57 protein-coding genes, 1 tRNA gene and 1 pseudogene (1 of these 59 running past the window's edge) are annotated in these 55,370 nt (G+C 67.0%); 25 read left to right on the plus strand and 34 right to left on the minus strand.

The features are described from left to right. Window positions 1-43: 43 nt before the first annotated feature. Window positions 44-316 carry an excisionase family DNA-binding protein gene (locus tag ABD210_RS00005; RefSeq protein ID WP_344107127.1) on the minus strand — a complete coding sequence of 91 codons (273 nt, stop codon included), beginning with the start codon at window positions 314-316 and terminating at the stop codon, window positions 44-46. Beyond that, on the minus strand, window positions 313-972 hold the full coding sequence (locus tag ABD210_RS00010; protein WP_344107129.1) for a DUF3631 domain-containing protein: 660 nt from the start codon (window positions 970-972) through the stop codon (window positions 313-315). The genes ABD210_RS00005 and ABD210_RS00010 overlap by 4 nt, the downstream gene beginning before the upstream one ends. Window positions 973-1,196: 224 nt before the next feature. Here ABD210_RS00010 and ABD210_RS00015 point away from each other — a divergent pair, with 224 nt between their 5' ends. From ABD210_RS00015 to ABD210_RS00025, 3 genes are all read left to right on the plus strand, one after another. Then, window positions 1,197-1,373 (plus strand): hypothetical protein, encoded by a 177-nt coding sequence (locus ABD210_RS00015; protein ID WP_344107131.1) that lies wholly within the window; start codon window positions 1,197-1,199, stop codon window positions 1,371-1,373. 163 nt (window positions 1,374-1,536) lie between these two features. Next, window positions 1,537-1,866 (plus strand): hypothetical protein, encoded by a 330-nt coding sequence (locus ABD210_RS00020; protein WP_344107134.1) that lies wholly within the window; start codon window positions 1,537-1,539, stop codon window positions 1,864-1,866. Next, window positions 1,859-2,953 (plus strand): ImmA/IrrE family metallo-endopeptidase, encoded by a 1,095-nt coding sequence (locus tag ABD210_RS00025; RefSeq protein WP_344107137.1) that lies wholly within the window; start codon window positions 1,859-1,861, stop codon window positions 2,951-2,953. Before ABD210_RS00020 ends, ABD210_RS00025 begins: the two co-directional genes overlap by 8 nt. Here the strand turns inward: ABD210_RS00025 and ABD210_RS00030 are convergent. From ABD210_RS00030 to ABD210_RS00040, 3 genes are read right to left on the minus strand one after another with little or no spacing between them, the layout of a single operon-like run. Then, a complete protein-coding gene (locus ABD210_RS00030) occupies window positions 2,934-3,860 on the minus strand; it encodes an alpha-glutamyl/putrescinyl thymine pyrophosphorylase clade 3 protein (RefSeq protein WP_344107140.1) in 927 nt (308 codons plus the stop codon). The genes ABD210_RS00025 and ABD210_RS00030 overlap by 20 nt on opposite strands. Beyond that, complete coding sequence (locus ABD210_RS00035) at window positions 3,857-4,645, minus strand: hypothetical protein (RefSeq protein ID WP_344107142.1); 789 nt, start codon at window positions 4,643-4,645, stop codon at window positions 3,857-3,859. Before ABD210_RS00035 ends, ABD210_RS00030 begins: the two co-directional genes overlap by 4 nt. Before the next feature lie 17 nt (window positions 4,646-4,662). Then, window positions 4,663-5,622, minus strand: coding sequence for a thymidylate synthase (locus ABD210_RS00040; RefSeq protein WP_344107144.1), 960 nt, complete (start codon window positions 5,620-5,622; stop codon window positions 4,663-4,665). Window positions 5,623-5,845: 223 nt separating this feature from the next. Between ABD210_RS00040 and ABD210_RS00045 the strand changes: the two are divergent. From ABD210_RS00045 to ABD210_RS00060, 4 genes and pseudogenes are all read left to right on the plus strand, one after another. Continuing rightward, a pseudogene (locus ABD210_RS00045) lies at window positions 5,846-7,257 on the plus strand (IS1380 family transposase); the annotation flags it as partial. A 570-nt stretch (window positions 7,258-7,827) separates the two neighbouring features. Then, on the plus strand, window positions 7,828-8,457 hold the full coding sequence (locus tag ABD210_RS00050; RefSeq protein ID WP_344107147.1) for a VOC family protein: 630 nt from the start codon (window positions 7,828-7,830) through the stop codon (window positions 8,455-8,457). A gap of 130 nt (window positions 8,458-8,587) precedes the next feature. Then, window positions 8,588-8,938, plus strand: a complete 351-nt coding sequence (locus ABD210_RS00055) for a VOC family protein (RefSeq protein WP_344107150.1) — start codon at window positions 8,588-8,590, stop codon at window positions 8,936-8,938. 448 nt (window positions 8,939-9,386) lie between these two features. Next, window positions 9,387-9,992 (plus strand): nucleotidyltransferase domain-containing protein, encoded by a 606-nt coding sequence (locus ABD210_RS00060; RefSeq protein WP_344107153.1) that lies wholly within the window; start codon window positions 9,387-9,389, stop codon window positions 9,990-9,992. A 73-nt stretch (window positions 9,993-10,065) separates the two neighbouring features. Here ABD210_RS00060 and ABD210_RS00065 read toward each other — a convergent pair whose 3' ends face one another. The 7 genes from ABD210_RS00065 to ABD210_RS00095 all read right to left on the minus strand — a co-directional run bounded on the left by ABD210_RS00065 (window position 10,066) and on the right by ABD210_RS00095 (window position 16,648). Further along, window positions 10,066-10,548, minus strand: a complete 483-nt coding sequence (locus tag ABD210_RS00065) for a carboxymuconolactone decarboxylase family protein (protein WP_344107155.1) — start codon at window positions 10,546-10,548, stop codon at window positions 10,066-10,068. Window positions 10,549-10,649: 101 nt separating this feature from the next. Beyond that, on the minus strand, window positions 10,650-11,465 hold the full coding sequence (locus ABD210_RS00070) for a nitroreductase/quinone reductase family protein (RefSeq protein ID WP_344107157.1): 816 nt from the start codon (window positions 11,463-11,465) through the stop codon (window positions 10,650-10,652). Window positions 11,466-11,761: 296 nt separating this feature from the next. After that, a complete protein-coding gene (locus tag ABD210_RS00075) occupies window positions 11,762-11,893 on the minus strand; it encodes a hypothetical protein (RefSeq protein WP_344107160.1) in 132 nt (43 codons plus the stop codon). 321 nt (window positions 11,894-12,214) lie between these two features. Further along, window positions 12,215-13,117: a carbohydrate ABC transporter permease gene (locus ABD210_RS00080; protein WP_344107162.1), complete on the minus strand. Its 903-nt coding sequence runs from the start codon at window positions 13,115-13,117 to the stop codon at window positions 12,215-12,217. Next, window positions 13,110-14,054, minus strand: coding sequence for a carbohydrate ABC transporter permease (locus tag ABD210_RS00085; RefSeq protein ID WP_344107164.1), 945 nt, complete (start codon window positions 14,052-14,054; stop codon window positions 13,110-13,112). Before ABD210_RS00085 ends, ABD210_RS00080 begins: the two co-directional genes overlap by 8 nt. Continuing rightward, window positions 14,051-15,331, minus strand: coding sequence for an extracellular solute-binding protein (locus ABD210_RS00090; RefSeq protein WP_344107166.1), 1,281 nt, complete (start codon window positions 15,329-15,331; stop codon window positions 14,051-14,053). Before ABD210_RS00090 ends, ABD210_RS00085 begins: the two co-directional genes overlap by 4 nt. 165 nt (window positions 15,332-15,496) lie before the next feature. After that, window positions 15,497-16,648 carry a substrate-binding domain-containing protein gene (locus tag ABD210_RS00095; RefSeq protein WP_344107168.1) on the minus strand — a complete coding sequence of 384 codons (1,152 nt, stop codon included), beginning with the start codon at window positions 16,646-16,648 and terminating at the stop codon, window positions 15,497-15,499. Between the two features lie 77 nt (window positions 16,649-16,725). On the opposite strand from ABD210_RS00095, the gene ABD210_RS00100 reads away from it, so the two are divergent. From ABD210_RS00100 to ABD210_RS00110, 3 genes are all read left to right on the plus strand, one after another. Then, window positions 16,726-17,361, plus strand: coding sequence for a DUF624 domain-containing protein (locus ABD210_RS00100; protein ID WP_344107170.1), 636 nt, complete (start codon window positions 16,726-16,728; stop codon window positions 17,359-17,361). 57 nt (window positions 17,362-17,418) lie between these two features. Further along, a complete protein-coding gene (locus ABD210_RS00105; protein WP_344107173.1) occupies window positions 17,419-18,909 on the plus strand; it encodes a DHA2 family efflux MFS transporter permease subunit in 1,491 nt (496 codons plus the stop codon). A gap of 186 nt (window positions 18,910-19,095) precedes the next feature. Then, complete coding sequence (locus tag ABD210_RS00110) at window positions 19,096-21,636, plus strand: Tex family protein (protein ID WP_344107175.1); 2,541 nt, start codon at window positions 19,096-19,098, stop codon at window positions 21,634-21,636. Window positions 21,637-22,124: 488 nt separating this feature from the next. Here ABD210_RS00110 and ABD210_RS00115 read toward each other — a convergent pair whose 3' ends face one another. Continuing rightward, complete coding sequence (locus ABD210_RS00115; protein WP_344107177.1) at window positions 22,125-22,901, minus strand: GNAT family N-acetyltransferase; 777 nt, start codon at window positions 22,899-22,901, stop codon at window positions 22,125-22,127. Window positions 22,902-23,597: 696 nt separating this feature from the next. Here ABD210_RS00115 and ABD210_RS00120 point away from each other — a divergent pair. Together ABD210_RS00120 and ABD210_RS00125 are read left to right on the plus strand one after the other, a co-directional pair. Then, complete coding sequence (locus tag ABD210_RS00120) at window positions 23,598-23,795, plus strand: hypothetical protein (RefSeq protein WP_344107179.1); 198 nt, start codon at window positions 23,598-23,600, stop codon at window positions 23,793-23,795. Further along, entirely contained in the window at window positions 23,792-24,106 is a 315-nt protein-coding gene (locus tag ABD210_RS00125; protein ID WP_344107181.1) for a hypothetical protein, read from the plus strand. Before ABD210_RS00120 ends, ABD210_RS00125 begins: the two co-directional genes overlap by 4 nt. Before the next feature lie 154 nt (window positions 24,107-24,260). Here the strand turns inward: ABD210_RS00125 and ABD210_RS00130 are convergent, their stop codons facing one another. From ABD210_RS00130 to ABD210_RS00140, 3 genes are all read right to left on the minus strand, one after another. After that, window positions 24,261-25,031 (minus strand): hypothetical protein, encoded by a 771-nt coding sequence (locus tag ABD210_RS00130; protein WP_344107183.1) that lies wholly within the window; start codon window positions 25,029-25,031, stop codon window positions 24,261-24,263. Window positions 25,032-25,500: 469 nt separating this feature from the next. Next, entirely contained in the window at window positions 25,501-26,283 is a 783-nt protein-coding gene (locus ABD210_RS00135) for a methyltransferase domain-containing protein (RefSeq protein ID WP_344107185.1), read from the minus strand. Window positions 26,284-26,462: 179 nt separating this feature from the next. After that, complete coding sequence (locus ABD210_RS00140; RefSeq protein ID WP_344107187.1) at window positions 26,463-26,831, minus strand: nuclear transport factor 2 family protein; 369 nt, start codon at window positions 26,829-26,831, stop codon at window positions 26,463-26,465. Between the two features lie 116 nt (window positions 26,832-26,947). Here ABD210_RS00140 and ABD210_RS00145 point away from each other — a divergent pair, with 116 nt between their 5' ends. Continuing rightward, entirely contained in the window at window positions 26,948-27,757 is an 810-nt protein-coding gene (locus ABD210_RS00145) for a helix-turn-helix domain-containing protein (RefSeq protein WP_344107189.1), read from the plus strand. Next, entirely contained in the window at window positions 27,757-28,263 is a 507-nt protein-coding gene (locus tag ABD210_RS00150; RefSeq protein ID WP_344107191.1) for a DinB family protein, read from the plus strand. The genes ABD210_RS00145 and ABD210_RS00150 overlap by 1 nt, the downstream gene beginning before the upstream one ends. 10 nt (window positions 28,264-28,273) lie before the next feature. Here ABD210_RS00150 and ABD210_RS00155 read toward each other — a convergent pair whose 3' ends face one another. Both ABD210_RS00155 and ABD210_RS00160 read right to left on the minus strand, forming a co-directional pair. Next, a complete protein-coding gene (locus ABD210_RS00155) occupies window positions 28,274-29,269 on the minus strand; it encodes a hypothetical protein (RefSeq protein WP_344107193.1) in 996 nt (331 codons plus the stop codon). Further along, entirely contained in the window at window positions 29,266-29,784 is a 519-nt protein-coding gene (locus ABD210_RS00160) for a SigE family RNA polymerase sigma factor (protein ID WP_344107195.1), read from the minus strand. The genes ABD210_RS00155 and ABD210_RS00160 overlap by 4 nt, the downstream gene beginning before the upstream one ends. A gap of 186 nt (window positions 29,785-29,970) precedes the next feature. Between ABD210_RS00160 and ABD210_RS00165 the strand changes: the two genes are divergently transcribed. Then, window positions 29,971-31,179, plus strand: coding sequence for a hypothetical protein (locus ABD210_RS00165; protein WP_344107198.1), 1,209 nt, complete (start codon window positions 29,971-29,973; stop codon window positions 31,177-31,179). Window positions 31,180-31,315: 136 nt separating this feature from the next. On the opposite strand, the gene ABD210_RS00170 is transcribed toward ABD210_RS00165, so the two are convergent. The 5 genes from ABD210_RS00170 to ABD210_RS00190 form a co-directional block, all read right to left on the minus strand. After that, window positions 31,316-31,471: a hypothetical protein gene (locus ABD210_RS00170; RefSeq protein ID WP_344107200.1), complete on the minus strand. Its 156-nt coding sequence runs from the start codon at window positions 31,469-31,471 to the stop codon at window positions 31,316-31,318. Window positions 31,472-31,477: 6 nt separating this feature from the next. Then, a complete protein-coding gene (locus tag ABD210_RS00175) occupies window positions 31,478-31,783 on the minus strand; it encodes a hypothetical protein (RefSeq protein ID WP_344107202.1) in 306 nt (101 codons plus the stop codon). A gap of 110 nt (window positions 31,784-31,893) precedes the next feature. Next, complete coding sequence (locus tag ABD210_RS00180) at window positions 31,894-33,225, minus strand: GGDEF domain-containing protein (protein WP_344107204.1); 1,332 nt, start codon at window positions 33,223-33,225, stop codon at window positions 31,894-31,896. 181 nt (window positions 33,226-33,406) lie between these two features. Next, window positions 33,407-34,942: a helicase HerA-like domain-containing protein gene (locus ABD210_RS00185; protein ID WP_344107206.1), complete on the minus strand. Its 1,536-nt coding sequence runs from the start codon at window positions 34,940-34,942 to the stop codon at window positions 33,407-33,409. A 125-nt stretch (window positions 34,943-35,067) separates the two neighbouring features. Then, window positions 35,068-35,262, minus strand: coding sequence for a L,D-transpeptidase family protein (locus ABD210_RS00190; RefSeq protein ID WP_344107927.1), 195 nt, complete (start codon window positions 35,260-35,262; stop codon window positions 35,068-35,070). 216 nt (window positions 35,263-35,478) lie between these two features. Here ABD210_RS00190 and ABD210_RS00195 point away from each other — a divergent pair, with 216 nt between their 5' ends. Continuing rightward, window positions 35,479-35,772 (plus strand): type II toxin-antitoxin system VapB family antitoxin, encoded by a 294-nt coding sequence (locus tag ABD210_RS00195; RefSeq protein ID WP_344107208.1) that lies wholly within the window; start codon window positions 35,479-35,481, stop codon window positions 35,770-35,772. Between the two features lie 23 nt (window positions 35,773-35,795). Next, on the plus strand, window positions 35,796-36,359 hold the full coding sequence (locus tag ABD210_RS00200) for a LytR C-terminal domain-containing protein (protein WP_344107210.1): 564 nt from the start codon (window positions 35,796-35,798) through the stop codon (window positions 36,357-36,359). Between the two features lie 6 nt (window positions 36,360-36,365). Here ABD210_RS00200 and ABD210_RS00205 read toward each other — a convergent pair whose 3' ends face one another. The 5 genes from ABD210_RS00205 to ABD210_RS00225 all read right to left on the minus strand — a co-directional run bounded on the left by ABD210_RS00205 (window position 36,366) and on the right by ABD210_RS00225 (window position 39,439). Further along, window positions 36,366-37,874, minus strand: a complete 1,509-nt coding sequence (locus tag ABD210_RS00205; RefSeq protein ID WP_344107213.1) for a potassium/proton antiporter — start codon at window positions 37,872-37,874, stop codon at window positions 36,366-36,368. Between the two features lie 160 nt (window positions 37,875-38,034). Continuing rightward, a tRNA-Ser gene (locus ABD210_RS00210) sits at window positions 38,035-38,125 on the minus strand. A 13-nt stretch (window positions 38,126-38,138) separates the two neighbouring features. Continuing rightward, window positions 38,139-38,573, minus strand: coding sequence for a nucleoside deaminase (locus ABD210_RS00215; protein ID WP_344107215.1), 435 nt, complete (start codon window positions 38,571-38,573; stop codon window positions 38,139-38,141). A 31-nt stretch (window positions 38,574-38,604) separates the two neighbouring features. Beyond that, window positions 38,605-39,105, minus strand: coding sequence for a tRNA adenosine deaminase-associated protein (locus ABD210_RS00220; protein WP_344107217.1), 501 nt, complete (start codon window positions 39,103-39,105; stop codon window positions 38,605-38,607). 163 nt (window positions 39,106-39,268) lie between these two features. Next, window positions 39,269-39,439, minus strand: a complete 171-nt coding sequence (locus ABD210_RS00225) for a hypothetical protein (RefSeq protein ID WP_344107219.1) — start codon at window positions 39,437-39,439, stop codon at window positions 39,269-39,271. A 136-nt stretch (window positions 39,440-39,575) separates the two neighbouring features. Here ABD210_RS00225 and upp point away from each other — a divergent pair, with 136 nt between their 5' ends. Then, window positions 39,576-40,217 (plus strand): uracil phosphoribosyltransferase, encoded by a 642-nt coding sequence (gene upp, locus ABD210_RS00230; RefSeq protein WP_344107221.1) that lies wholly within the window; start codon window positions 39,576-39,578, stop codon window positions 40,215-40,217. Between the two features lie 80 nt (window positions 40,218-40,297). Here upp and ABD210_RS00235 read toward each other — a convergent pair whose 3' ends face one another. Together ABD210_RS00235 and ABD210_RS00240 are read right to left on the minus strand one after the other, a co-directional pair. Then, the gene (locus tag ABD210_RS00235; RefSeq protein ID WP_344107223.1) at window positions 40,298-41,212 is read right to left on the minus strand and encodes a 1,4-dihydroxy-2-naphthoyl-CoA synthase; all 915 of its coding nucleotides are present in this window, start codon (window positions 41,210-41,212) and stop codon (window positions 40,298-40,300) included. Window positions 41,213-41,242: 30 nt separating this feature from the next. Then, window positions 41,243-42,256: a LacI family DNA-binding transcriptional regulator gene (locus ABD210_RS00240; protein ID WP_344107225.1), complete on the minus strand. Its 1,014-nt coding sequence runs from the start codon at window positions 42,254-42,256 to the stop codon at window positions 41,243-41,245. Between the two features lie 150 nt (window positions 42,257-42,406). On the opposite strand from ABD210_RS00240, the gene ABD210_RS00245 reads away from it, so the two are divergent. Together ABD210_RS00245 and ABD210_RS00250 are read left to right on the plus strand one after the other, a co-directional pair. Beyond that, window positions 42,407-44,365: a Xaa-Pro dipeptidyl-peptidase gene (locus ABD210_RS00245; RefSeq protein WP_344107227.1), complete on the plus strand. Its 1,959-nt coding sequence runs from the start codon at window positions 42,407-42,409 to the stop codon at window positions 44,363-44,365. Between the two features lie 104 nt (window positions 44,366-44,469). Continuing rightward, window positions 44,470-46,797 carry a glycoside hydrolase family 95 protein gene (locus ABD210_RS00250; RefSeq protein ID WP_344107229.1) on the plus strand — a complete coding sequence of 776 codons (2,328 nt, stop codon included), beginning with the start codon at window positions 44,470-44,472 and terminating at the stop codon, window positions 46,795-46,797. Window position 46,798: 1 nt separating this feature from the next. Here ABD210_RS00250 and ABD210_RS00255 read toward each other — a convergent pair whose 3' ends face one another. After that, window positions 46,799-47,722, minus strand: coding sequence for a helix-turn-helix domain-containing protein (locus ABD210_RS00255; protein WP_344107231.1), 924 nt, complete (start codon window positions 47,720-47,722; stop codon window positions 46,799-46,801). 194 nt (window positions 47,723-47,916) lie between these two features. Here ABD210_RS00255 and ABD210_RS00260 point away from each other — a divergent pair, with 194 nt between their 5' ends. Continuing rightward, window positions 47,917-48,243, plus strand: a complete 327-nt coding sequence (locus tag ABD210_RS00260; protein ID WP_344107233.1) for a PadR family transcriptional regulator — start codon at window positions 47,917-47,919, stop codon at window positions 48,241-48,243. Then, window positions 48,240-49,442: an HAAS signaling domain-containing protein gene (locus tag ABD210_RS00265; RefSeq protein WP_344107235.1), complete on the plus strand. Its 1,203-nt coding sequence runs from the start codon at window positions 48,240-48,242 to the stop codon at window positions 49,440-49,442. Before ABD210_RS00260 ends, ABD210_RS00265 begins: the two co-directional genes overlap by 4 nt. A gap of 29 nt (window positions 49,443-49,471) precedes the next feature. Here ABD210_RS00265 and ABD210_RS00270 read toward each other — a convergent pair whose 3' ends face one another. Both ABD210_RS00270 and ABD210_RS00275 read right to left on the minus strand, forming a co-directional pair. Beyond that, the gene (locus tag ABD210_RS00270; RefSeq protein ID WP_344107237.1) at window positions 49,472-50,458 is read right to left on the minus strand and encodes an adenylate/guanylate cyclase domain-containing protein; all 987 of its coding nucleotides are present in this window, start codon (window positions 50,456-50,458) and stop codon (window positions 49,472-49,474) included. After that, on the minus strand, window positions 50,439-50,846 hold the full coding sequence (locus ABD210_RS00275; RefSeq protein WP_344107239.1) for a cyclic nucleotide-binding domain-containing protein: 408 nt from the start codon (window positions 50,844-50,846) through the stop codon (window positions 50,439-50,441). Before ABD210_RS00275 ends, ABD210_RS00270 begins: the two co-directional genes overlap by 20 nt. Before the next feature lie 242 nt (window positions 50,847-51,088). On the opposite strand from ABD210_RS00275, the gene ABD210_RS00280 reads away from it, so the two are divergent. Then, the gene (locus ABD210_RS00280) at window positions 51,089-51,274 is read left to right on the plus strand and encodes a hypothetical protein (protein WP_344107241.1); all 186 of its coding nucleotides are present in this window, start codon (window positions 51,089-51,091) and stop codon (window positions 51,272-51,274) included. Further along, window positions 51,271-52,926 (plus strand): RICIN domain-containing protein, encoded by a 1,656-nt coding sequence (locus ABD210_RS00285; RefSeq protein WP_344107243.1) that lies wholly within the window; start codon window positions 51,271-51,273, stop codon window positions 52,924-52,926. The genes ABD210_RS00280 and ABD210_RS00285 overlap by 4 nt, the downstream gene beginning before the upstream one ends. A 225-nt stretch (window positions 52,927-53,151) precedes the next feature. On the opposite strand, the gene ABD210_RS00290 is transcribed toward ABD210_RS00285, so the two are convergent. Further along, window positions 53,152-54,474: a threonine/serine exporter family protein gene (locus ABD210_RS00290; protein ID WP_344107246.1), complete on the minus strand. Its 1,323-nt coding sequence runs from the start codon at window positions 54,472-54,474 to the stop codon at window positions 53,152-53,154. A 449-nt stretch (window positions 54,475-54,923) separates the two neighbouring features. Between ABD210_RS00290 and ABD210_RS00295 the strand changes: the two genes are divergently transcribed. Beyond that, window positions 54,924-55,370: the 5' portion of a cupin domain-containing protein gene (locus ABD210_RS00295; protein WP_344107249.1), read on the plus strand. 294 nt of this gene lie beyond the right edge of the window; the window shows 447 of its 741 coding nt (coding positions 1-447); its start codon is at window positions 54,924-54,926; its stop codon lies beyond the right edge, outside the window.

Genomic DNA, 55,370 nt, shown 5'->3' on the forward strand with positions numbered 1-55,370 from the left:
CAGCATCTTCCGAAGGGGTCAGTTTTCAGTCGCCGCCTAGGGGTCAGTTTTCACCTGCCGTCGACATGCACTCGGCCGGGATTCGCCGCAGGCGGCCCACGGGGACGGACTCCAGCTCGCCAGACTTGACGATCGCGTACGCGAAGGTCCGGCCGATCCCAAGACGTGCAGCCGCCGCCTCGACCGTGAGCAGCAAGGGCGCTGGCTTATCGGACACCTGCCGCAGGGAATCGACTGCTTCAAGAGCGCTAGTCATTGCCGTTCTCCTCTGCTCTGCGGTGCTGTCGCTGGTGGTCGCGTTGCGGGGTTCGGTCATGCGCTCTCCCAGATGGCCGGCGGCTCAGCGATGGCATCGCTGGAAACTGATCGGACACCCCTCGGACCCCAAGCCGTCCCAGACGTCCCAGCCGTAACTTCCCTGGTCAGAGCCGGGACGGCTTGAGTGGTTGGGACGGCTTGAGCCGTCCCAGGGGTTGAAGCTGTCCCCGTGCTGACCTGCGAAGGGACGCCTGGGACGGCTGGGACGCCTTCCCCATCGGCAGCCTTCGGCTCGGGGCAGTACCGGTTCCATGCATCGGTGAAATCGCTGCGGGCGTAGCCCTTGGCCTGTCCGGTGGTGAACCGGATGTTCGCGCTGCGGATCTCGAAGTCGCGCAGCAGGTTGCCCATCTTCATCGGAGTCAGCCCGTTGGGTCCGTGGGTTGCCCAGGGCGCCTCCGGATCGGATTTGAGCCGGTCGAGCAGTGCTGCCGTAGGCAGCGCGTCGGCGTCCTGGAACGCGATCCGGCAGTCAGCCAACAGACGGGTGTGTAGTGATCCCTCCTCCCCCGCATCACGATCGCTAGTGAGCACGACAGCCGGCTTGCGACGGCCGCAACCCGATGACCGGCCGCGTCTGCCTCCTGGGCGACCACAAGGGCTACCACCGCGACACAGCAGGCGCCGAGTGGCTCGAAGACTAGAGCCAGCCACATGAAGACACGGAACACCCGAGACCGCGAACTACGCCGTTGGGCACTGCGAATCGAAACGCTGGATCGGCGCAACAGCGCACACCCAGACCGCTACGACCCTCGCGGCGTCAGCCAGATCCTCCCGTGGTGCGTCGAGGCATACCTAGCCAGAGGCTGGATCCTCCCTCGAATGTCGACCCGCAGATATCGCCAACTCGAACGGCAGAACCTGAGATCCAAGACATGAGCAACCAGAGGCAATACCAAGCGCTCGTGATCCGCGACGGCTTTGACATCGACTCCCGTACAGCGCCGGCCGCCCTGGCTAAGCAGTACGCCAATGTCATGAGACTGCTCTACCTGAACGACCATATCCGCTGCGACCGCGTCGCCGCGATGCAACGCCACCTGGCGCGATAGCCAGACCCCGCATTGACGCAGGGGCAATTGTGGCCCCAGACGGGCGGATCTAAGACCAAATCGGTACGCTGACTCGCAGCCAGCTGGTGACCCCTGGAAAGGACGGGTGCGGACGCATGATCCGGGTGCGGTGGACAGTTCCCCCTAAGCACATTGCCTAGCGATGGAGCTTGCATTCGAGACCCGCGCGCTCAGAACCCTCTGCGAAGAGGACGACGTCGCCGCAGAGAAGCTGCCAGGAGAGGTTGTCGATGCACTCAAACGGCGTCTGGCAGATCTGCATGCAGCAGACTCGGTGCTTGATCTGGTTGTTGGCCGACCCGATTTTGACTCCACGGCGCCCCTCGTGCGGATGACGCTCGCAGCCAACTATGTGCTCACCTGTGCGGCGAATCACCGAACATGCCCCCTACAGGCCGCCGGCGCAGTAGATTGGCAGCGTGTTCGCCGCCTGAAGATCCTCACGATCGAGAGGAGCGAGAGCGATGCCTAGCAACGCGACGTTCGCCCCGCGTTGGGCCTCCCCCCCAGGCGACACAATCCGAGAGGCTCTGGTCGAGCGCGGTCTATCCCTGACCCAGTTTGCAGACATGATGGCGTGCTCACCGGAACGCGCCTCCGGACTCCTTGATGGTGCTGAACCGATCTCGCTCGAACTTGGCCGACGACTTGCCGACACCATCGGGGCCACTACTCAGTTCTGGATGTCTCGTGATGCGCAGTACAGAGACGATCTGGATCGTGTCAAGGCCGACCGGTGGGCGGAATCTTTGCCTACAGCAGAGATGCGAAAACTTGGCTGGCTGCCGAAAACCTCTGACTGGCATGAGCGCCTCGATGCCTCCTTGCATTTCTTCGGCGTCCCCGATCTCCGCACGTGGAACGACACCTACGGGTCGATGCTCGCAACCGCCAAATTCCGAACCTCACCAAAGATCCGAACGGACGCAGCAGCAGTTGCGGTTTGGCTTCGCCAAGGCGAGGTCGAAGCCCAGCACCTCAACGTTGAGCGGTGGAACCCAGTTAGGTTCCGAGATGCACTGGCTGACGCCAAGAGTCTGACCAGGGAGAAGGATCCGGCCGTCTTCCTGCCTGCACTCACGTCGCTGTGTGCGAGCGCGGGCGTTGCGATTGTCCTGGTCCGCAGCCCTCAAGGTTGTCCGGCGAGCGGGGTGGCACGACGCCTGGAGTCCGGCAATCCACTCCTTGTCCTAAGCGGTCGACACCGATCGGACGATCACCTCTGGTTCACCTTCTTCCACGAGGCAGCACACGCCCTCCTGCACGATCCTGGTCTGGTATTCGTCGATGAATTGGCGCCCGAGAGTCCGGCCGCATCAGATGCTGAGCGCGAGGCTGACAAGTTCGCGGAAGATATTCTCTGCCCGCGATCTTTGCTTGAAATGCTGCCAAGTAGGCGCATAACCACAAGAGATGTTATCCGAGTAGGCAGAGCAGGTGGCGTCGCGCCAGGGGTTATAGTCGGGCAACTTCAGCACAATGGGATACTTGGATATGATCAGCTTAATAGCCTAAAGCGACGATACCGATGGAACGGATCTAACCTCGAAAGTGCCTAAACGTCGCCGAGCTCTTCTGCCAATTACATAGCGAGTCCTCCAAGACATCCGGACCGACCTTGAGGTATTCCTCCAACTCCTCAATACCGTCCTGGCACTCTCGGCTACTTAGACCCTTCGAACGCCCGAGTAGCAGCTGCGCCCCGTAAAGCGGGCCAGTAGCTCCTACGAGATAGGTATGAGCCGGCACGATGTTGGCGAGTTCTAGCTTGCTAACTAAGGACAGATAGTCAAAGCGCGCGACACGACCAAAGCGGCTAACCCTCGCCATCGATCTGTAAAGAGCGTCGAATCCCGCCGTCGGCTCCAACTCCTCCACAGCGCCGAACAGGTCCGCATGGGAACCCGCGGCCACTACCCATTGAACATACGTGGACACCACTTCCCCAGTTCCAGAACGCGTCGAGCCGGCCAGACTCTCATACTTTCTATGGTTTCCAAATCCACGGGGGACTCCCGGCCGCTGTAGCTCCGCCCTATTATCATCCAGCCACCGCCGAAACTCGCCTGTATCGGCCACCACGCTCACCCAATCCCACCGCCCACCTTGGCCAAGCTTTCCATACACTTCGCGGGCATACCTCCACTCTGCCCGTAGGTGCTTACCGAAGTGCACATACAAGAAGACCATCCAGCAGGCTTCCTCGAAATTGCCGCCGCGATCGTTCAGGATTGCCGCCTTGAGCGGGTCGAACGCATCACTGGCTGGATCCGCCCCGGCAGGTGAAAGCTCCATCTGACGAAGACGCTGAATGTATCTATTGCGTCGCTCGCTATCGATTATCTGCTCGACCAGGACATCCCGAGTCGCGGGTGACTTTATCCCCGGAAGTGGATATCTCTCGTTTTCAAAGCGATCGAGACACGCAAGGAGCCTATCCGCCTCTACCCTATCGGCGGGTCTCACGCTGTATCCAATTGCGCAGACTTGCCAACCCATGCACCAATTCGGGATATGACATCTGATGTAACCCCAAAGCTGCTCTGCAGGTTGTGGTTGTACCCAAGTACCCGTATTGGTTCAAGCAATCGGACACCGCCGATGACCTCAACCGAGCCCGTATAGGCGTACCCCGGGACGGCGGCCGCCTTACCACGCGGCAATGACCAGTCATCCCGCCATTCAACCTCAAGGCTGCAACCAGTCATCAATTCGAAGTGCTTGACAACGGATCGGCCATTTAAGACAAGAACTCCGATATCTGAATTACGCAGAAGTAGTCCCAGAGCATCATACGTTTCGCTCAACAACAGCCGTTGCTCACCAGGCGGAAGACTTCCCCATTTGTTGGATGTGGCATAGGGAACGAGGTCAAGATGGCAAGCCGTCGAGTGCGCACCATAGAAGGTGGCGCCGCTCGGCTTCAGAACCTCTTCCAAAATTCTAAACCAACGATCATAGGGGTTGGTGCGGAAGTAGCGACGGCATGCATTGACCATGTCACGGAGATGCGAGCCGTTGACCTCCGCCCATCGCTCGCAGTCGAGCGATTTCAAGGTCGGCAACCTTCTATCTGAATCATCAAGCTCGAAGCCTCGCGAATCAACGAACTCTCGATTGCTTGGATTGATGCCAACTGTAGCAATTCTAGCCGTTTTAAGATCACCAAAGAAGGGAACCGGACAGCTCCATGGAATGACGCTTGTCCCGCCGACGCGCCCCGAATCCAAGCGATCGATAAACGTCGACATAGCCGAATACATCTTCTCTACCTCACTATGTTTTCCAGCTTATCTTGAATAAAGACATCGTAGATCGAGTTGTCCATTGTCTCCCCGATAGCAGCAACATCACCAACTTTGCGCTGCTTAACTAAGGCATATATTGCGAGAAGTCGCGCCACGTCAGCCCAGTACGGAGATCCATCTAGCATCTCAGGAACCAGCCCATCGCCAGATCTGAGCAGTTCCTCTGTATGGATCAGCTTCTCGACGGCCGCCCATTGGTCCCCTTGGGGCATCTCAGGCATTTGCGACTGGGTCGACTGCCACCCCTCGGCAAGAAATGCTTTGGCGGCAGAGATATTCCTTTGATACAGATGGAGACTGCCCGTGAAGTGCGTATAGGAGCCGACAGGCAACGACAACGACCGCGCTATAAGCTCCTGGAGCATCGTAAAGCAGAACACGTCGTGCGGAAGTCCGAGCCATGTGTCACTTGAGCGCATATATGTGAGCAACTGCAGTTTGTTTCCCCGAATGAGAAATTGCATCGTACAAGTGCAGGGCACATCTTCATGATGCTCTGCGACATCCGAGTGATCGAACAACTGAATCACGGCCCGGCGACTGGACGGCTTTTTTCGCAGGGTATTCACGACATATTCGACCTGGTTGATCCCATCGAAGGCGAATAGACGGGGACCGTACCCTCCATGGATTACGCCTTCTTCAGCAAACTTAGAGTAGGTGGAAATATAATAAGCGATATGACTTAGATCATTATGCCCGGACAGATACCAGCATAGTTCCCCAAGGGAACTGAACAGACGCCCCCTGCCTTCGCTCCGACTAAGCCGCGCCAACGGATTATCGAGCGTTAGCACAGCGCCACATACATCCAACGCAGGACCTTTTGTGGGGTTCGTTAGCTCGCCATCGTTCAAGATTGTTTCAATTGCCTCGCGCAGGAGGTCATCGAGCGTATCAGCTCGAAGTACGATAACCATGCCACTCCTCCCATTCGGGTAGCGCGGATAATATGCTGGTTCAATTCCTTGAAGTGATGATATGCCCATCGACCCAGAAACGGGAGAAGCAGCACAACTTGATAGCGGCGTGTCGTGACCCGGCGGCCCTCAGGGACATTAGGTCATCTATAGTTGCTCAACGTCACGAGGAGGACGCCTGCATTGATGCATCGATGTTTCTTCGGCCAGGCGGACGGAGCGCCTGACCATATTTCATTTGTCACAGCGACCGCGCCCGAGGGTTGTGGTGACGTCCGATGGGCGGGGTGTCGCCTCGGATGCGGGGTCACGGTTGCTGGCCGACCTGGCCGAGGTGTGTGGGTTGACCGCGGAGTTCAGTGACGCGGTGGCGCCGCTGCGGCAGCGTCGTTCGGGTCACGATCCGGGCCGGGTGCTGGTCGATGTTGCGGTGATGCTGGCCGATGGTGGCGAGGCGATCAGCGATCTGGCCGTGCTGCGCGGCCAGCCTGACCTGTTCGGCCCGGTCGCCTCGACCCCGACCGGGTGGCGGGTTCTCGACGCTGTCGACGACTCGCTGCGTGCCGCGCTGCGTCAGGCCAGGGCGCTTGCCCGGGAGCGGTTGTGGTTGCAGCGCGACGATTCCGGGCGTGGTCTGCCGGGCGCGATGGCTGCAGGTCGTGTGTTGCCGGGGTGTGGTGGTCGACCTGGACGCCACGTTGCAGGAGGCGCACTCGGACAAGGGGGGTGCGGCAGCGAATTTCAAGGGCGGGTTTGGCTACCACTCGGTGTTGTGCTGGCTGGACAACACCGGCGAGGCGCTGGCCGGTCGGCTTCGGCCGGGCAACGCCGGCGCGAACACCGCCGCCGACCACATCACCGTCTTGGACGACGCGCTGGCCCAGATCCCTGACGCCCACCGCCACGGCGTGCCGATCCTGGTCCGGGCCGACGGCGCGGGATGCTCCAAGGAGTTCCTGGCCCACATCCGGTCCTTGCGGGACCGAGGTGTGCAGGCCGAGTTCTCGGTCGGGTTCACGATGACCGAGCCGGTCAAGGCCGCCATCGACGCCCTGCCGACCTGGGCGTGGCTGCCCGCGATCGAGGCCGACGGGGACCCGCGCGACGGCGCCGAGGTCGCCGAGCTGACCGGGTTCCTGCCCGGGCTGGCCGCCGCGGGCGGCCGGATGGGATGCGGGTGATCGTGCGCCGTGAACGCCCACACCCCGGCGCGCAGTTGTCGCTGTTCGACCAAGACCACGGACTGCGCTACCAGGCCTTCGCCACCGACGCACCCCCTCGGCCAGCTCACCCACCTCGAGGCCCGGCACCGCGCCCACGCCCGCGTCGAGGACCGGATCCGAGCCGCGCAAGGCCACCGACCTGGGCCGGTTCCCGTCCCGACACTTCGACATCAACGCCACCTGGCTCGAACTCGCGATGGTCGCGGCCGACCTGATCGCCTGGGCACAGACCACCCTGCTCACCGGCGACCTGGCCAAGGCCGAACCGAAAACCCTGCGCTACCGGCTTCTGCACGTCGCCGCCCGCATCACCCGCGGACAACGCAAACTCTTCGTCCGGATCACCGACCACTGGCCCTGGCGCCACGAACTCGCCGCCGCATCCGCCCGGCTCGCAGCCCTACCCCAGCCGCTGCGCACCCGAGAAGACCAACCCCCGACCATCCACCACCAAGGACCCAGAGCAGCCGGCACGAGCAAGCCGGCAACACCGCCCTGCCCACCAACCCAACAACAACACCAGCAGCCGAAACAACCGCCCGACCACACGATCAACGCCCTACTGAAAGACCGGGGCTAGGAAGCTCGCCGCGCGTCGCGGAGCCCAACGATGCAGCCTGGAACTGCCGGGTGGCTGGTGGGCGAGCGGCAGGGTGAGCGGTGGTCTTAGTTGCGGTCTCATTCGCTGGCGTTCGCGAACCAGATCGAGTCCTGCCGTTCCGCTGGCGAAGCCTGTTTGACCTACGGCGAACACGGCCGGGCGGAGTTGGAAAGCCTGTTGGGGGCAACTCCTCACGAGTTCGAATCTCGTATCCTCCGCCACTCTCCGAGCGGCCACCCGATCAGCCTTCCACTGCTCAAGTGCATCATGTGGTCGCTTGCAGAGACGAAGTTGAACCGGCCCGGCCGCATCAGCGGCCGGGCCGGTTGCTGATGTGGCTGCCCGAGCATGCATCGCGCCGCCGATGTTAGGTTCGCCGGCATGAGCCAGCAGATCGGGGCCCGGGAGTTCCACGCGGCCGATGGGGTTGAGGACTGGCGCTCGCTTTACCACTTGGTCTCGGCCCACTTCCGGACCGGCTCGCTGGCTAGGGGCATCGCGTTCGTCGATGAGATCGGCCTGCTCACCGGGGAGGTCGAAGAGCAGTACCTCAGTGTCGATCTGCGGTCGGCCGGTGTCACGGTGTCCATGGGGCTGCGCGACATCGCGCTGGCCCGCCGGATCTCTGCCGCCGCCAAAGAACTGGACATCCCCGCCGACCCGACCGCCGTGCAGGTCGTCAACGTCACCCTCGACGCACTCGTCGGCGCGGACGTGCTGCCGTTCTGGCGGGCGCTGCTTGGTTACGGCCAGATCGGCGACGACTACCTGTTCGACCCGTTGCGCCGCGCCCCAGGTTTCGGGTTGCAGCAAATGGATGCGGCGCGCCCACAGCGCAACCGCATGCACCTCGATGTCGCCGTCCCCCACGATCAGGCCGAGGCCCGGATCTCCGCCGCCCTGGCCGCGGGCGGCCGGCTGGTCTCAGACGCGCACGCGCCGATGTGGTGGGTGCTGGCCGATGCCGAGGGCAATGAGGCGTGCGTGGCCACCTGGGTCGGCCGCGCGTAGAGACCGCTCGTCGACTCAGCGTGGCCAGAGGACCTCTCGCGCCGCTCAGGGTGAACATCAGGTTGTCGATTCGATGGTCCATTGATCGTCAGGTAGGTACCACAGGCAACCAGAATCGCAAGGAGTCACGATGTCCCATCCCGTTGTTCACACCGAGATCCGGTCCGAGGACCCCGACGCCACCCGCAGGTTCTTCGCGGACCTCTTCGGCTGGAAAGTCGCGTCCGAAGGCGCGTTCCCGGGCTACACCTTCATCGACACGGGCGCCGAGGGCGGTCCGTATGTGGCGATCGGTCCGCGACAAGGCGCGGAGGACGAGGTTCTCTTCTTTGTCGGCGTCGAAGACGTGGCAGCAACATTGACGAAAGCCGAAGAGCTCGGCGGGAAGATCATTCAGCCGACGCAACAGGTGCCGGGCACGACCTTCGGCGTCTTCGCCGACATCCACGGTCACAAAGTCGGTGTCGCAGCAAACGGCTAGGAGCGCGCAGCCGCGGGCCGGACTCCTCCAAGTCTTCGTCTCAGTTTCCGTCTCATTCGCCAAGGTTCATCGCCGTTCGCGACCAATCGACCGACGTGGAGTCCAGGCGTCACGAACGTCAAGACCGCCTGCCTGAACACGGCTCCGAGAACCACCGTACGGGTCGAAGGCGGCAAGACCCTGACCACGGACGGCCCGTTCCTCGCCGCCGGCGATCGTCTTGAGGTGTCGATGAACAGCACCGCGTTTCCCGACGAGCGTCTGGAGCTCATCTTCGTGAAAATCAGCGGCGGGCTGGGGCGGAGATCGCTAAGGTATGGCCGAAGGTTCAGGGCCTGAAGGAGGTGGTGCACATGCGTGACATTCACGTGGTGCTGCCTCGCTGTGAAATCCAGCGGCCCTGAACCTGACGGGGCTCACCGCATTGGTCTGATGCGGAGGAGCTGTTATGGAAGCGATCGATCAAGCCGTGGAACTGCTGGCTGCCAAGGGTCTCTTCGAGGGTTACCCGCGGCCGTATTGGGTGGCCGGTGGGTGGGCGCTCGACCTGTTTGCCCGACGAGTACGCCGACCGCATGGCGATGTCGACGTACTGGTTCTTGCTCGTGATCTCGAGGTAGTAGCGGAAACGTTCACCGGGCCACGGCCGGTTCTGCAGTTTGCCGAGACCGGCGAGCAACGGCGATGGGCAGACGGTGAGAACCTGACGCCCGGGCCCCATGCGCTCGTCTTTCCAGACAACGAGTGCGGTACTCCGGTGCAGATTCTGCTAGGTGCAGCGGACGGCGACGAGTGGGTTTACCACCGCGGCCGCGGCACGCTACGCAAGAGCCTCACCGAGATCACACTGCGTTCCCCACAAGGGATTCCATACCTGGCGCCAGAGATTGTCTTGCTCTACAAATCGCGAAACCTGCGCCCGAAGGACGACGCGGACTTCACCGACGTCCACCACCTGCTCGACGCCGCACGCCGGCAATGGCTCATCGAGCACATCGTCCCGGGATATCCGGACCACCCGTGGCTGCCTGCCCTCAGAGTTCGGTCCAGCTGAAACCCGTACGCCGGTACGCCGGCTGCCCGGGCGGCTCCGCAACGAGCCGCCCGGGCAGTTCCTGCGCGGCGGGTCAGCTGTGGCTGTCCCACTGGCCGGGCTGGTAGTCCCCGGCGGGCTGCTGAGTGATGACGTTCATGCGGTTGAAGGTGTTCATCAGGGCAATGTGGGATACCAAGGCGGTGAGCTGGTCATCGTCGTAGTGCTTGGCGGCGTTGGCCCAGACCTCGTCGGAAACCCCACCAGTTGCGTCGGCGATGCGGGTCCCCTGCTCGGCCAGCTCCAGGGCGGCACGCTCGGCCTCGGTGAAGACCGTCGCTTCCCGCCAAGCCGCCACCAGGTTGAGTCGGAACGAGGTTTCCCCCGCCTTGGCGGCGTCCTTCGTGTGCATGTCGATGCAGTAGGCGCAGCCGTTGATCTGGCTTACACGGAGCGCCACCAGTTCCAGCGTCGCAGCCGGCAGTGCCGACTCGGTCACGACCTTGCTGGCCGAGACGATGTGCTTCACGAACTTGGCCGCGAGCGGGTTGCCGAGGTAGTTGAGACGGGCGTCCACGGTGATCTCCCTTGCTGTGCTTGTGGTTACACCCGATTGACAAAACCGCCCGGCCAGAACGTGACACCCAGCCGATGTGATGCCCGTCTCCCTTCGTCGCGTCAGAGCAGCGGGAGGAGTTGGGCTTCTTCGTGGTCGAGATGGGCGTTCAGTCGATCGACGAGTTCGTCGAGTTTGGGAAGGGACGCGGAGGGGGTGGACGTCGATACGAGGTGTTGGAGGTCGTCCAAGAGATTGGCGATCTGGTCGTGCTCGGATTGGAGACGGGTGATGGTGGGCGCGAGGTCGGGGTGACGGGTCAGTAGGGAGGGGAACAGGCCTGCGGTTTCGCCGGTGTGGTGGAAATGGAGACCCTGGCAGAGAGTCAGGCAGTTGATGCGGAGTTGGGCGCCCAGGGAAGGGCCCGAGGAGGCGAACTCCTTGCGGATCAAGGCGAGTTCGCGGCGGAAGGCGTTGTGGATCTGTTTGAGGGTCTCGGCGAAGGAGCCGGCGCTCGGAGGGCCGATGGTTGCGGGTGTCAAGGCGACCACCGGGAGGGTTCGGTTGGTTCTGGCTTGGTATTCGGCCCAGCCGGGATCTACCTCGGCCAGGCGGGTGAAGATCTCGTCGCGCTCGGCGTCCCGCAGTACGAGGGCAGTTGCCTCGTAGGTGAAGAGGCCGGTTTCTACGGTGACTCCGGGATTGGCGAGGAGGTTGTAGTACCAGTCGGGGTGTTTGGGGCCGCCGCCCGCGGAGCCTACGACGAGTACGCGGCCGGCCGTGTCGGGGTAGTAGCCGAGGATGGTTGTGTGCAACGCGCCGGAGCGGGCGCCGGTGGTGGTGAGCAGAAGCAGTCGGGCTCCGTCGAAGGGGCCGCCGACCTGGCCGGCATTGGCGCGGAACTCCTTGATGATCTGTTGCGTGAAATCGTTCAGCATTCTCTTCTTTCCGGCGCAGCTGGCATGACAAAGTGCCCGCAGAGCCCTGCGGGATGGAGGACCCACCGAGGGTGCACGGCAGGTATAGCGGCGCTAAGGCGATGCGCCAAACACGCGTAGTCAAAGGGGAAGGCGGGCCTCTAGCGGCCCTGCCGGCGCTCAGAGCGCAGCCGGGTACCTAACATGATCTTGGCCCAAGGCCGACCCGGCAGTCACCTGTGAAGCATAAACGATCGGGGTGCAGCCAGACACTCGCGAATTCGTACTCAAGCGGCCGAGCGGCAGCGAGGTCTACATCAGGTGATCAGTTGGTTTTCCTTGGCTGCGAGCGGGTTGTCGGTGGTCCACGTGTAGCCGGGGCCGTCGCGGGGGATGGACCAGGCATCGTTGTAGTGGACCGACCGAACCGCGGCGCAATCCGAAAGCACGACTTTTCGGAAGAGAATCGCTACGGATAGTCAACAGTCGGGTTCGATCGGTAGCAGAAATGCCCGAGATCGCCTGCCTGGACGGGAAAGCATGAAGAAATCCGCCAAAAGAACCGAAGAAACCTGTAACGGTCCCCAGGTTGTGACGATAAAGGGGTGAGCGACCAAGCCGGGGGGCTTTGTGGACGCTCCGGTGTTTCTTCGGGACCACCGGTGTTGTGGAGGGGGCCCCAGCAGGTGCTCGCCCGGGGCGGGGCGAGCACCTGCAGTGGGGGCCGATCAGTCGGAGGGGTGCCGATCAGCCACCCTGACCAGCCAGCATCAGCCCTTGATTCCCACGTTCGCCATTCCCTCGACGAAGCGCTTCTGAGCGAAGACGAACATCACGATCATCGGCAACGTCGCCAACGCCGTACCGGCCATCAGATAAGGCCACTGGATCTCCGCCGGGTTCTGCGCGAAGATCGCCAGTCCCAGCTGGAGCGGTCGCATCGCGTCCGACGTGGTGATCATCAGCGGCCAGAGGAATCCGTTCCAGGCCGCCTCGATCTGGAAGACGCAGATGGTGATCAGGGCCGGCTTGATCAGCGGCGTCATGATCCGCCAGAAGATCCCGAACTCACCGAGACCGTCCACCCGGGCGGCCTGCGCCAGCTCGTTCGGGATCGAGACATAGAACTGCCGCGCCAGGAACGTGAACAGAGGCGCGGCGCCCAGCGGGATGATCAGTCCCCACCACGAGTTGAGCCAGCCGATCCCGCCCTGCCCGAGGATGTTGTTGCCGCCGAACAGCGGGATCGACTTCACGATCAGGAACAACGGCACCAGGATGATCTGGAACGGGACCAGCAGCAGCAGGATGAAGTAGCTCAGCAGCGCCTTCGAACCGCGGATCGGCAGTTTCGCCAGCGCATACCCGGCCGTAGTACAGACGGCCAGCGTGAACGCGGTCTCGCCGACGGCGATGAACAGGCTGTTCCGGAAGTACCGCAGGAACGGTGCCGTCTGCATCGCCTCGGTGAAGTTGTGCCAGCGCAGTTCGCCGGGCAGCCAGGAGAACTTCATGATCTCCAGGTCGCTCTTGAACGCGGTCAGCATCATCCAGAGGAACGGCGTGATCATCAGCATCGCGCCAACGGTCAGGACGACGTACAGCAGGATCCGGCCGGGCCGGACTGACGAGGACTTGCCGGCGGCGACCGCGGGCAGCGTTGCGCTAGTCATTGGTATCCGCCTTCTGGAGCAGGCGTCCGAAGCTGATGAAGAGCGCGATCAGGATCATCATGATCACGGTCTCGGCGGACGCGTAGCCGAGCTTCAGGTCCTGGAACGCGTTCTGGTAGATGTCCAGCACGAGCACCCGGGTCTCGGTGCCGGGGCCGCCCCTGGTCATCACGTAGACCAGGTCGAAGACCTGGAAGGTGCCGACGATCGAGGTGATCAGGACGAAGAACTGGACCGGGCCGAGGGCGGGCCAGGTGACGTTGGCGAACCGCTGCCACCGGTTCGCGCCGTCCAGGTCGGCCGACTCCAGCAGGTCGCGGGAGACACCCTGCAGCGCCGCCAGGTAGATGATGATCTTCGTCCCGAGCCCCTGCCAGATCCCGACCACCATCAGCGCCGGCAGCGCGGTCGCCGGGTCCGCCAGCCAGCGGTTCGGCGCGAGTCCGAACAGGCTGAGGAACCCGTTCGCCAGACCGGAGCCCGGGTTGTAGATCCAGAGCCAGATCGTGGCGATCGCGACCGTCGCGGTCACCGTCGGGATGTAGAACGCGGTCCGGAAGAACCCGATCGCCTTGATCTTCTGGTTCAGCCCGATCGCCACCGCCAGCGAGATCGCCATCGACAGCGGGATCACGATCACGGCGTACAGGACGGTGTTCACCAGGGAGGCCTGGAAGTCGACGTCCCGGATGAGCTCGGAGTAGTTGCCGAAGCCGACCCAGGCCCAGGAGTCACCGAAGCTGTAGTCGGTGAGGCTGAGCACGAGCACCGCGATCACCGGGATCACGATGAAGATCCCGGAGTGCAGCAGGGCGGGCGACAGCAGCAGCCAGCCGGCCCGAACCTGGCTGCGGATCAGCTTGCGGCTGTCCTTGGCCGGAGCGACCTTGCGGGGTGCGGCGACTGCGGGCGTGGTGCGTTCGAGTGTGGCGCTCATCGGGACTGTCCTGCCAGGTTGGCCAGCACCTTGGCGGGATCCTTCTGGCCGAGGACCGCCTGGGTGAGCTGGATGTCGAAGTTGCCGCGCATCTCGAGCCAGTTGGCCGGCGGGCTGTTCTCGTTGACCGCATGCACCAGGCCGTCGGCGACGAACTTGCTGAGCGGGTTCGACTTCGCCTGCGGCGAGTTGCCGGCGTCCTTGTAGGCCGGGAGCTTCTTGTTCAGCTTGGCGATCGCGTCCAGCGTGGTCGGCTGGGTGAGCGACTGAATGAAGGCCCAGGCCGCATCCTTGTGCCGGCTGCGCGAGCCGATCGAGGCCAGGTCGCCCCCGACGTACTCGATCTCCTTGCCGCTGTCGAAGCGGAAGTACTTCAAGTCATCGCAGTTCTTCTGGCCGATGCCCTTGTCCGAGCAGTCCACGGCGCCACCGACGATGCCCATCGCTGCTTCACCGGTCAGCACCAGCGGCTGCTGCGCCGCGTTCTGCTGACCGTACGCCTGGACGTTGTTGATCATCGACTTGATCCACAGCAACGTCTCCAGCCCCTGCTGGTTGTTGAAGTTCGGTTCGCCGTTGACGTAGAGCATCGTGCCGGTGGAGGACAGGAAGGTGGTGAACGACTGCCGGAAACCGGTCGCGGAGGCCAGGTCGAAGCCGCTGCGGGTGATGGTGCCGCTGGCGTCCCGCTTGGTCAGCTTCTCGGCCGCCACCTTGATCTCGGCCAGCGAGGTCGGCGGCTTGTCCGGATCGAGGCCGGCCTCCTTGAAGGCGCTGATCCGCAGCGCGACCGCGCGAGCGTCCGCGATCAGCGGATAGGCGTAGAGCTTGCCGTCGTAGGTGGCCGGCGGGATCATCGCGGCGACGCTCTTCTCCCGGATCACGTCCGGAGTCACCCCGTACGGCGCCAGGTCGGTGAAGATCCGCTTGGAGGCGAACGGCTGGATCCAGCCGACACCGGTGACCATCACGTCGTACGGGATGCCGGCCGCGATCGAGGTCGACATCTTCTCGTTCAGGTTGTTGTACGTCGCGAAGTCGGGCTCGACCTTCATCTTCGGGTAGGTCCGGTGGAAGTCCTGGACGACCTTGTCGAACGCCTCCCGGCCCTTGGTGCTGGCCGGGAACGACGGGATCAGGACGCGCAGCGTACCGGTCGCCTCAGCGGGCGGTACGCCGTCCGTACTCTTGTCGATCACCCCGTTGCCACAACTGCTGGCGGCCAGGCCGACTATCGCGGCCAGCACCACCAGTCCACTCCGGGCGCCACGTCTCACAAGGGAACTCCTTCGCTGCCGAGCGGGTCGGCCGCCAGATCGTGACGACCGGACCACCGAGTGCAGCGAAAGTATGGGAAAGGGCTTTCCCCGTCAATACCCCAGCGCTCGAATGATCAAATTCGATCATTGATGGAACTCTACGGAGCCGAGTTCCACGCGCAGTTACCGCCTGACTGCGGTCTCCAGAGCCCCGCAGGAGGCTCGGACGCGGAGTTCCGGCAGGAGGCTGAGGTGTTGCGTCGCGGCCGCGCGGCCCGGTGCGCCGCGAAGTTTGCGGAGGAGGAGTTCGCAGGCGGTCCCACCGAGCATCAGCTTGGGCGGGCACATAGCAGTCAGCGGTACTACGGCCAGCGCGGCGGTCTCGTCGTTGTACGCGACGACCGCGAGATCGTCGGGGATGCGCAATCCTCGCTCCATCGCCCGTTCTACCAGCCGCGCGGCGTGCTCGTCGGAGTGCACCAGCACCGCGCGGGCGCCATGCGCCTTGCACTCGGCCAGGAACGCGTCCAACTGGGCCAGGGTGGTCTCGTCCTCACCTCGCGCGGGCAGTTCCACCGGCGAGACGAACAGGTCGACCCCGAGGCTGCCGGCCGCCTCGGCGATGCCCTGCCGGAGCCAGTGCGCGGTGACGCTCGCGTTCAGGTTGATGCCGATGCGGCGATGGCCGAGCGAGACGAGATGCCTGAGCGCGAGCATCGCGCCGTACGCGTGGTCGGTCCGGACATGGTCGTACTCGTGCTCCACGTGCGGGAACCCGAACGCGCGCTCCATCAGGACCACCGGTATGTCGATGTCATCCAGCCAGCGGCCCAATTCGCCCGCGCGGCCATCGCCCAGCGCGGTACTGAGGAGCAACCCGGTCACGCCGATCCCGAGCACCTTCTCGAGTCGCTCCTGCTCCACTGCCACGTCGTAGCCGGACACCCCCAGCACCAGGCGGGCGCCGTACCGGTCTGCCATCGCCTCGGCGCCACGGATCACGTCGGTGTAGTAGAACGTGGAACTCGGCACGACAATGCCGATCGTGAGCTGGCTCTCGGCCATCCCGTTCTCGGCCATCCCGTTCTTGGCCATCACGCTTTGCACCATGCCGCTCGGGCCGCTCGGGCCGCCCGGGCCGCCCGGGCCGATCCCGCTGGTCCCGACGGCTCCCCCGTGCACCCGGCGGAGCAGTCCGGCGGAGTCCAGCTCGGCGAGGTCCCGGCGTACTGTGATCGCGGAGACGCCGAGCTCTGCGGCCAGCTCGGCCACCCGGAGCCGGCCGTGCCGGCGCAGGTTCCGCAGGATCAGCTCGTGGCGCTCCGGTGCAAGCATGCTGTCCCCTGGGCCTGTTGTCTGGATGTGATTGTTTGTGATCATACGATCATGACCGCCGAAGCGAAGGATTCTTGGTGAGCGACGCAGGAGGAATGGGCCGGAGCAACGTCGTGCTGTCGAAGCTCTCGATGGTCGGCGACCTGCTCATGCTGCAACTGGTGTTCGTGGTGCTCAGCGTCGGCGTCGTCACGCTTTATCCGGCGGCTTTCGCGCTGCAGCGAGTGCTGCCGGATGCGATCGGCCAGGAACACCCACAGCTGCTGCGCCGGTTCTGGCGGCAGTTCAGGTGGGCCTTCCCTCGCTTCTGGCTGGCCGGCCTCTGCCTGTACGCCGGGAGCATCGCCCTCGCGTTCGGGTTGCTCTTCTGGGTCCAGACGGGCGGGCCGATCCGGATCGCCGCCTTGGCCGTCCTGATTCCCCTCACCGGCATGATCGTCGGGCTCTACCTCAGCGCGCTGGCCGTTCTCCCTCGGGCGGGCGAGGACGTCACGCCGCGCAGCCTGTTCCGCGCCGCCAACCTCTTCCTGCTGCAGCACTCGCTCGGGATCGCCGGCGGCGTGATCGCGCTGCTCACCTGGTTCGCGCTGCTCTCCCAGTTGCCGACGCTCTTCCTGGTGGGTTCCGGCCTGGTTCCCGCGCTGCTGGCGTACTGGATCTCGCGCACCACCGACAGGCGGCCGAAAAAAGATCCGGACGACGTGTCAATCTGAGCACTCCTGGTCCGACGTATAGGTGAAAGGCCCTACCGGACCAGAAGGAGAACCCCGATGTACGCGACGACCGAAACCCTGGCGACGACGCCGGCCGCGCAGGGCGGCCGCTCGCGCTGGCTGGCCCTCTACGTCCTCTGCGCCGGCATGTTGATGATCGTTCTCGACGTGACCGTGGTGAACGTGGCCCTGCCGGCCATCCAGGACGATCTCGGCTTCACCAGCTCCAGCCTCGCGTGGGTGGTGAACGCGTACCTGATCGCCTTCGGCGGGCTGCTGTTGCTGGCCGGCCGGCTCGGCGATCTGCTCGGCCGACGGACGATCTTCGTCGCCGGACTCGTCGTCTTCACCGTCGCCTCCGTGCTCTGCGGCCTGGCCGAGTCGCAGGAGGTGCTGGTCGCGGCCCGCTTCATCCAGGGTGTCGGTGGCGCGCTGACCTCCGCGGTGATCCTCGGCATGATCGTGACGCTGTTCCCCGAGCCGCGGGAGCAGGCGAAGGCGATCGGCGTCTACGCCTTCGTCGCCTCCGCCGGTGGGTCGATCGGCCTGCTCGCCGGTGGCGTGCTGACCCAGGCGATCAACTGGCACTGGATCTTCTTCGTGAACCTGCCGATCGGCGTGCTCACCGCAGTACTGGCCGTCCGGCTGATCGAGAAGGACAAGGGCATCGGGATGGGCCGCGGTACCGACGTCCCGGGCGCCGTCCTGATCACCGCCGCGCTGATGCTGGGGGTGTTCACCATCGTGAAGCCGGCCGCCGAGCTCGGCTGGACCGCGCCGCGAACGATCGCCCTCGGTCTGCTGACCCTGACCCTGCTGGCCTGCTTCATCGTCCGCGAGGCGACCGCCGCGAACCCGCTGGTGCCGCTGCGGATCTTCAAGTCCCGCAACCTGACCGGCGCGAACCTGATCCAGGCGCTGTCCGCCTCGGGCATGTTCGGCGTCTTCTTCCTCGGTTCGCTCTACCTGCAGCGGGTGCTCGGGTACGACGCGCTCGAGATCGGGCTGGCGTTCCTGCCCACCACAGTCGTGATGGGCCTGCTGTCGGTGCGGTACTCCGAGAAGCTGGTGATGCGGTTCGGTCCGCGTCGTCCGCTGATCGGCGGGCTGGCACTGATCGTGGTCGGGTTGGCGCTGTTCACCCAGGCTCCGGTCGATGGCAACTACTTCATCCACGTGCTGCCGGTGCTGGTTCTGCTCGGACTGGGTGGCGGCATCTGCTTCCCGGCGCTGATGGGCCTGTCGATGGCCGACGTGAAGCCCGAGGACGCCGGTCTGGCTTCCGGACTGATCGGGACGATGGGCGAGGTCGGCGCCGCGCTCGGCCTGGCTGTCCTGGCCACGCTGTCGGCAACTCGCACGGAGACCCTGGCCGCCGCCGGCAAGCCCGCTCTCGACGCACTGACCGGTGGTTTCCACCTCAGCTTCGCGATCGCCGCGGTGATCGTCGCGGCCTCCGTAGTGATCGCCTGCACGCTGATGCGGCCGACCCGTTCGGTCGAGGTCGCCTTGGTGGATGACGAGGAGCTGGTGGCCGACGCCGCCTGACCTGCACTCGTACTGCGGGACTTCCCGGGCTCGGGGGGTCCCGCAGTACGTGCGTCTGGGGGTGGTTGTCCACAGATCGGGGGCGGTGGTCGTGAACTGTCCGGTGGATAGGGAAGGATGAGGGTCGTGACGGGGGCTGCGGCAGAATCCTCGTCTGTCAGCTGGACGTAGAGGGGACACGGGAGAGTGGTTTTGCAGTCGATCGAGCAGAAGATCGCCGACGAGCTGGAAGTCGGTGCGGGACAGGTCCGGGCCGCCGTCGGCCTGCTGGACGAGGGCTCGACGGTTCCGTTCATCGCGCGGTACCGCAAAGAGGTCACCGGCGAGCTCGACGATGCGCAGCTGCGCACGCTCGAGGAGCGGCTCCGCTACCTGCGTGAGCTGGAGGAACGCCGCCAGACCGTGCTCGAGTCGATCGAGAGCCAGGGCAAGCTGGACGACGCGCTGAAGGCCGCCATTCTCGAGGCGGAGACGAAGTCCCGGCTCGAGGACATCTACCTGCCGTTCAAGCCGAAGCGCCGGACCAAGGCGATGATCGCCCGCGAGGCCGGGCTGGAGCCGCTGGCGGACGGGCTGCTGTCCGACCCGACGGTCCCACCGCAGGCCGCGGCGGCGGTGTTCGTGAACCCCGAGGCCGGCGTCGCCGACGGGCAGGCCGCCCTGGACGGCGCACGGGCGATCCTGGTGGAGCGCTTCGCCGAGGACGCCGACCTCATCGGTGAACTGCGAGAGCGGCTGTGGACCCGGGGCCGGCTGGCCTCGACGGTGCGCGAGGGCAAGGAGACCGAGGGCGCGAAGTTCTCGGACTACTTCGACTTCGACGAGCCGTTCACGAAGATGCCGTCGCACCGGATCCTGGCGATGTTCCGCGGTGAGAAGGAGGACGTGCTGTCCCTCACTGTCGAGCCTGCACCGGCCGGCGAGGAGCCTGCCGAGGGAGCGACGGAGTACGAGGCGACCATCGCGCGCAAGGTCGGCGTGGAGAACAAGGGCCGTCCGGCCGACCAGTGGCTGGTGGACACGGTCCGCTGGGCCTGGCGGACGAAGATCCTGGTGCACCTGGGCATCGACCTGCGGATGCGGTTGCGGCAGAGCGCCGAGGACGAGGCGGTTCGCGTCTTCGCGGCCAACCTCCGCGACCTGCTGCTCGCGGCGCCCGCGGGCACGCGCGCCACGATGGGGCTCGACCCGGGCTTCCGGACGGGCGTCAAGGTCGCGGTCGTGGATGCGACCGGCAAGGTTGTCGCGACGGGTGTGATCTACCCGCACGTGCCGCAGAACCAGTGGGACAAGTCAATCGCTCAGCTGGCTCAACTGGCTGCTGCCCACCAGGTCGATTTGATTGCTATCGGCAACGGAACGGCTTCCCGTGAGACGGACAAGCTGGCGGCCGAGCTGATCGCGAAGCACCCTGAGCTTTCGTTGACGAAGGCCGTGGTGTCCGAGGCGGGCGCGTCGGTCTACTCGGCTTCTGCCTTCGCGTCGCAGGAGTTGCCGGGCATGGACGTCTCGCTGCGCGGCGCGGTCTCGATCGCGCGGCGGCTGCAGGACCCGCTGGCCGAGCTGGTGAAGATCGACCCGAAGTCGATCGGCGTCGGGCAGTACCAACACGACCTGCCGGAGAACTCGCTGTCCCGCTCTCTCGACGCGGTGGTCGAGGACTGTGTGAACGCGGTCGGCGTTGACCTCAACACCGCGTCGGCGCCGCTGCTGACCCGGGTCTCCGGCATCACGCCCGGCCTCGCGGACAACATCGTGCAGCACCGCGACCAGAACGGTCCGTTCAAGTCGCGCACTGCTCTGAAGGAGGTGCCGCGACTCGGCCCGAAGGCGTTCGAGCAGGCGGCCGGGTTCCTGCGGATCCCGGACGGGGCCGACCCGCTGGACTCGTCGAGCGTGCACCCGGAGGCGTATCCGGTGGTGCGGCGGATCCTGGACGCGACCAGTCAGGACCTGAAGTCACTCATCGGCTCGTCGGCATTGAGGTCGCTGAAGGCGGCCGACTTCGTGGACGACATGTTCGGTCTGCCAACGGTGACGGACATCCTGGCAGAACTGGAGAAGCCGGGGCGCGACCCGCGGCCGGCCTTCAAGACCGCGACCTTCGCCGAGGGCGTCGACAAGATCGCCGACCTCAAGCCCGGGATGCGGCTGGAGGGTCAGGTCACCAATGTCGCGGCGTTCGGCGCGTTCATCGACATCGGGGTCCACCAGGATGGACTCGCGCACGTGTCGGCCCTGTCGAAGAACTTCGTCAAGGACCCCCGCGAGGTGGTCAAGCCAGGCGACATCGTCAAGGTCAAGGTCCTCGAGGTCGACATCCCCCGCCAGCGCATCTCCCTCACCCTTCGCCTGGACGACGAGATCGGCGCATCGACCTCCGGCGGCCGCCCCGGCGAAGGCCGATCGGCCCGCGCCGGCGAAGGCCGCGGACCTGGCGGCGGTGGCGGCCAGGGTCGCGGGCCCGGCGGCGGCCAAGGTCGTGGTGGCGGTTCCGGTTCCGGCGGTGCCGGTGGCGGCGGGGGTCAGGGTGGTGGGCAGGGTCGCGGGTCGGGCCAGGGTCGTGGACCCGCCGGTCAAGGGCGTGGACCTGGCGGTCAGGGCGGTCAGAACCGCGGCGGCGGTCGCGGCGCAGGCAACTCGCAGGGCGGCAACAAAACCGAAACCCCCATGGACGAGGGTTCCCTGGCCGAGGCTTTCCGCAAAGCAGGCTTCACCGTCCGCTGAGCATCACCACGCACCGCACCCGCACCGCACCGCGACGCACGGCACCACGCCGCACGGCATCACCGGCCGGCAACCACTCCAGGTTGCCGGTCGGTTGTGTCGTTCCGCCCCGTCCCGGAGCAACTCCTGTGCATCCTCCAGGTAGCGGCGCGCGGGTGACTGGCACTCGACGACTTCCACCTTCGAGCCGACGCCACCGTCGGTGAACAGCAGGCAGACGGCTCTTCGCCTCCGGTTTTGCGCGCGTTGACGGAGGCGCATCGCTGCGGGGCCGTCCAGCCCGGACCGCCAACACTTACTAAGCAGCCCGGCGGGTGGGGCGCTGAGCGTGGGAGTCGGGGCTGCGGGTGGGATTTGGTGGGTTGGTGAGTGTTGGCGGTCCGGCGTGCTGGCCAGAGGTAGCTCAAGTCGTCACGCGTAGGTCAGGCCGCGGGGTTCGACGACTACGTTGGTCACGCACCAGCATGTTGCCCCTGACAACGAGCGGACTAGCGCAGGTCTGCCAGATTGCCGCCCGGCTCACCCAGGTGCACGGCGGTTGCCTTGGGTGCGTATCCGAGCCGGCGGTAGACGCGGTCTGCACCATCATCGCCAGGCGTCAGCCAGGCAAGCGTCGCACCGCCGAGCTCGAACGCTTGCTGAGTGGCGAAGGCGGTCGCGACCGCACCGAATCCACGCCGGCGATGCGAATGCACCGTGCCGACACCGGCCACCTCGGTCACGCCGTCGGCGACAGCGGTCCAGGCAGCGGTCGCCACCGGTACGCCGTCCAACCGCACGAGCACGCTCGCTCCGTTCGATGGTTCGGGCTGGAACGCACTGCCCATGCCGTCCATCTCGTACGCGTCGGCCGCGACGGCGTTCGCCTCGGCCTTCTCGTCGGCAGAGGTCACCACCGAGGCGGTAACCCCTGCGGGGAACTCAGGCAGCACCAGATCGCTGGGCTCGACCACGAGCAGCGGCGGGCGGGACACGATGGTCATCCCGTTGGCGGCCAGCGCGTCGGCCAGTCCCGGGTTCGCCTCCTCGATCAGCTCTGCGCTCAACCAACGGCCCTCTGCGGCGAAGGCCTTACGGATGGTCTCCAGCGCCCACGGCACCTCTTCGGGATCGAACTTGGCACCCGGTTCGGCAGCTACCGCGACCGACAAGTACCAGAGGTCGCTGTCGCTGAGCAGCCCAACCAACGGCCCGGCGACGATCTGCCGCCGAGATCGACTTAGTCCTTGCAATTGAGCGGACGCGATCCGCGCAGCAATCTCCACTCTCCGACCCTAGCCCGCGCCCGCGACCAGCGCCGCCCCCAATTCCGCCACACTGCGCGGTCCGTGGGCGGGGGAATAGGTCAGCAGGGACTTCCACGCGGGCGGTCAGTCGGCGGGGGACATCGGACGCAGGAGATCGGTCGCGAGGAGGGGCAGGTGATCAGTGGGCGAGGAGGATCACGCTGCTCGCAGTACCGGGGATCCGGAGGCGCTCACCCGCCAGAAGGACCGGACACGGTGAGCAGGTGGCCGTCGGCGAGCTCGAACGCGAAGTCGCGCCGGTGCCACGGAGTGTCAGCAGGCGGAGGCTCCGCGGAACCCCTGCACAGGCCCGCTTGAATCGCTCTGTGTCCGGTTAGACGCCAACGGTTACGAGGAAGTGCGACTTTTCATCATGGTCGAAAGGTGATGCTCGAATCGTTATTGGCAAATCCGTGCAAACATTCTTGACAGGCTTAAAGAACAGCCAGGCCCGGAACCGGTCCCAGGCGCTCTGACCAGCGGTTTCACGTTGTCACCGGAGGAGCGTAAGGCCTCTGTAAAGGTCCTTGCCAGTCTATTCCGGGCCCTGCCTTTTTGCGGTGTTCTTTCCTTATGTCCGCGAGCACGCGGATCCCGATCACCGGCTTCCTCACCGCTGGAATCGCGATGTGCTCGCTCCCCTGGACAGCGCCCGAGAGAGTTGAAGGACCGCTGATGACCGAGTCGTTCGAGACCTCCGCTCCGCACCGCCGTGTGCGCGTCTGGTTCGGCGCCCACCCGATCGCGGATCACACCGCCATCGCCGACCAGGCCGCGCAGTACGAAGAAGCAATGCGCCGCCGGTTCGCTTCCCTGCGGGTGACCAGCGAGCCGGTGCTGGTGAGCGCGACCGCCCCGGAACGATCCCGATGACCACCCGCCCGACGCTGCTCGGCTACGTCCGGGCCGACGCGTTGAGCTGCGCCGAAGAACTGGCCGCCGCGACCGACTCGCTGGCCCTTTTCGCCAGCGCGGAGGGATTCACGCTCGGCACCGTCTACACCGAGCGCGACGCCGCCGAGTCGGCCGCGTTCCACGCACTGCTGGACGAGGCGAAGCGGACGGACGTCCGAGCCGTCGTAGTGCCGACGATGCAGCACCTCGGTGCGGTCGGGACGCCGGTGGCGATGCAGCAGCACCTCGAGTTCCACCAGGCCCACGTGTGGGCGGTCGACTCGAGATAACCCCAGACAAGCGGAGCTGACGTCTTGACCCCTGCATCGGCGTCGGTTCCGCTCTCCACCTCCACAGCTGCACCGGACTGCCGGGCGGTAGTGGACCAACCAAAGCCCCACCGGCTGCTACCGGTGGGGCTTTGTCGCTTGTCAATGGCAGAGCTCAGGCGATGATCGTGTAGCCGTAGCGCTTCATGACCGCGGCGGTGCTCGCATTGAAGACGCCCGTCGCCGGCAGCTTGAACTTGAGCTGGATCTTCTTGGTCATCTGCTGGAAGTGGACGTGCCACGCCACGCCGGCGGGTGGTCTCGTCTCGGCCTTGCTGATCGCCGCGACCTTCGGATGCGCCGCCCAGGCCAGCACCTGGGCCCGGTCGGCTCCCCAGACGCCGCTCATCGAGTCGTGGGTGCGGGCGTACTCCATCGCCCCCAGCGAGATCGTCGCGTTCGGCGGCGGTGGCGGCTGCGGGCCGGCCGTCAGGTTCGGGTGGACCTTCTGGCACAGCTCCCAGGTCATCCCGTAATACCCGGGCGGCCCGTCATCCTTGCCACGGTTGGCCAAGCCGTTCTTGCACCGCCTGTACTCCAGGGCCTGATGGGCCGCGCCTCGGGACAGATCCTTGTCCCCGACCGCGATCGCATGGATGTGGAACGGCCACCGCCCCTGCGACGGCGTCCGCTGCCAGGCCGCGAACCCCACCTGCCGCAACGCCAGTACTACGGCCTTCCGCTGCGCCGGGCTGAGATCGGCGACGGCCACATCGATCGCGCCCCCACCGTCGTGGGTGCCGGCCGATGCCGCCACGCCGCCCTTGTTGTACGACCCCTGCATGATCGTGAACTGGAACTTGGCCAGCTTCTCCGCGACCTGCACCATCGCGACGGTCCGTTTGTTCAGCTGGAAGCCCCGCCAGGTAATCCTTGCCTCAGGCATCTATCTCTCCGAGGATCCGCTCCGCGTCCTCCGCGGCACCGAGCGCTTCCAGTTCGTCCAACTCATCCTCGGTCAGTTCGTCCTCGTGGATCTCATCGACCACGTCCGACATACTCCACCCCTCCCCCAGCCATCGTCCGCGGCCACCCCCGGCCACGGAACCGCAGCCCAGCGTAGGTGGACCCGAGGTCATCGGTCCACGTCCTTTCGCGCGGCCGCAGGTACGAGGACCGTCAAGTTTTCTGCCCAACCCGGGTTCGAGCGGGTGGACGTGGGGTACGAGTTAGGTGTCCCGCGGTTCAGTCGGCCCCATTCGGGCATGGGTGGCGCTCACCGAGCCGCGAGTTCTCCCACTGAGGGGCGGGAGGACGACCGACGGTGGCGGGCGTATCCCACGGTGCGCCCGCCCCTGGCCTCTCCGTATGCCTGTTGAATCTTCAGGCAACTAGACCTCTGTCATCGCGGTTGGCTAAAGGGCCGAGGCGACAAACAGGTAGCGGTTCAGGCTGAAGAAGTAGCTGTCGCCGAGGCCGCGGAGATCGTCCGCCCAGGCCCGCGCCTCTTCTTCGGTGATGCCGCCGCGACCCGGCACGAAGCCGGCCACGATGTCGATCAGCCCGGCGCTGTAGGTGCGGGGATCGAAGCCCGCATTCAGCATCGGGGCCACTTGCAGGTGCGTGACGGTGAAGCCCGCCTTGTCCAGCGAGTCGCCGAGCGTGCGCGGCAGATGCGGATCCTCGAGGTGTTCCTCGAACGCGGTCAGCACCCGGGCCATCCGCTCGTCGTCGCTGGACCGCCAGACGATCGAACCCCAGTCGGTGTCCAGCAGCACCACCCGCCCGGCCGGGCGCAGTACCCGCCGGACCTCGTCGAGCGCACCGGCCACGTCGTCGACGTACTCGAAGACCTGGGTCGAGACCACCACGTCGAAGCTCTCGGCGCCGTGCGGGATCCTCTCGGCGGAACCAGGCTCCAACTCGATCGTGGGACCCCTGGTGATCTCGGCGCGGCTCGCGGCGATCGCCAGCATGCTGTCGCTGATGTCGATCCCGCAGACCCGCCCCTCAGGCCCGACCTCGTCGGCCATCTCGGCCGCCAGCAGCCCCGGCCCGACGCCCACATCGAGCACCCGGTCACCCGGCCGCAAGGCCAGCGCGATCCGGACCACCCGGCGCTGCTCGATCACGTCAGGTGTCATGTAGACCGACTCGATCTGCCGCGACATCCCTGGATCGAACTGCAAATTGCTCATTCCCAACCCTCCTTCTCAACTCGTGCTAGCCATCATGGACCGCACACGGCCGTCAGGGGAGTCAGTCAACACGCTGTCTTACCAGCTGAGGTTCTTGGCCGGGCCAGGCCGCAGCAGCCCTCCGAACGCGGCTCTGCGCCGGCGGAAAGCGGTCCGCCGGCGCAGGGGCAAGAGGGATTTCAGTGGGCTGGCGCGAAGTTCAGGAAGCCGATGACCTCGATGATCTTGCCGTTGGGGTGGAGGGTGACCACGTCGGTGCCGCCGGCAACAGGGGGCTGGCCGTCGGCCGCGAGTTCCCAGGTCCAGCGGAGGCGGTTGTGGTGCTCGTCGATGTCGCCGGTCCGGGTGAAGCGGTAGCCAGGGAACAGGTCGTGCGCGGTCTCGACCATCTTGGACAGGCCGTCGTGGCCGCTGACCTCGAAGCTCGGGTCGACGAAGGAGCCCTCGTCCACCCAGGTCTCGGCGATGATCGCGGCCCGGGCGTCGGCGTCGGCGGTGTTCCACATCCCGAAGTAGCGGTCGGCGAGGGCGGCGGGAATGCTGGTCATGGTGTCCTCCAGAAGCGGGATCGGGTGATGACCAGAACCATGCCGTCGCACCCAGGAGGCGGTCCATGACGTCACAGGTCATGGCGGTGATCACCTCAGCGGTTACGGTCTGAGGCATGACCGCGACAGTCGAGGACACCTTCCAGCGCCCGGTCGGCGAGCTACTGCGCGGCTGGCGCGAGCGGCGCCGCCTCAGTCAGCTCGACCTCGCCAACCAGGTCGAGGTCTCCACCCGGCACGTGAGCTTCGTCGAGACCGGCCGGTCGAAGCCGAGCCGAGAGATGGTGCTGCGCCTCGCCGAGCACCTCGACGTACCGCTGCGGGACCGGAACCAACTGCTGCTCGCAGGCGGGTACGCACCGATCTACAGCGAGGCTTCGCTGCATTCGCCGGCCATGCTCGCCATCCGCGCGGCGTTGCGCCGGCTCCTCGAGGCACATGAGCCGTACCCCGCGCTCGTGGTAGATCGCTGGTGGAACATCGTCGAGGCGAACGCCGGAATCGCCTTGTTCACCGAGGATGTCGCGCGGGAGTTGCTCAAGGCACCGATCAACGCGCTGAGGTTGACACTGCATCCCGACGGCCTGGCCGGCCGGATCAGCAACCTGGCCGAGGTCCGTGCGAATGTGCTCACCAGCCTGCACCGCCAGGTCGCCAGTACTGCGGACCCCGACCTGCAGGACCTGTACGACGAACTGCTGGGTTACTCCTCAGGCGACCAGCCGAGTCGGGCCGGCGCGGCGGATCACGCAGGCCCGGCGGAGGTCGTCGTACCGATGCGACTCCGGCAGGGGGATCGCGAGCTGTCCTTGCTGACCACGATCGCGACCTTCGGCACGCCGCTGGACGTGACCGTGTCCGAGCTGATGATCGAGCAGTTCTTTCCCGCCGACGAGGCGACGGCCGACTACCTGCGGGAACTGTGATGCTGCCCGACGACCAACTCGGAGACACCCGCGAACTGCATCTCGCCTGGCTGGACTTCTACCGCCGGACGCTTGAGCGGAAGCTCGACGGACTGAGCGAGGAGGAGCTCCGGACGAGCCGCCTGCCGTCGGGCTGGACACCGTTGGAGCTGCTGAAGCACCTCGTCTTCATGGAGCGCCGCTGGCTGCGTTGGGGATTCGCGGGCGAACCGTTCCCCGACCCGTGGGGCGATTCCGGCGGAATCGACGACGGCCCCTGGCGCCTCGAGGACGGCGATACCCTCGAGGGCCTGCTCCAGGAGTTGCGCGCCGGCGGCGAGCGGTCCCGCCAAGTCGTAGAGACCGGTGAGCTCGGGAACCGCGCCGCCGCCGGCGGGAGGTTCGGCGTCGGAGAGGAGGGGCCGACGCTGAACTGGATTCTGTTTCATGTCCTGCAGGAATACGCCCGGCACGTCGGCCAGCTCGATATCGCCCGCGAGCTGGCCGACGGCGTCACCGGCGAGTAGGAGGGGATTCCTACCGGTGGGAGGGAAGCGTGGGCATGGACGGAAGGCTCGGCTTGGCGGTCGGCCAGCTCGGCTTCGTGGTCGGAACGGTCGGCAGTGACGGCTTCGTCGTCGGCACGTCGGGCTTGCCCGGGAGCTCCGGCTTGCCCGGCACCGACGGCATGGCCGTCGGCACCGACGGCAGCGCCGGCTTACCCGGCAGTGACGGCTTGGCGGTCGGCACCGACGGAACGGCCGGCAGGTTCTCGCTCACGCAAGGCGGCAGCTCTGGCTTGGCCGGCAGGCTGGGCGCGGCGACCGGGAGCGACGGCTTACCCGGCACCGAAGGCTTCGGCAGGCTCGGCTTGCCAGGCAGCGAAGGCTTCGCGGTCGGCAGCGTCGGCTTGCTGGGCAGCGAGGGCTTGGTCGTCGGAACCGAGGGCAGCGTGGGCTTGCTCGGGAGCGACGGCTTCGCGGTCGGCAGGCTCGGCTTGCTGGGCAGTGACGGCTTCGTCGTCGGCAGCGAAGGCTTCGCCGGCAGGGACGGCTTGGTCGTCGGAACCGACGGCAGAGCAGCCTTGCCCGGCAGCGAAGGCTTCGTCGTGGGTGCCGACGGCAGCGACGGCTTGGTCGTCGTCACCTTGCCCTTGCCACTGGCCTTGCCGTCGTCGACCTTGCCCTCGACCTTGATGCTCACCTCGGCCTTGCCCGGGACCTTCGGCTTGCCCGGCAGGTCAGGCTTGCCCGGCACCTTGGGCAGGCAGGTCGGGTCCACCGACGGGACCGCGACCGGAACCGACGGCTTGCCGTTGCCGGCCAGCAGGTTCCGGACAGGGGCCGGTGCTGGTCCACCGACCGCGGCGGACACAGTCGCGACGGTGCCGGCGAGGGCAGTCACGCCCGCCGCGGCCAGTCCTCGGCGGAGCCAGGCCAGCCGACGGCCGCGACGCATCAGGTACGCCGGGTCGGGCTGGAAGGGCTCCAGGTCGTAGTCGAGCGCGCTGCGCACCCGCTGCTCGTCGCTCATGCATGTCCTCCAACAGTGGTGTCGATCAGGTCGGGTGCCAGACGCAGCTTGGCCAGGGCCCGGGAGGCGGTGCTCTTCACCGTTCCGGCGGCCATGCCGAGGAGCTCGGCGGTCTCGGCTTCGGAGAGATCCTGCGAATACCGCAACGCGACCACCGCACGCTCCCGGACGGTCAGACCGGCGAGCGCCGAGAGCACGGCCTCCCGCGTCTGCACGTCACCGGCGAAGTCCGCCACGGACCGCTGGTCCCAGTCGTTGTCGACCGGGTCGCTCGGTACCTCGTTGGACCAGCGTCTGCGGGCCGAAGTGAGGAACCGGTTCACCAGCACCCGCCGCACGTAGCGCAGTGGATCACCGTCCAGCCGGTGCCACTTCGGGTACGACCGCATCAACGCTTGTTGCACGAGATCCTCGGCGGTGTGCCGATCCCCGCACAACATCTCCGCGAAGCGGAGCAACGGGGTCGACTGGGCCTGCACGAATCGCTCGAAATCGGCGTCCGCGGTCCGGGTCATCGAATCTCCTCAGCCTCTGTCACACCGGTCCAAACCCGCTGGGTGACCACTCTGGTTCTGTCCCGTCACCAAACAGTTGGAAGAAATTTATTCACGATCTATACAGATGCACCGAATGTTTGTCACATTAGGTGCGCCGGGTGCTGCACCCGGTAGCGTCCCTTCACCGCCCCGGAGGTTCCGCCCATGCGCATCACCCTCAGATCAAAGGCGGCATTCTGTGTCGCCGCCGCCCTGGCCGTCGCACCACTCGCGGCCTCGGTCCTACCCAGCTCCGCCGCCACACCAACTGTGACGAACGTCGCGGCACAGCCCGTCGAGGGCTCCACCAACGTCAAGGTCGACGGCAGCCGCATCATCCTCGGCGACGCCGCCGCGACGATGGGGTCCGTCGAGGTCCGGCAGCGCTCCGGCATCGCCAACCTGGCCCCGGTCCGCTTCGACGCCGCCACCTCGGCCGTCGTCGTGGATTACAAGGCCGGTACGCCGGACAGCTCCACGGCCGAGGTGGACGTCCGGGCCCTGGTCAAAGACAGGTGGACGGAATGGACCCCGGCTGCGGCCGGTTCCACCACGGCCCTGCCCGAGGCCGGCGATCTCGTCCAGCTGAGGATCATCCTGCTCGCGCCGCCGCAGGGCGGTAGCCCCTGGGCCAGCGACGTCAGCGTCCTGCCCACCAACAAGGTCGACGCGAACCGGATGACGATCCAGGCCGCGCCGCTGAAGTCCACCGTCTACGCCACGCGCGAAGGCCTGGTCGGCGGTACGACGGCCAACGGCCACGTGATCGCCAGCCGGGACCACTTCGTCGCGCTGCCTTCTCGTCGAGGCCTGGCCAGCAACGGCTCGGGCAACTACACGGTGAAGGTGTGCACCGCCAGCCGGTGTGCCTTCGAGCCGGTGTGGGACGTCGGTCCGTGGAACACCAAGGACGACTACTGGAACCCGAGTGCCACCCGGCAGATGTGGACCGACCTCCCGCAGGGCAAGCCGGAGGCGCAAGCGGCGTACCAGAACGGCTACAACGGCGGTAGGGACGAGTTCGGCCGGACGGTCGCCAACCCGGCCGGGATCGACCTCGCCGACGGGGTCTTCTGGGACGCGCTGGGCCTGACGAACAACGCCTGGGTCGACGCGACGTACCTGTGGACGGGTACCGGCGGCCGCGGCACAGTCTCCATCACGTCGGGCTACCTGAACCTCCGCAACGCCGCGAGCTCCAGCGGCGCGGTCGTCGGCATGGCGGGCAAGTCGGCGCAGGTGACGGTCGAGTGCCAGACCACCGGCCAGAGCGTCAGCGGCTCGCAGGGCACCACCAGCGTGTGGCTCCGCGTCCACCCCGGCATGTACGTCTCCAAGGCCTGGATCAGCGCCGGCAGCTTCGCCGCCTGCTGAGGGCTGACCGGCATGCTCGCTGATCGCTTGCGGATCGCTTGCGTCCGAAGGACCGTGGGGCAGGACCCGCGCTTCTTCGGACGCAACGACCCGGGGGGTCAGCGCAACGACCGGGGGATCAGCGCAGCGTCGGGGATCAGCAGCCGTGGCAGATCTGGGCGCAGGTCTGGGTGCCCCAGATGAGGGGGATGGTGTCGAGCACCGAGCCGTTCGCCCGGGTCAACTTCACCTTGATCTGCGGGCGGTCGGCGTCAGCGCCTTCCTTCCAAGGTGTCGCCTCCTGGTGGTGCATCACCCACTAGTTGCCCTGGACAACGGCATTCGTGGAGACGCCGTCAGGGAACGTGTAGCTGATCTTCGCGACACCGGCCGGCAGTATCCCCGCGGCCCAGTAGTACTCGTACTCCTTGCCGTTCACCGGGATGAGGTTGTTCGCAACGAAGAAGGTGTCGGCATCGAACGCGGCCGGTTGACGGATCTTCGCCGGCTTCCGCAGCGACCCCTGCCCGTCATGCCTGCCGTACGCCGTGTCGCAGCCGGTCCAGTAGTTGCCATCAGCAAGGACCACCACACTCCCCGGCGCACCGTCGAACCGCGCGACCACCTTCGCGTTCCGCCCCGGCCTCGGTTCATCCGTGGTCGCCTGGCAACTGCACCCGGATGTGCGTCGTCACGTCTCCCGAGCCGAAAGACGCGACGAAGCTGGGAAAAGTTCTACCGGTGCTGGAGGTGGTTCGCCGGCGGTTCGACGGAGAGGGTCCGCTGCAGGTGGGCCGGGACAGCGGGCGGGCAGTCCGCGGCCAGACGGACCCGGTCGCGACCGGCGGCCTTGGCGGCGTACATGGCCCGGTCGGCGCGCTGCAGCAGGTCGTCCACGGTCTGTCCGTCGGACGGGTAGACCGCGACACCGATCGAGACGGTCAGCTGGAACGTGTCCGGGTCGAGGTCAGGATCGTCGAGTACGCCGGCGCACATGGCGGCGAGCGGGCTCGCGGCGACGGCGCTGCGCAGGCGGTCCGCGGTGACGGTCGCGTCGGGCAGGTCGGTGTCCGGGAGGGCGATGACGAACTCCTCGCCACCGAACCTGCCGATCACATCCTTGGTCCGGATCGCGCTGCGCAGGATCGTCGCGACCGCGCGCAGCGCCTCGTCACCGACCAGGTGGCCGTGCTTGTCGTTCACCTGCTTGAAGTGGTCGATGTCGATCAGCAGGACGGCCATCGGCTCGCGTTGGGTCCGCGAGGCTCGCACCAGCTCCTCGGTCCGGCGGCGCCACCAGTCGACCCGGCCCAGACTCGTCTTGGGATCGGTCTGTGCCTCGGATTCGAGCTGCCCGAGCAGCAGGGCGCGCTGAGCCGTCAGGGTGATCGGGATGGCCACGAAGGCGAACCACGGCGTGATCAGCGTGGCCGCCGCCAGCAGGCAGCCGAGCGTCGCTGCGGTGGCGTCGACACACAGGTCATCCTTGTCGCCGACGGTGTCCCGGCGGCCGCTGCCCGGCACGATCAGCGAGATCGCCAGCCCGCAGAGCAAGGTGTCGGTGGCGAGATAGGCAATCGCGGCGGCCGCCATCGAGAGAACCAGGCCGAGTGAGTTGTCGCCGGTCATGCCGCGGGCGGAGATGAAGACCGCATGCGCTGCGCCGACCGCGAGCACGTGCACGGCGGTGGAGAAGGCCCAGCGGTAGGGAATGCACTTGCCGGCCCGGATCCGCCACCAGATCCGCAGCAGGACCGCGACCAGGATGGCCAGCGCCGGGTGCAGCACGATCGCGGCCGCGATCATCCAGGCCGGCGCGAGGTCCTTGTGCAGCGGGCCACCGCGGCGGCGACGGCTCTCGACCCGGCGGGCGCCCTCGACCGCGATCAGCGCGGAGACAGTGAGCGCGAAGACGACGTCGACACCACGCAAGGACGGCAGGTCGGCGAACGCCTTGATCCCGTAGCCGATGGCGAAAAGGTCGACGAGCATGACAAGAGCGAACGCCGGGACCGTCAGGGTCCACAGCGCCCATTGCCGTACCGCTTGCCTACTCTGCGCAACCATCACCCCTCACGGTACGACGAGTGAGCGCTTCGTCCCAATCCGCGACGATGACGAGTTGGAAACGATAGTCAGACCTGCTGCTGGGTCAGCCGTTTGATCAACTATCGACGATCGAAACCACCTGCCCCGCCCGGCTGCGGGCGGCGGGCAACCACCGACAGCGCAGTACGGGGGCGTGCGGTCAGCGCTTGCGGCGGGCTGCTCCGAACAGACCCCGGACGATCTCGCGGCCGGCCGAGCGGGCGAACTGCTTGAAGGCCGACGAACCAACGACCTGCTCGACCATCGACTTCTCGTGCTTCTGCGGCCGCGGCGCCGCCTTCGGCTCGGGCTCCGCCTTCGCCTCTGCCTCGGCCTGCTCCGCACCGGCCTGCACCTTGGCCGCCAGCTTCTCGTACGCCGATTCCCGGTCGACCACCTCGGAGTACTTCGCGTTGTTCGGCGACGCCTGCACCGAGGCGCTCAGCTGTTCCGCGGTCGCGGGCGCCATCAACGACTGGGGCGCCCGGAGCCGGGTCCACGCGACCGGGGTCGGCGCGCCCTTCTCGTTCATCACCGTTACGATCGCCTCGCCGATGCCGAGCTGGGTGAGCACCTCCGCCAGGTCGTACGTCGAGGTCGGGAAGGTGGACACCGTCGCCTTCAACGCCTTCGCGTCGTTCGGGGTGTGCGCCCGCAGTTGGTGCTGGACCCGCGAACCGAGCTGGGCGAGCACGTCGTCCGGCACGTCCTTCGGGGTCTGGGTGACGAAGAAGACGCCGACGCCCTTGGAGCGGATCAGCCGGACGGTCTGCGCGATCGCGTTCAGGAACGCCTTCGACGCGTCCGCGAACAGCAGGTGCGCCTCGTCGAAGAAGAACACCAACTTCGGCTTGTCCACGTCGCCGACCTCGGGCAGGTCGTGGAACAGGTCCGCGAGCAGCCACATCAGGAAGGTCGAGAACAGCGCCGGCCGGTCCTGCAGGTTCGGCAGTTCCAGCAGTGACACGACCCCCTTGCCGTCGCGCTGCTGCATCAGGTCGGCGGTGTCGAACTCGGGCTCGCCGAAGAACGCCTCGGCGCCCTGGTCCGCGAACCCGATCAGCGACCGGAGGATGACGCCGGCGGTCGCCGCGGACAGGCCGCCCAGGTCCTTCAGGTCCGCCTTGCCCTCGTCGCTGGTCAGGTGCGTGATGACGGCGCGGAGGTCCTTCAGGTCGAGCAGCGTCAGTCCGTTGCTGTCGGCGTAGTGGAAGATCAGGCCGAGCGACGACTCCTGGACGTCGTTCAGGCCGAGCACCTTCGACAGCAGCACCGGGCCGAAGGAGGTGATGGTGGCGCGGATCGGGATGCCGGTGCCCTGGCCGCCGAGCGCGTAGAACTCGGTCGGGAAGCCCGAACCGGTCCACTCCTGGCCGATCGTCTTGGTCCGCGCGAGCAGCTTCTCGCTCTCCTGACCAGGCTGGGACACGCCCGACAGGTCGCCCTTGATGTCAGCGGCGAAAACCGCGACCCCGGCGGCGGACAGCTGCTCGGCCATCAGTTGCAGGGTCTTCGTCTTGCCGGTACCTGTGGCACCCGCGACCAGCCCGTGCCGGTTCACCATGGACAGCGGGATCCGCACCGCCGCGTCGGGCTTCGGCTCCCCGTCCACCAGCAGCGCGCCCAGCTCGATCGCCGGCCCCTCGAACGCGTACCCCTGCCTGACCGTCTCCACGACGTCGGCTGTCTCGGCCATATCAGCGATGCCTTTCGAAAGACGAAGATCTTCCCCTGCGCTCGGCATGCTAGTTGGACCTGGTGACTTTAGGGGCGAGGGAGAGGGGAACCACGCCGGTCAGGTGGTTCCCCTCGATGATCTCGTCAGCGGACCACGATGACCTTGGTGCTGCTGGCGGCAAAGGCCCAGATGGTGTCGGACATCGCCTTCGAGACCCGGATGCAGCCGTGTGAGGCGCGCGAGTTGGTGCCCAGCAGAGCCGGACGTGTACGTGCCCGGCTTGAGGTAGCTCGGGTTGTCGATGATGCCTCCCTGCCGCACCACCTTGCTCCGCGAATCGATGACCCAGACCCAGTTCTGGCTCTGGCTGATGACGACCAGAGCGGCCGCCCCCACCCCCAACCTGGCCAGTGCTTTCATCTGCGCTTTACCCCTGGATAGACCTGTCCCTGTGAGACGCCTGAGAAAGTCCGAAGGTTGAGCACCCTTCCGGACTTCTCCCGGTGACATTCCCGACCTCTCGCGAGACCTCTTCGGTCGCTAGACTTCGGTGGGTGATCTTCAAGCGCGTGGGGGAGGAACGGCCATACCCGGAGCACGGGTACAAGCCGAAGGACTGGTCCGTGCTGCCGCCGAGGCAGGTTCGGCTGGACCAGTTGGTCACGACCAAGGGCACCCTCGACCTCAACGCGCTGCTCGATGAGGACTCCACCTTCTACGGCGACCTGTTCGCACACGTGGTCGAGTACAAGGGCGAGATGTTCCTCGAGGACGGGCTGCACCGCGCCCTGCGTGCCGCGTTGCAACAGCGTTTAGTTCTTCACGCCCGGGTATTGGTCGTGGACTAGCCGATGAGTCGGGGGACTGACAGATGAGCGCTCTCCAGCCGCAGCCGCGACCACACTCGCGGTTTTTCTGGCGGACGCCCATCACCATGGTGGTGCTGCTGGGGATCCTGTTCGGCGGCATCTGGTGGGGCTGGAACTCGCTGACCAACAGCAGCGCCGAGCAGAACTGCGTCGAGCAGAAACTGCCGAACAACCGGCTGGTGCCCAAGCAGGTCGTGATCAACGTCTACAACGGCGGCGCGAAGGCCGGAACGGCGGCGAAAACCGCCGACGAGCTCAAGAAGCGTGGCTTCAACATCGGCAAGATCGCCAACGAACCGAAGGGCGACAAGGTCGACGTCGTCGCGGTTCGCGGGGCGGCGAACGATGCGCCCGAGCTGAAGCTGGTTTCGGGCCAGCTGAACCAGAAGGCTGTCCCCGTCGCCGACAACCGTTCCGACCACACCGTCGACCTCGTGCTCGGCCGTGGCTTCAACCGGTTGAACACCAAGGGGGTCCCCTCGATCGGGGTGCCCGCCGACAGTGTCGTCTGCCTCCCGTCGATCCGCCCCAGCCAGCCGATCCCCTCGGGACAGAACCCGAACTGATCCCGGCTAGTGCTGTTCACGGCCTCGCTCGCCGAACCAGCCGGCGAGGCGTCCTGCCCGGCTGACGGCTCGTAGTCGTCGCACGGTCTGCTCGCGCAGGGCGTTCGGTGCGACCACCAGCACCGCGTCGCCGGCCCGCAGCACGGTACGCCGCTGCGGCACGAACGCCCTCTTCTCCCGGATCACCAGCGACACCGAGACACCGTTCGGCAGCCGGAGCTCGCCGATCTCCACGCCGGCCAACCTGGACTCGCTCGGAATCTGAACCTGCAGCATGTCCGCGCCGAGTGACTCCAGCGGCGCCACGTCGATGTCCACCTCGTGCGAGGCGTTGTCGTCGAGCACCTTCAACCTCCGGGCCAGCCAGGGCAGCGACGGCCCCTGCAAGAGGGTGAACAGCAGCACGAGGACGAACACGACGTCGAACACCCGGGTTGCCTCCGGGACGTGATTGGCCAGCGGGATCGTGGCGAGCACGATCGGTACGGCGCCCCGCAGTCCCGCCCACGCGATGAACGTCTGCTCGTTCCACGGCACCCGGAACGGTGTGGCAGAGATCGCCACTGCTGCGAACCGCCCGACCACGGTCACCGCGATCCCGATCACCAGCGCGAGCAGTACGTCGTTCAGCCGGATCCGGCCGGGCGAGGCGAGCAGGCCGAGCATCACGAACAGCCCTATCTGGGCGAGCCACGCGAACCCGTCGACGAAGGACCGGGTCGCCATCCGGTGCGGCAGTTCGGCCCGCCCGAGCACCAGGCTGGTCACATAGACCGCGGCGAATCCCGAGACGTGCAGCAGGACCGTGCCCCCGGCGTACGAGATGACTGCGAGGGACATGATGGCGAGCGGGTAGAGACCGGCCGAGCCCAGGGCGACCCGGCGGAGCAGGCCGACGCTGGCCCAACCGACCAGCAGGCCGAACAGCGCGCCCACGACCAGCTCGTAGACCACCAAGCCGGCGAAATGGGCGAGGCCCCTCTCCCCGATGTCGCCCGTGCTGACCAGTGTCACCAGGAGCACGGTCGGGGCGTCGTTCAGACCTGACTCGGCCTCGAGGACCCCGCGGAGCCGCGGCCGGACCGGCACGCGGCGCAGTACGGAGAAGACGGCGGCGGCATCGGTGGGAGACGTGACAGCGCCGAGGAGGACGGAGATCTGCCAGTCGAGGCCGAGGATGTAGTGCGCGACACAGGCGACGACGCCCACGCTGACCGCGACACCCACAGTCGCCAGGACCACACCGAGCGGCATCACCGGGCGGACCTCGTTCCACCGGGTGGTCAGACCGCCCTCGGTCAGGATGATCACCAGCGCCGCGAACCCGAGCGCGTGCGCGAGCTCCGCGTCGTCGAACCGGATCCCCAGGCCGGCCTCGCCCAGCGCCAGACCCATGCCGAGGTAGATCAGCAGCGACGGGAGCCCGAGCCTGCCGGACAACCGCACGGCGATGATCGCCACCAGCAGTACTGCGGCGCCGACAAGCAGGATCCGGTCGAGTTCGGTGACATCCACAGCCGTCGGTTGTCCTTACGGTTGGGGACCTGCAGCTTAGTGGAGCCATGCTCGGGCCAACGAATCATCCAGGCGGTGGAAAGGCGCCGCCGAAAGGGCGAGGACCCTGACGCATCACACAGCATCAGGGTCCTCGGCGTAACTACCACCCGAAGATGGTTGGCGGTGGCGGAGGGATTTGAACCCTCGGAAGGGGGATACCCTTCACGCGCTTTCGAGGCGCGCTCCTTCGGCCGCTCGGACACGCCACCGCCGCAGAGGCTATCAAGACCTGTGCCCGGTGAAGAAATCGCGTAGCCTCGCGCCCGCCTCATCGGCCATCACGCCGCCTACGACCTCGGGCCGATGGTTCAGTCTGCGGTCCCTCACGACATCCCAGAGCGAGCCGACCGCGCCCGCCTTCTCGTCGTACGCGGCGAACACCAGCCGGTCCAGCCGGGCCAGCACGATCGCGCCCGCGCACATCGTGCAGGGCTCCAGCGTGACCACCAAGGTGCAGCCCGTCAGCCGCCACTCGCCGACCTGCTTGGCCGCCTCACGGATCGCGAGCACCTCGGCGTGCGCGGTCGGGTCGCCGGTCGCCTCCCGCTCGTTGTGGCCGCGCCCGATCACCTGGCCGTCGGCGTCCACCACCACAGCGCCGATCGGTACGTCGGCGCTGCCGCGGGCCTGCTCGCCCTCCTCCAGCGCGAGCCCCATCAAGTAGGCCCACTGGCGCTGAACGACCGGACTAACCAATGGCTTCGACTGCCTCGTGGAACTGGTTGCCGAAACCGAGGGCCTCGGCGATCTCCTCGAGCATCTCCTCCGGGTAGAGGTCGACGTCGTCGATCAGCGCGCCCAGGTCCATCGCGCTCATACCCAGGTCCGCGATGATCGCGAGATCGCCGGCCGGGACCTGCTCGTCGTCGTCATCGGCGAGCGGGATGTCCAGCTCATCGAGGACCTGCTTGGCCAGCGGCCACTCGGTCGCGGCGGTGACGTCGGACAGCAGCAGCCGGGCCCGGCCGCCGATCACGCGGAGCAGGATGAAGAAGTCCTCGTCCACCGAGACCATTCCGATCACGCCGGCCTCGCCCGGATAGCGCCGCAAAGCCGATACCAGGGCGGACAGGTCGGGCTCTCCGCGAAGCACCAGCGGAGTGACCTGCCAGACCTCGTCCTCGGTATAAGCCGCGACCGCGAAGTCGAGCTCGGTGGTCGTCATCGGCCCAGCCGTGGGATCAGACACGGGCTCATCGTCGCAGACTCCGGCAACCCGTGGGAGATCTTCGCGGTTTCGAGGAGGTATCGGTGCCGCCCCGATTCCCGCTCGACCACCCGCCGCTTCCGGTCGCACACCACCGCTCACTCTCCGTACTACGAGACGGCCGCGCGATTCCACGCCTTGGAGGTCAGTGGTGATAGGTCGCCCGCCGCATTGCCTCGCGGAGCTGGCGGACCCGCGCGCGGCGGGGCGCGATCCGGTCGCGCAAGGCCCGGGCTTCCTCGAGTTCGCGCAGGAAGGCGGCTCGGCGACGCAGTCGGTCGAGTTGTTCTGGCGACTTAGCGGTGTTCTCCGTCACGGGCGCACGTCCTCGTCGGTTGGCGGAAAGGGCGCCCTGGGGCGGGGGCCTGCGCTGACCTCAATCGACTGCCTTTCGACCGTAACAGCGACCGCGTTCCCGGGCCGCGAATCGCCGAGGCGGTAGCCTCCCGGGCATGCAGATCCTCGTTGTGGACCACCCGCTCGTCGCCCACAAGCTCACCGCGCTGCGCGACGAGCGGACGGATTCGCCGACCTTCCGGCGGCTGACCGAGGAACTCGTCACGCTGCTCGCCTACGAGGCCACCCGGGACGTGCGCACCGGGCCGATCACCGTGCAGACGCCGGTCGCCGAGGCGCCCGGGGTCAAGCTCACCTCGCCGAAACCGCTGGTGGTGCCGATCCTGCGGGCCGGCCTCGGCATGCTCGAGGGGATGTCCCGGCTGCTTCCGACGGCCGAGGTGGGATTCCTCGGGATGATCCGCAACGAGGAGACCCTGGCCGCCTCGACGTACGCCGAACGTCTGCCCGAGGATCTGTCCGGGCGTCAGTGCTACGTGCTCGACCCGATGCTCGCGACCGGTGGAACGCTGGCCGCGGCGATCCAGTTCCTGGTGGATCGCGGCGCCGATCACATCACCGCGATCTGCCTGCTCGCCGCGCCCGAAGGCGTCGAGCGGATCGAGGGCGAACTGGCCGACCTGCACGTCCCGGTCAACCTGGTCATCGCCGGGATGGACTCGCACCTGAACGAGAAGGGCTACATCGTCCCCGGCCTCGGCGACGCCGGCGACCGCCTCTACGGCGTCGCCCAGTAACCCGTCCGCGTCACTCCTTGCGTCCGAAGAGCCGAGGGGCCCGCCCCGCAGTTCTTCGGACGCAAGGAGCCTGAACGGTGTCAAAAGGCATACGGGTACGGCGACCAGTCGGCGGGCCGCTTCTCCAGGAAGGAGTCGCGCCCCTCGGCGGCCTCGTCGGTGGCGTAGGCGAGCCGGGTCGCCTCACCCGCGAAGATCTGCTGGCCGACCAGCCCGTCGTCGATCAGGTTGAACGCGTACTTCAGCATCCGCTGGGCCGTCGGCGACTTCGCGCAGATCTTCCTACCCCAGTCGAGCGCGACCGCCTCGAGCTCGGCGTGCGGCACGACCCTGTTCACCATGCCCATCCGGTAGGCGTCCTCGGCGGAGTACTCCTCGCCCAGGAAGAAGATCTCGCGGGCGAACTTCTGCCCGACCTGCCGGGCGAGATACGCGGATCCGAAGCCGCCGTCGAACGACGCCACGTCCGCGTCGGTCTGCTTGAACCGCGCGTGCTCCGCGGAGGCCAGCGTCAGGTCAGCCACCACGTGCAGGCTGTGCCCGCCACCCGCGGCCCACCCCGGCACCACGCAGATGACCACCTTCGACATGAAGCGGATCAGCCGCTGCACCTCGAGGATGTGGAGTCGCCCTGCTTTCGCGGGATCGATCGTGTCGGCCGTGGTGCCCTCGGCGTACTTGTAGCCGTCCTTGCCCCGGATGCGCTGGTCGCCACCTGAGCAGAAGGCCCAGCCGCCGTCACGCGGCGAAGGTCCGTTGCCGGTGAGCAGCACGCAGCCGACGTCGGTGGACATCCGCGCGTGGTCGAGCACGCGGTACAACTCGTCGACCGTTTGCGGCCGGAAGGCGTTGCGTACTTCGGGACGGTTGAAGGCGATCCGCACCACCCCGGCGTCCACCGCCCGGTGATAGGTGATGTCGCTCAGGTCGAACCCGTCCACCTGCTTCCAGGCCGACGGGTCGAACAGCTCGGAGATCTGCGCAGGCTCGGTCACCCGGCGAGCATATTTCAGCCCGTCCCCGGGTCAGCGCCGCCCGGTGCTCTCGCGAAGGACGACCTCGGCCGGGAACGTCTCGGTCTTGGGCTCGCCACCTTCGACGGCCAACTCCAGTGCACGGCGACCCATCTGCTCCAACGGCAGCCGCACGGTCGTCAGCCCCGGCCAGACATCCCGCAGCGTGGCGATGTCGTCGAACCCGGCCACACCGAGCTCACCCGGTACGTCGACGCCGCGGGCTCGCAGGGCCGACATCGCCCCTACAGCCATCACGTCGTTCACCGCGAACAAGCAGTCGAGGTCCAGCTTCCGGTCCAGCAACTCGCCGGCCGCCGCATAGCCGCCATCCCTGGTGAACTCGCCGGGCTGCACTGCCACGGGTTCCAACCCGGACTCGGCAAGCCCGGCAGCGAAGCCCTCCCGCCGATCCTTCGCGGTCGCCAGTCCCTCGGGACCAGCCAGTACGCCGAACTTGCGCAGGCCGAGGCGAACCAGCGAACGAGCCAACTCGGCTGCGCCCGCGCGGTTGTCCGGCTCGATCGTGTGGGCCGGCATGCCCGACTGGCTGACCAGGGCCAGGCCGGCGCCGGAGTTGAGGAACGACTCGACCTCGTGCGCAGTACGGGCGAGTCCTTCGGCGTCGGTGCGGCGGCTTCCGATCATCACGGCGGCGCGAGCGCGTTGCGCCCGCAGAGAAGACAGGTAAGCGATCTCACGGTCGGCATCACGGAAGGTGCTGGCCATCATCACCAGCAGGCCGCGTTCGTCGGCCGCCCGCATCACGCCGTTCGCGATCGCAGCGAAATAGGGATCCTCGATGTCGTGCACGAGGATCCCGACCACGTTCGTGGACGACTTGGCCAGCGCCTGGGCCTGAGCGTTCGGCGTGTAGCCGAGCGCCGCGGCAGCGTCCCGGACGCGTTCCTGCAGCTCCGGACGCGGCACCCGATCTCCGCCGTTGAGCACGCGCGAAGCAGTCGCCACCGACACTCCCGCGCGCTGCGCCACATCCAGCAATGTCACCGGTGCTCGCAGATTCACTGGGTCACCCACCTTCCGTACCACTCTCCCCCTGGGTGGCGGTCACACTATCGGACCCGGGGCCGCCGATCACCCTTCGTAGCTGGGAAGTGCCCGTCAATCTCCTCAGAGCCTGGCTTTGCGGGCCCGGAATGACTAGCCTTCCCAGCCATGACGACCGTCCGTGCCAGGGTTGCGATCGTGGCATCGTCCACCGTGCTCTGTCTGGGGGCCGTCACCGGCACCGCCGCGGCCGCCCGGATCCCGGATGGACCCGACGGGCCGACCTCGTCCGCGGCTCAGACCGCTTCGGCACCGAGTGTCGCAGGCATCCCGCCGCACGTCGATCCCCGCACGCAGAGCACCCAGCCGGTGTACGACTACGCGGGCGCGATCCGTGAATCCGTCTACGTCGACACCACGATGGACACCGACTCCGACGGTCAGACCGATGTGATTGCCGTCGACATCGTCCGGCCCCGGGAGACCGACGCGGCCGGCCTGCGGATCCCCGTCATCATGGACGCCTCGCCGTACTACTCCTGCTGCGGACGCGGCAACGAGAGCGAGAAGAAGACCTACGACGAGAACGGCGTCATCCAGAAGATGCCGTTGTACTACGACAACTACTTCGTCCCGCGCGGGTATGCCATGGTCGGCGTGGACGTGATCGGGACCAGCCGTTCCACCGGCTGCGGTGACGTCGGCGGCAAGGACGAGATCGACTCCGTGGTCGCGGTGATCGACTGGCTCAACGGCCGGAACACCGCCCACACCGCCGACGGCGATCCGGTCACCGCGAGCTGGACGAACGGCTCGGTCGGCATGATCGGCAAGTCGTACGACGGCACCCTGGCGAACGGGGTCGCCGCCACCGGGGTGCGCGGCCTGAAGACGATCGTGCCGATCTCCGCGATCTCCTCGTGGTACGACTACTCCCGCTCCGGCGGTGTGCCGTACTCGATCGACTACATGCCCTGGCTCGGCGGCTACGTCGGCCACGACACCCCGGCGTGCGACGCGGCCCGCGCGGATCTCGGCGAGCAGGACGACGACGAGACCGGCAACTACACCAGCTTCTGGGCCCAGCGGGACTACCTGAAGGACGCCGGCAAGGTGACGGCCTCCGTCTTCATGACGCACGGCCTGAGCGACTACAACGTGCAGACGAACCACTTCGCGCAGTGGTGGGCGGCACTCGCCAAGAACAAGGTGCCGCGGAAGATCTGGCTCGGCCTGGAGGACCACGTCGACCCCTTCGAGTTCCGGCGCCAGGAGTGGGTGGACGAGCTGCACAAGTGGTTCGACTACTGGCTCCAAGGCCTGCAGAACAACGTGATGAAGGAGCCGATGGCGAGCGTCGAGGCGGCCCCGGACGTGTGGCGCGACTACCCGACCTGGCCGGCCGTGACCAAGACCGTGCCGGTCCCGCTGGGCGACGGCAAACTAGGTGCCGCAGGCAAGGGAACTGTGACCGTGACCGATGAGCCCTCGCTGACCGAGGACACCATCGTGGCGACGCCTTCCGAGGTGATCGCGGGGCGGCAGATGTTCCTGTCCGCGCCCCTGCCGACCTCGGTCCGGATCAGCGGCACGCCGACGGTGACCCTACGGATCCGCTCCGACTCCGCGACCACTCCGGTCACGGCCCGCCTGATCGAATACGGCCAGGGCGAGCGGTACGCCGGGATCCGCCGCACCGATGCGCAGACCTGTGTGGCCGAGGATTCCGCATTCGACGACAGTTGCTACTACATGGTCGAGAAGCTCACCGAGGAGAGCGACCACGGCATCGTCAGCCGCGGCTGGATCGACGCGGCCCACAGCGACTCGCTGAGCAACCCGACCTCGCTCACCCCTGGCCGCTGGACCACGGTGACCGTGCCGCTGCGCGCGCAGGACGAGGTGATCCCGAAGGGCCGCGTCCTCGGCCTCGCCGTGACCTTGAGCGACACCGAGTGGACCACCCCGAACGACACGGGGGCGAGCATCGACATCGACCTGGCCCACAGCCGCCTCAACCTTCCCGTCACGGCCGGCCAGGTCCCCGCTCCCACTAAGGTCCAGCCGATCCAGGTCAGGATCACCAACCCCACCGAGCGCCCCGACCTGCACGACCCGTCCCGCTGACGCAGGTGGTCCGTTGGGCGGGATTCCGGCCCGGACGAGCGATCCTTCGGGTAATAATTGCCGTGGTTAAGTAAGGACCCCCACGGCAGAGGAACCGAGAAGACATGCTCAGGCACGAGGTCGTTCAGCCGCTCCGCGGGTCCTCCGAAGGTCCGGGGAGGTTGTGGTACTCCCAGCCGGCGCAGCGGTGGTTCGAGGCGCTCCCGATCGGCAACGGGCGGCTGGGCGGGATGGTCTACTCGGGCGATCGGGTGGAGCGGATCCAGCTGTCGGAGTCGACCGCGTGGTCCGGCGCCCCTTCGACCGCGGATGTCAGCCCGACCGCGCTGCGGTTCCTCCCGGAGATCCGCGAACTCCTGCTGAACGGCCGGTACGCCGAGGCCCAGGCGCTGGCCGGGAAGCATTTGCTGGGCACGCAGGCTTCCTTCGGCACCAACGTTCCTCTCCCGGACTTGCTGGTGCAGTACGACGGCGAGGACGGACCCACCAGCGCCTACGAACGCTCGCTGGATCTCGCCGACGCCATTGTCCGCTGCCGCTACGAGCAGGGCGGAATCAGCTTCAGCCGCGAGGTTTTCGCGTCCCACGCCAACGGAGTGATCGTCGCGCAGCTGACCAGCAGCTCCCCCACCACCTTCAGGGTGCTCTTCAGCGGTGAGGTGATCCCGGCCGAGGTCTCCACCGAGGGCGACACGATCCTGCTGCGTGGTCACACCTACGAGGAGCTGCACAGCAACGGCCAGGTCGGCACCACCGTCGATCTCCGTGCCCGGGTGGTCACCAGCGGCACCGTCCGGAGCGAGGCCGACCACCTGCTCGTCGAGAACGCGACGACAGCCACCATCTTGATTGCCGTAGGCACCGATCTGTTCGGCGAGGACCCGGCGGTCCGTCCCGCTCAGCTGCTGGATCAAGCGGCCGCCGCCGGCTTCGAGGCACTCAGGCAGGCTCACCTGGAGGACTACGCCCCGCTGATGCAGCGGGTGGGGCTCCACCTCGGCCAGAGCGACAGCGCAGTACAGGCGTTGCCTACTGACGAGCGGCGGGCGTTGTTCGCCAAGGGCGGTGAGGACCCCGAGCTGGTCGCGTTGTACTTCCAGTTCGGGCGGTATCTGACCATCGCGGGGACCCGTGAGGATTCACCGCTTCCCCTTGCCCTGCAGGGAGTCTGGAACGACGGCCGCGCCTCCGGCGGTCCCTGGACGAACGACTTCCACCTCGACATCAACACGCAGCAGAACTACTGGGCTGCCGAGATCACCGGCCTCGGAGAGCTTCAGCAGCCGTTGTTCCGCTGGATCGAGACCCTCCGCGCGAGCGGCAGGCGGACCGCTGCCGACATGTACGGCGCGCCCGGCTGGGTCTCGCACACCGTCTCCAACGCGTGGGGCTACTCCGCTCCGGGCTCGGGGCTCGGCTGGGGCTTGCACGTGACCAGCGGGATCTGGATCTCCCTGCAGCTCTGGGAGCACTTCGAGTACAACCGCGACCTGGGCTTCCTCGCCGACCAGGCCTATCCCGTCCTCCGCGAGGCGGCCGAGTTCTTCCTGGCCTACCTGACCGAGGACCCGGCGACCGGCTGGTTGCTCAGCGGCCCGTCCGACTCGCCCGAGAACTGGTACCTCTCGCCCGAGGGTGACCAGTGCTCGCTCTCAATGGGCGCCACCTGTGACCGGGTGCTCGTCGAAGCCCTGTTCCGGATCTGCGGCGAGGCATCCGAGTTGCTCGGCGTCGATGCAGAGTTCCGGCGTGCGCTGTTCGACGCGCGCGGGAAGCTCTCGCCGTTCCGGGTCGGCAAGCACGGCCAACTGCAGGAGTGGCTGATCGACTTCGACGAGGCGGTGCCGAGCCACCGGCACACGACCCACCTGGTTGCGCTCTACCCGGAGCGACAGATCACCCCGCGGGACACCCCCGAACTGGCCCGCGCCGCCGAGGTCACCATCGAGCGCCGCCAGGCCGCCGACGGCTGGGAACAGACCGAATGGGTCGAGGCCAACCTGATGGCGTACTACGCCCGTCTGCTGCAAGGTGATCGCGCCGTCCAGCACCTGCGCGGCCTGATCGGCGACGCGAGTGAGCACAACCTGATGTCGTATTCGGTGGCCGGTATCGCCGGCGTCGAGGAGAACGTCTACTCCTTCGACGGCAACTCCGGCGGTACGGGAGCCATCGCGGAACTGCTGGTCCAGTCGACCGGCACCGAGATCGAACTGCTGCCCGCGCTCCCGACCAGCTGGCCCGACGGATCGGTCCACGGCCTCCGCGCCCGCGGTGGCTACACCGTCGACGTCAGCTGGCGCGCCGGTCACCTCGAGCGCGCCCTGATCGCGACTCCCACGGAAGGCCCGGCGTCACTCCGGGTCCGCCTCGGCGACGAGGTGATCGACCTGCCAGTCGAACCTGGCTCCACCGTCGCCATCACGGACTGAGTCAGGCCTCGCCCACGAACTGCATCGGATCACCGGCGCCGAGATCGGTGATCCCGGCCGAGTGGAACGCGCCGACCAGCAGCGACCGACGGTGCGCCGCGAACGTCAGGACATGCGCGACCATGCCGCCATAGGTGAAAACCCGTGGCGGCTGACAGGTCGTGTCGACGAAGGTCTCGTCGAAGCGGCCTTCCTCGTTCAGCCGGTTGACGAGGGCGACGAATCTCGACCCCGCCGAGGCGTGCCTGGTTCGCAGCTCGGCGATCGGAGTCGTCACCTGCCGACCGCACTCCGGCACCTCGAACGGCTGATCCGCGACTGAGGCCAGCCACATCTCCTCCTGCCAGACCAGCCGATCCAGCAGGTAGCGGATCGACACTTCATCGTCGATGCCCTCGACCGACAGCTCGATCGGCTTGTCCAGCGCCTCGGCGTCCAGCTGAGCCCCTCGCTCGATCAGCTCGCCGGTGAGCCAGACGTGATGTTCGACCATCCTGACCAGCACATCCATTCCCCTCGCCTCTTTCTTCGCAGGCAGGCGCAAGCCCGCCGGTGGTTGGAAGTGGACCCCGCTCGGCGCGGTCAGGAAGAACCGCCGTGACGGCTCCCGCCGCCACTGACTCGGCGACATCCCGTACGCCCTGGTGAAAGCCCGGGTGAACGCCTCGTGCGACCCGTAGCCCGCGTCGATCGCTAGTTCGAGCACGCCGGCGCTGTCCGCGAGCAGCCGGTACGCCGCCCGCTCGAGCAACAACCGCCGCCTGAACGCAGCCGGTGATTCGCCCGCCGCCGCAGCGACGACCCGGTCGAAATGGAACCGCGACAGGTGAACGCGCTTGGCCAGGTCGACCCCACAGGTCGCGGGCTCGTCCAGGCTCTCGGCGACCGCGCTGACGAAGGCGGCGAACACGTCGTCTGAACTCATACCTCCACTCTGCCCGCCAACCACCCCGCCTGGCTTGATCGAAATTGCTCAACCCGGGCGGACCGGCGTACGGGGGTGTAACTGGATGGCGTAGTACTCCGTGATGTGTAGTAGTGTGCTCGGCAGAGCACCGCGAGGTTCGGTCTGAGGGGTCCGGACCTTGCGGTGCGTCGGACGAGGTGGAGGGGAAGGCGATGGACCCGAGCCAGCTGCTCAAGGGCGTACTGGATCTCGCCGTACTGGCTGTGCTGCGTGATGCCGACGGCTACGGGTACGACGTGCTGCGGCGGTTGCGCTCGGCGGGGCTCGAGGATGTCGCTGACGCCTCGGTCTATGGCACCTTGCGGCGGTTGTTCGCGGCCGGTGCGCTGACGTCGTACGTGCAGCCCAGCGAGGAAGGCCCCCATCGCAAGTACTACGGCCTGAACAAGACCGGCCGCGATCTGCTCGCCCAGTCCACCAAGACCTGGAACCACTTCGCCGACACCATGTCGGTGCTCCTGCATGAGGAGGCGGCGTGAACACCACTCTGACCGGACCGGTCGCGGTGTACCTGGCCCAGGTCCGGGCCGAGCTGAGCGACCTACCGCCGGGCGAGCTGGAGGACGTGCTCGAAGACGTCGGCGGTCACCTGACCGAGGTCGCGGCGGAGTTCGAGGACGCACCGACCGCCGCCGCCTTGCAGGACCGCCTCGGCAGCCCACGGCAGTACGCCGACGAGCTCCGCAACGCGGCGGGTTATCCCCCGAGGACGCGACAGCCGGTCGACAGCCGGTCGGCCCAGACCGCGTTGCGCTGGGGAGTCGTCGCCGCCACGGTCGGACCGTTCTTCGTCCTGGTCGGCATCTTCAGCCGGTCCGCCGACTCGCTCGCGTTCTTCGGCGTGCTCGGGTTGGCCTCGCTCTTCATCGCCGGATACTTCGGTGTCCGGGCGCTTGGCACCAACGACCCGAGGGTCGTGCTCGATACACCGCAAGGCGCGAACGCGGCCGGGTTGATCCGCGACCTGATCGAGCAGATCCCGCCGAACGTCCGGCGCGAGCTGGTCACCATCGGTCAGCCCGTCTGGTGGGTGGCCCGGGGCCTGGTCGCCGGCGGCGGCTTCTTCCTGGTCTTCGGCGCGGGCGCGGTGACCGTGGTCGGCGCGCTGGCCGGCGCCGCGATCTCGATCTGGATCGGCCGCCGGACCCAGCAGGACGCCCGCTGGCTCTGGTATGTCGTCCCACTGAACGTGGTCGCCACCGTGCTGGTGCCGGCCTGGCTCGCGGCCAGCTTCGTCGGCGCCACGCCGCCCAGCATCTTCCACAGCTACAACGATTACCGCGGCACCAGCAGCTCCAACTACAACCCGCCGGCCGGGCTCGTGCTGGACGGCCGCAACGTCTCCAACATCTACCCGTTCGACGAGCAGGGCCGCCAGGTGAAGGTCCGGCTGTACGACGAGAACGGCCAGCCGATCAACCTGCCGCTGCAGGACTGCGCGGCCAACTTCGGCCAGTCGAGCGGTGCCGTGAGCAACCTGTTCCCGCAGGCCGTCGTGTCGCCGGCACCCGAAGGCACGGTCGACGAGACCAATTGCAAGGACACCGACAAGGCGCCCTTCATCCCGCCGCCTGCCCCCGCGACGACCCCGGCCACCACGCCGTCACCCGTCACACCTACCTCGAAGCCGACCCCGCAGAAGCCAGGCGTGACACTGACGGTCTCCCCAACGCGCTAGCGCTACACGTGTGCTGCTCAGCAGGCCTCTCAATGGTGGTCCTCGGCCCGCTGCACGGCGTACGGGCTGAGGTGGTGGTAGCCGCGGACCGAGACGCGGCGGAGTCTGCGTAAGCGGTAGTCGGGGTGGCCGTCGAGGGCGGCGGCTAGTTCCCGGTCGGCCAGGACGCGGCCGGGTTTGGCCTCCGAGGTGAGCCGGGAGGCGAGGTTCACCACTTCGCCGTAGACGTCACCGAGGCGGATCAGGATGCTGCCGTAGGCGAGGCCGATCCGCAGCTCGGGCATGTCCTCGGCCTCGGCGACCTTGTCCTGCAGGGCGAGCGCGATCGCTGCCCCTTCAGCGGGTGTGTCCGCCACGAAGAGGACCTCGTCACCGATCGACTTGATCACCCGGCCGCCGTTCAGCGCGACCACGTCCGCGGCCATCCCCTCGAAGCGCTCGATCAGCTGCCCCAGCTCCAGCTCCGACAGGCGCCGCGTCAGCCGGGTGTAGCTGACGATGTCGGCGAACCCGACCACCCGGACGCCGCGGGCGAGCTCATCGGATCCGGCCACGGCCCGTCCGGCCGCGGCGGCCAGGTGGCGCCGCCAGACGTAGGTCTGCAGGCGTTCCATTGCCGGCAGCAACAGCGAGGCGACCTCGATCGCGTCGTCCTCGGACAGGTTCGACCGGCCGAGCAGCTCGAGGAACATGGCGGACTGCCAGGACGCCAGCCGGGACTGGGTCTGGCCGAGCTTGCGGGCCAGCGACGACTCGACCGCCGGGTCGATGAAGCCGTCGTCCTCCAGCGCCGCGACCAGCCGGAGCGCCTCGACATCACCGTCGGTGAAGGCCACCTCGTCATCCGGAACGGTCGCGAAGCCGAGGGCGTGCCACATCTGTTCGGCGCGTTCGATCGAGATACCGGCCCGCTGCGAGACCTCGATCCGGGTGAACTTCCGCTCGCCGCCGAGGAGCGCCTGCTCGAAATTCTTCTGCAGCGCGGCGAGATCGGGTTCAGGCGCCGGACTTGTCACCGCGCCGCTCGGCGATGGTCGCGTCGATGGCGTCCCGGAAGTTCGGCAGCCGGTTCGTCAGGTCGTCGAACCTCTCCCGGGTGAAGTGCAGCAGCTGCAGCCGGCTCTTCGCCGTCACGGTTGCCGTCCGCAACCGGTTCTGCCGGACCGCGACCTCGCCGGCGATGTCACCCGGGCCGAGCTCGGCGATCTCCTCGCCCTTGACCCGGACCGCCGCCGTACCGCTGAGGATCAGGTATGCCGCGTCCGGTGGGGTCTGTTCCAGGATCAGCGACCAGCCGGCCGGTACCGAGACCTCCTCGCCGGCGCGGAAGATGTCCTTGATCTCCCGTCCGGACAGCTCCGCGAACAGCGGCAGGTCAAGGGGGGATGTCCTACCCAGTGCCACGTCGATCCTCCGAGCCCGCCGGGCGTGACCCAGCGATAGCAGGCCGATGTTTCCAGTCAGTAACTCTAACGGCTCACCCTGGCGCAGGTCACCGCTGGTGCCGGGTTCACGAGGTCCGGCGGCGGTCCTTCGCGGCGGGGAAGGCGGTAACTGCCGAACCGTTGACCTCCGCCAAGCTGCTGGCTACGGTTTCAGAAATCGATTTCCCGTGAGTTGCCTCCGTCCGCCCCTAGGAGACACGTATGCAGAAGCGATTGCTCCTGGTCCTGCCGTTGTTGCTCGGCGCGGCCTTCCTGCCCGCGAACCCGGTCAGCGTCGAAGTGGACACCGGCCCTGAATCGCTCATCCAGCTCTCTGCGGGCTTCTTCGGCCACGGCCAAGATGTCTGGCTCCAGGTCGACGACGTGGTACTCGAGGAGATCCGATGATGCGCCGACTCGCCTTGGTAGTTGCCCCGCTCCTCGGATCCCTGGTCTGTACTACGAACGCCCAGGCGCAGGTGGATGGCCGCGGTGTCGCAATCGGGGCGAGTTCCACCCAGTCGCCGGCCGGCGTGGCCGCGACCGGCCAGTTGCTGCGGAATGACACCGGGCTCTATCCGCGGGCGGTGCGCCTGGAGCACAGCGGAGCCGCCAACGGACGGGTGGTGGCGAGCGTGGTCACGTTCGTCGGCAACGCGGACGGGGTCGGCGCGATCTACGAGAGCACCAATGGCGGTGTCTCCTTCGCGCAGGTGGGAACCGTCGCGGATCCGGCCGCCTCGGGCGGCAAGGGGTTGTGCTGCGCGACATTGTTCGAGCTTCCCCAGCAGGTCGGGTCGATGCCGGCCGGGACGTTGCTCTGGGCGGCCTCGGTCGGTCAGGACGCGCGCCCGATGTCCTTGCGGATCTGGAAGAGCAACGACGTCGGCCGGACCTGGTCGTATCTGTCGAACTGCGCGACGACCTCGAGCACGAAGGGCCTGTGGGAGCCGGAGTTCTCGATCGCCGCCGACGGCCGCCTGGTCTGCCACTACTCGGACGAGACGGACGCAGCGCACAGCCAGAAGTTGATGGAGGTGCGGAGTTCGGACGGGATCACCTGGACGGATCGCAGCCCGACCGTGTCCAGCCCGACCTTCGGCCATCGCCCGGGTATGCCGGTGGTGCGGAAGTTGCCGAGCGGGAGCTACGTGATGGTCTACGAGATCTGCGGGCTCGGCGGCCAGTACGACTGCGTGGTTCACACCCGCACGTCGGGCGACGGCTGGAACTGGGGATCACCCAGCGCGCTCGGCGTCCGGGCGCAGACGGTCGACGGGAAGTACTTCACGCACGCGCCGACGATCGCCTGGGCCCCGAGCGCCGGCAGCCCGAACGGGAAGCTGCTGCTGATCGGGCAGATCCTGCAGAACGCGAACGGATCAGTTGCCGCCGACAACGGCCGGACCATCCTGGTGAACACCGAGTGGTCGAACGGGTACTGGTACGAGATCGCGTCTCCGGTGACGGTGAACAACCCCTATAACAACTACTGCCCGAACTACAGCTCGCCGATGGTGCCGTCGGCTGATGGCTATCAGGTCCTCCAGCTCGCCACCGACTATGACGGCGGAGTCTGCAAGACCTACTTCGCGACAGGCTCGGCCGTCGGTACTCAGGATGCGTCGGGCGTTGCGAACTCGACGTACCGGCTGGTCAGTGCGCAGAGCGGGCACTGCCTGGACGTGTCGGCGGACTCGCGGGTGCCGGGCGGCAACATCCAGCAGTGGACCTGCAACAACCTGGGCCCGCAGAACTTCCAGTTCAGTTCGGAAGGCAACGGCTACTTCCGCCTCAAAGGCCAGAACAGCCAGCTCTGCGTCGAAGTCGCCAGCAACTCGTCGACCCCCGGTGCGAACGTCCAGCAATGGAACTGCCAGGACGGGGGCTGGCAACGCTGGCGCCTGGTCAACGTCGGCCGCTCGTACTACAAACTAGTCGGCCAGAACAGCAACCTCTGCCTCGACGTGGCCGGCGGCTCGTCCACCCCCGGCGCCAACGTCCAGGTCTGGACCTGCAACAACCTCCAACCTCAAACCTGGCGCCTCGAACCCCACTAGTCCCCGTTTACCCCACGCATGCGGCCGCCTTCAGGCTGCCCAGCACGACCTCCACTGAGTTTCCGGACTGCCTTCGCCGGGAGACCCGGACCGCCAACACTCAGCTAGCCGCGGATCGGCTGCGGCTGCGACCAGCTCTGAGCGTGCCAGGGCATCGTTTTCGGGCCACAGCCCCTCGAAGGTGAGTGCTGGCGGTCCGCCTAACTCCTCGACGCCCTGCGTGGGTCAGGAGGTGGTGCGGCGTCGGCGGCGGGTGTTGTGGGACGGGCGTTGGATGCGGCGGCGGATGGGGCGGCGGGGACCTACCAGGCGGGGGCCGGCGAGGCGGTCTTCCAGGCGGCGGGCCTCGCGGCGGATCGGCTGGGCCACGTATTCGCCGAGGATGACGCCTGATGCGAGGGCGACGCCGATCGCGACCGCTGTGGCGAGGCTGACTATTCCGATCAGGTTGCCGAGACCCATCAACTCGTACAAGCCCTTGTAGATCGTGAGTCCGGGCAGCAGCGGGACTGTGCCGGAGACGACCACCACCAGCGGCGGTACGCCGGATCTGCGGCCGAGGGAGTATCCACCGAGGCCGACAATGAACGCAGCTGCCGCAGTCGACCAGGCCGGACCGAACTCGGCTCTGGCCATCACCGTGAACACCAGCGATCCGGCCGCACCGACGAGCGCGATCGGCAGCAGCGAACGCAGCGGCGCGTACGAGGCATACGCGAAGGCGACCGCCATCAGCGCGCCCGATCCCACCATGATGGGCAGATTCGCCAGCTGGATCGTCTGAGCCTCGATCGCGACGGGGAGGCCCAGCTTGATGCCCAGGGTGATTCCGAGGCTGACGCCGGCGATGATGCCGCCGGTGAGGAGCATCGCCTCGAGACTTCGCGCGGCCGCGGTCACGTAGTACCCGGTGATCGCGTCCTGGACGGCACCGGTCAGGGCAATCCCGGCGAGCAGCAGGATGATGCCAGCGGCAACTACCAGCGATGGTTTCACCGGTGCGTGGATGGCGTACAGGATCAGCGCGACCGCAGTGGCGACGAAGGCCCCGGCGACTTGCTGGTAGAAGGCCGGCAGCCGCTGTCGGTTGAACCACCGGTTGCTCAGCTCGATCACGACCGCGGTGAGGACTGCCACGAGGGTGATCAGCCAACCACCGCCCAGCAAAAGAGTCGCGCCTCCTGCCATCACGCCCCACGCGAGCACCGAACTCCAGCGTGGGAAGGGCGGGCCTGCCGATACCAGGCGGGCCAGTTCGCGGCCCGCGTCCTCTGGGGTCACCTCACCGCTCGCGAGCCGGCGGACCAGCCGGTCGACGTCGGTCAGCCGGGAGAAATCCTGGCCGCGGTAACGAACCACCCGCATGTGGGTCTCGGGGGCGACATCGGGCGCGGCCTGGTACGAGATCGCGATCGAGGTGAAGGTGATGTCGACCTCACAACCCCGCAACCCGCCGGCGGCCGTGACGGCGAGGATTGTCGCGGTCGCGTCCGCCGTTCCGGCGCCGCTCGACAGGACCACTTCCCCGATCCGCAGAGCCAGGTCCATCGTCCGATACAGCTCCCGCTGCTCGTCCCTGGCCCGCCGATCAGCACTCCGCCCGTCAACCTCCGCCCCATCACCCTCCGCAGGCCGCTCGTCCCCAGGATCTCGACCATCCACCGGGCTGTCCGAGAAGGAGCCGGCCGGGGCGGGGGTGGGCCGGCCGTCTGCCGGGGGATCCGGGATGGGGGTCGGTGGGTGCTGATCTGTTGTTGGTTTGTTTGCCGGTCTGCCGCCCTTGACCACCGTGCCCCTTTCCTCTGCAGCAATGACGCTAACGCCCGTCCGTACGCCGTACCCCATCCGGCTGACCCGAAGCGTCGGGCCGGATCGGGGTGCAATCGCTTTCCGGACGACTTTCCCGATTGGTTGACTCGCCGTGACAGCCCACCTAAGGTTGCGCTCACAAGGCATGGAAAGCCCTTTCCAAGCTCAACGGCCAGCAGGAGGCGCGCATGTGCGAGTACAGCCCGGGGACGGCCGCTGCACTGCCCGGCGGCATCGGGATCTCGCTGCTGAAGGTGTACGACATCGAGGCGCCCGACGGACTGGTCGGCGGCACCCCGCACGTACACCTGGCCTGCTCCGAGGGGTACTACGTCATCGCGGGCTCCGGGGCGGTCCAGACGCTGAACCCGAAGGGGTTCGCCGAGACTCCGCTGCAGGCGGGCACCGTCGTCTGGTTCGACCCCGGCACGATCCACCGACTGGTCAACGGCGGCGGCCTGCAGATCCTGACGCTGATGTCGAACTCCGGCCTTCCCGAAGCCGGTGACGCCGTGCTCACCCTGCCGCGGGAACACCTCACCGACCGCGAGACCTACCTGAAGGCGACCACGCTGACAGGCGAGGGTGAGGCCCGGACGCCCTCCGCGATGCGCCGACGCGATCTCGCACTGGAG

The organism is Kribbella alba, from assembly GCF_039529635.1.
GTDB classification, from domain to species: Bacteria; Actinomycetota; Actinomycetes; order Propionibacteriales; family Kribbellaceae; genus Kribbella; species Kribbella alba.

Excerpts from the sequence above, each read along its gene's own strand:
- ABD210_RS00005 (WP_344107127.1), bottom strand. The coding sequence starts at position 316 with ATGACCGAACCCCGCAACGCGACCACCAGCGACAGCACCGCAGAGCAG.
- ABD210_RS00015 (WP_344107131.1), top strand. The coding sequence starts at position 1,197 with ATGAGCAACCAGAGGCAATACCAAGCGCTCGTGATCCGCGACGGCTTT.
- ABD210_RS00020 (WP_344107134.1), top strand. The coding sequence starts at position 1,537 with ATGGAGCTTGCATTCGAGACCCGCGCGCTCAGAACCCTCTGCGAAGAG.
- ABD210_RS00025 (WP_344107137.1), top strand. The coding sequence starts at position 1,859 with ATGCCTAGCAACGCGACGTTCGCCCCGCGTTGGGCCTCCCCCCCAGGC.
- ABD210_RS00035 (WP_344107142.1), bottom strand. The coding sequence starts at position 4,645 with ATGTCGACGTTTATCGATCGCTTGGATTCGGGGCGCGTCGGCGGGACA.
- ABD210_RS00040 (WP_344107144.1), bottom strand. The coding sequence starts at position 5,622 with ATGGTTATCGTACTTCGAGCTGATACGCTCGATGACCTCCTGCGCGAG.
- ABD210_RS00050 (WP_344107147.1), top strand. The coding sequence starts at position 7,828 with ATGAGCCAGCAGATCGGGGCCCGGGAGTTCCACGCGGCCGATGGGGTT.
- ABD210_RS00055 (WP_344107150.1), top strand. The coding sequence starts at position 8,588 with ATGTCCCATCCCGTTGTTCACACCGAGATCCGGTCCGAGGACCCCGAC.
- ABD210_RS00060 (WP_344107153.1), top strand. The coding sequence starts at position 9,387 with ATGGAAGCGATCGATCAAGCCGTGGAACTGCTGGCTGCCAAGGGTCTC.
- ABD210_RS00070 (WP_344107157.1), bottom strand. The coding sequence starts at position 11,465 with ATGCTGAACGATTTCACGCAACAGATCATCAAGGAGTTCCGCGCCAAT.
- ABD210_RS00080 (WP_344107162.1), bottom strand. The coding sequence starts at position 13,117 with ATGACTAGCGCAACGCTGCCCGCGGTCGCCGCCGGCAAGTCCTCGTCA.
- ABD210_RS00085 (WP_344107164.1), bottom strand. The coding sequence starts at position 14,054 with ATGAGCGCCACACTCGAACGCACCACGCCCGCAGTCGCCGCACCCCGC.
- ABD210_RS00095 (WP_344107168.1), bottom strand. The coding sequence starts at position 16,648 with ATGCTTGCACCGGAGCGCCACGAGCTGATCCTGCGGAACCTGCGCCGG.
- ABD210_RS00105 (WP_344107173.1), top strand. The coding sequence starts at position 17,419 with ATGTACGCGACGACCGAAACCCTGGCGACGACGCCGGCCGCGCAGGGC.
- ABD210_RS00120 (WP_344107179.1), top strand. The coding sequence starts at position 23,598 with ATGACCGAGTCGTTCGAGACCTCCGCTCCGCACCGCCGTGTGCGCGTC.
- ABD210_RS00125 (WP_344107181.1), top strand. The coding sequence starts at position 23,792 with ATGACCACCCGCCCGACGCTGCTCGGCTACGTCCGGGCCGACGCGTTG.
- ABD210_RS00130 (WP_344107183.1), bottom strand. The coding sequence starts at position 25,031 with ATGCCTGAGGCAAGGATTACCTGGCGGGGCTTCCAGCTGAACAAACGG.
- ABD210_RS00135 (WP_344107185.1), bottom strand. The coding sequence starts at position 26,283 with ATGAGCAATTTGCAGTTCGATCCAGGGATGTCGCGGCAGATCGAGTCG.
- ABD210_RS00140 (WP_344107187.1), bottom strand. The coding sequence starts at position 26,831 with ATGACCAGCATTCCCGCCGCCCTCGCCGACCGCTACTTCGGGATGTGG.
- ABD210_RS00145 (WP_344107189.1), top strand. The coding sequence starts at position 26,948 with ATGACCGCGACAGTCGAGGACACCTTCCAGCGCCCGGTCGGCGAGCTA.
- ABD210_RS00150 (WP_344107191.1), top strand. The coding sequence starts at position 27,757 with ATGCTGCCCGACGACCAACTCGGAGACACCCGCGAACTGCATCTCGCC.
- ABD210_RS00155 (WP_344107193.1), bottom strand. The coding sequence starts at position 29,269 with ATGAGCGACGAGCAGCGGGTGCGCAGCGCGCTCGACTACGACCTGGAG.
- ABD210_RS00160 (WP_344107195.1), bottom strand. The coding sequence starts at position 29,784 with ATGACCCGGACCGCGGACGCCGATTTCGAGCGATTCGTGCAGGCCCAG.
- ABD210_RS00165 (WP_344107198.1), top strand. The coding sequence starts at position 29,971 with ATGCGCATCACCCTCAGATCAAAGGCGGCATTCTGTGTCGCCGCCGCC.
- ABD210_RS00170 (WP_344107200.1), bottom strand. The coding sequence starts at position 31,471 with ATGCACCACCAGGAGGCGACACCTTGGAAGGAAGGCGCTGACGCCGAC.
- ABD210_RS00180 (WP_344107204.1), bottom strand. The coding sequence starts at position 33,225 with ATGGTTGCGCAGAGTAGGCAAGCGGTACGGCAATGGGCGCTGTGGACC.
- ABD210_RS00185 (WP_344107206.1), bottom strand. The coding sequence starts at position 34,942 with ATGGCCGAGACAGCCGACGTCGTGGAGACGGTCAGGCAGGGGTACGCG.
- ABD210_RS00200 (WP_344107210.1), top strand. The coding sequence starts at position 35,796 with ATGAGCGCTCTCCAGCCGCAGCCGCGACCACACTCGCGGTTTTTCTGG.
- ABD210_RS00215 (WP_344107215.1), bottom strand. The coding sequence starts at position 38,573 with ATGGGGCTCGCGCTGGAGGAGGGCGAGCAGGCCCGCGGCAGCGCCGAC.
- upp (WP_344107221.1), top strand. The coding sequence starts at position 39,576 with ATGCAGATCCTCGTTGTGGACCACCCGCTCGTCGCCCACAAGCTCACC.
- ABD210_RS00245 (WP_344107227.1), top strand. The coding sequence starts at position 42,407 with ATGACGACCGTCCGTGCCAGGGTTGCGATCGTGGCATCGTCCACCGTG.
- ABD210_RS00250 (WP_344107229.1), top strand. The coding sequence starts at position 44,470 with ATGCTCAGGCACGAGGTCGTTCAGCCGCTCCGCGGGTCCTCCGAAGGT.
- ABD210_RS00255 (WP_344107231.1), bottom strand. The coding sequence starts at position 47,722 with ATGAGTTCAGACGACGTGTTCGCCGCCTTCGTCAGCGCGGTCGCCGAG.
- ABD210_RS00260 (WP_344107233.1), top strand. The coding sequence starts at position 47,917 with ATGGACCCGAGCCAGCTGCTCAAGGGCGTACTGGATCTCGCCGTACTG.
- ABD210_RS00280 (WP_344107241.1), top strand. The coding sequence starts at position 51,089 with ATGCAGAAGCGATTGCTCCTGGTCCTGCCGTTGTTGCTCGGCGCGGCC.
- ABD210_RS00285 (WP_344107243.1), top strand. The coding sequence starts at position 51,271 with ATGATGCGCCGACTCGCCTTGGTAGTTGCCCCGCTCCTCGGATCCCTG.
- ABD210_RS00290 (WP_344107246.1), bottom strand. The coding sequence starts at position 54,474 with ATGGACCTGGCTCTGCGGATCGGGGAAGTGGTCCTGTCGAGCGGCGCC.